The sequence below is a fragment of the Ruegeria arenilitoris genome, assembly GCF_013032855.1.
Taxonomy (GTDB): domain Bacteria; phylum Pseudomonadota; class Alphaproteobacteria; order Rhodobacterales; family Rhodobacteraceae; genus Ruegeria; species Ruegeria arenilitoris.
On sequence record NZ_WQDA01000004.1, the window covers coordinates 115,101 to 170,109 of the forward strand.

General features: G+C 61.7%; 59 protein-coding genes (2 of these 59 only partly in view). 32 read left to right on the forward strand and 27 right to left on the reverse strand.

Going from position 1 to position 55,009, the window contains the following annotated elements; translation table 11 throughout:
• From GOW72_RS14140 to GOW72_RS14155, 4 genes are all read right to left on the reverse strand, one after another.
• Positions 1 to 191, reverse strand: the 5' end (the start) of a protein-coding gene (locus GOW72_RS14140) for an ABC transporter ATP-binding protein (protein WP_170367268.1). It extends 850 nt beyond the left edge of the window; 191 of the gene's 1,041 nt are visible here — the first part of the coding sequence; the start codon lies at positions 189 to 191; its stop codon lies off the left edge, out of view.
• Between the two features lie 21 nt (positions 192 to 212).
• Positions 213 to 1,052, reverse strand: a complete 840-nt coding sequence (locus GOW72_RS14145; protein ID WP_170341552.1) for a carbohydrate ABC transporter permease — start codon at positions 1,050 to 1,052, stop codon at positions 213 to 215.
• Positions 1,049 to 1,894 carry a carbohydrate ABC transporter permease gene (locus tag GOW72_RS14150; RefSeq protein WP_170341551.1) on the reverse strand — a complete coding sequence of 282 codons (846 nt, stop codon included), beginning with the start codon at positions 1,892 to 1,894 and terminating at the stop codon, positions 1,049 to 1,051. The genes GOW72_RS14145 and GOW72_RS14150 overlap by 4 nt, the downstream gene beginning before the upstream one ends.
• Before the next feature lie 104 nt (positions 1,895 to 1,998).
• Positions 1,999 to 3,267 carry an ABC transporter substrate-binding protein gene (locus GOW72_RS14155; RefSeq protein WP_170367269.1) on the reverse strand — a complete coding sequence of 423 codons (1,269 nt, stop codon included), beginning with the start codon at positions 3,265 to 3,267 and terminating at the stop codon, positions 1,999 to 2,001.
• Between the two features lie 246 nt (positions 3,268 to 3,513).
• On the opposite strand from GOW72_RS14155, the gene GOW72_RS14160 reads away from it, so the two are divergent.
• Positions 3,514 to 4,527 carry a LacI family DNA-binding transcriptional regulator gene (locus GOW72_RS14160; RefSeq protein WP_170367270.1) on the forward strand — a complete coding sequence of 338 codons (1,014 nt, stop codon included), beginning with the start codon at positions 3,514 to 3,516 and terminating at the stop codon, positions 4,525 to 4,527.
• A 4-nt stretch (positions 4,528 to 4,531) separates the two neighbouring features.
• Here GOW72_RS14160 and GOW72_RS14165 read toward each other — a convergent pair whose 3' ends face one another.
• Positions 4,532 to 4,897, reverse strand: a complete 366-nt coding sequence (locus GOW72_RS14165; RefSeq protein ID WP_170367271.1) for a winged helix-turn-helix transcriptional regulator — start codon at positions 4,895 to 4,897, stop codon at positions 4,532 to 4,534.
• Between the two features lie 128 nt (positions 4,898 to 5,025).
• Between GOW72_RS14165 and GOW72_RS14170 the strand changes: the two genes are divergently transcribed.
• The 12 genes from GOW72_RS14170 (at position 5,026) to GOW72_RS14225 (ending at position 14,854) form a co-directional block, all read left to right on the forward strand.
• A complete protein-coding gene (locus GOW72_RS14170; protein WP_170367272.1) occupies positions 5,026 to 5,634 on the forward strand; it encodes an NAD(P)H-dependent oxidoreductase in 609 nt (202 codons plus the stop codon).
• Entirely contained in the window at positions 5,621 to 6,340 is a 720-nt protein-coding gene (locus GOW72_RS14175; protein ID WP_170367273.1) for a glutathione S-transferase family protein, read from the forward strand. Before GOW72_RS14170 ends, GOW72_RS14175 begins: the two co-directional genes overlap by 14 nt.
• A gap of 223 nt (positions 6,341 to 6,563) precedes the next feature.
• On the forward strand, positions 6,564 to 8,543 hold the full coding sequence (locus tag GOW72_RS14180) for a bifunctional 2',3'-cyclic-nucleotide 2'-phosphodiesterase/3'-nucleotidase (RefSeq protein ID WP_425328548.1): 1,980 nt from the start codon (positions 6,564 to 6,566) through the stop codon (positions 8,541 to 8,543).
• A 318-nt stretch (positions 8,544 to 8,861) separates the two neighbouring features.
• Complete coding sequence (locus tag GOW72_RS14185; protein WP_170367465.1) at positions 8,862 to 9,623, forward strand: urease accessory protein UreD; 762 nt, start codon at positions 8,862 to 8,864, stop codon at positions 9,621 to 9,623.
• 1 nt (position 9,624) lies between these two features.
• The gene (locus GOW72_RS14190) at positions 9,625 to 9,927 is read left to right on the forward strand and encodes an urease subunit gamma (protein WP_005976933.1); all 303 of its coding nucleotides are present in this window, start codon (positions 9,625 to 9,627) and stop codon (positions 9,925 to 9,927) included.
• An 11-nt stretch (positions 9,928 to 9,938) separates the two neighbouring features.
• Positions 9,939 to 10,097: a hypothetical protein gene (locus tag GOW72_RS14195; RefSeq protein ID WP_170367274.1), complete on the forward strand. Its 159-nt coding sequence runs from the start codon at positions 9,939 to 9,941 to the stop codon at positions 10,095 to 10,097.
• Entirely contained in the window at positions 10,094 to 10,399 is a 306-nt protein-coding gene (locus GOW72_RS14200; RefSeq protein ID WP_170367275.1) for an urease subunit beta, read from the forward strand. The genes GOW72_RS14195 and GOW72_RS14200 overlap by 4 nt, the downstream gene beginning before the upstream one ends.
• The gene (gene ureC, locus GOW72_RS14205; protein WP_170367276.1) at positions 10,399 to 12,108 is read left to right on the forward strand and encodes an urease subunit alpha; all 1,710 of its coding nucleotides are present in this window, start codon (positions 10,399 to 10,401) and stop codon (positions 12,106 to 12,108) included. The genes GOW72_RS14200 and ureC overlap by 1 nt, the downstream gene beginning before the upstream one ends.
• Positions 12,109 to 12,123: 15 nt before the next feature.
• Positions 12,124 to 12,570, forward strand: coding sequence for an urease accessory protein UreE (locus GOW72_RS14210; protein ID WP_170367277.1), 447 nt, complete (start codon positions 12,124 to 12,126; stop codon positions 12,568 to 12,570).
• A complete protein-coding gene (locus GOW72_RS14215) occupies positions 12,554 to 13,207 on the forward strand; it encodes an urease accessory protein UreF (protein ID WP_244952439.1) in 654 nt (217 codons plus the stop codon). Before GOW72_RS14210 ends, GOW72_RS14215 begins: the two co-directional genes overlap by 17 nt.
• Entirely contained in the window at positions 13,204 to 13,839 is a 636-nt protein-coding gene (gene ureG / locus GOW72_RS14220; RefSeq protein WP_170359481.1) for an urease accessory protein UreG, read from the forward strand. The genes GOW72_RS14215 and ureG overlap by 4 nt, the downstream gene beginning before the upstream one ends.
• A 175-nt stretch (positions 13,840 to 14,014) precedes the next feature.
• A complete protein-coding gene (locus GOW72_RS14225; protein ID WP_170367279.1) occupies positions 14,015 to 14,854 on the forward strand; it encodes an EamA family transporter in 840 nt (279 codons plus the stop codon).
• 9 nt (positions 14,855 to 14,863) lie between these two features.
• Here GOW72_RS14225 and GOW72_RS14230 read toward each other — a convergent pair whose 3' ends face one another.
• Positions 14,864 to 15,481 (reverse strand): TetR/AcrR family transcriptional regulator, encoded by a 618-nt coding sequence (locus tag GOW72_RS14230; RefSeq protein ID WP_170367280.1) that lies wholly within the window; start codon positions 15,479 to 15,481, stop codon positions 14,864 to 14,866.
• Positions 15,482 to 15,608: 127 nt separating this feature from the next.
• Between GOW72_RS14230 and mbfA the strand changes: the two genes are divergently transcribed.
• The 6 genes from mbfA (at position 15,609) to GOW72_RS14260 (ending at position 21,111) form a co-directional block, all read left to right on the forward strand.
• Positions 15,609 to 16,583 (forward strand): iron exporter MbfA, encoded by a 975-nt coding sequence (mbfA, locus tag GOW72_RS14235; protein WP_170365821.1) that lies wholly within the window; start codon positions 15,609 to 15,611, stop codon positions 16,581 to 16,583.
• A 44-nt stretch (positions 16,584 to 16,627) separates the two neighbouring features.
• Positions 16,628 to 17,557 (forward strand): AEC family transporter, encoded by a 930-nt coding sequence (locus GOW72_RS14240; RefSeq protein WP_170359474.1) that lies wholly within the window; start codon positions 16,628 to 16,630, stop codon positions 17,555 to 17,557.
• A gap of 101 nt (positions 17,558 to 17,658) precedes the next feature.
• The gene (gene fghA / locus GOW72_RS14245) at positions 17,659 to 18,492 is read left to right on the forward strand and encodes an S-formylglutathione hydrolase (protein ID WP_170367281.1); all 834 of its coding nucleotides are present in this window, start codon (positions 17,659 to 17,661) and stop codon (positions 18,490 to 18,492) included.
• A 3-nt stretch (positions 18,493 to 18,495) separates the two neighbouring features.
• Positions 18,496 to 19,965, forward strand: coding sequence for a Si-specific NAD(P)(+) transhydrogenase (gene sthA / locus GOW72_RS14250; protein WP_170367282.1), 1,470 nt, complete (start codon positions 18,496 to 18,498; stop codon positions 19,963 to 19,965).
• Positions 19,962 to 20,417, forward strand: a complete 456-nt coding sequence (locus GOW72_RS14255) for a YaiI/YqxD family protein (RefSeq protein WP_170367283.1) — start codon at positions 19,962 to 19,964, stop codon at positions 20,415 to 20,417. The genes sthA and GOW72_RS14255 overlap by 4 nt, the downstream gene beginning before the upstream one ends.
• Before the next feature lie 73 nt (positions 20,418 to 20,490).
• Entirely contained in the window at positions 20,491 to 21,111 is a 621-nt protein-coding gene (locus GOW72_RS14260; RefSeq protein ID WP_170367284.1) for an HAD family hydrolase, read from the forward strand.
• A gap of 2 nt (positions 21,112 to 21,113) precedes the next feature.
• On the opposite strand, the gene GOW72_RS14265 is transcribed toward GOW72_RS14260, so the two are convergent.
• The gene (locus GOW72_RS14265) at positions 21,114 to 22,355 is read right to left on the reverse strand and encodes an MFS transporter (RefSeq protein ID WP_170367285.1); all 1,242 of its coding nucleotides are present in this window, start codon (positions 22,353 to 22,355) and stop codon (positions 21,114 to 21,116) included.
• A gap of 145 nt (positions 22,356 to 22,500) precedes the next feature.
• On the opposite strand from GOW72_RS14265, the gene zapE reads away from it, so the two are divergent.
• Positions 22,501 to 23,559 (forward strand): cell division protein ZapE, encoded by a 1,059-nt coding sequence (zapE, locus tag GOW72_RS14270; RefSeq protein WP_170367286.1) that lies wholly within the window; start codon positions 22,501 to 22,503, stop codon positions 23,557 to 23,559.
• Between the two features lie 39 nt (positions 23,560 to 23,598).
• On the opposite strand, the gene GOW72_RS14275 is transcribed toward zapE, so the two are convergent.
• From GOW72_RS14275 to GOW72_RS14290, 4 genes are read right to left on the reverse strand one after another with little or no spacing between them, the layout of a single operon-like run.
• The gene (locus tag GOW72_RS14275) at positions 23,599 to 24,873 is read right to left on the reverse strand and encodes a bifunctional folylpolyglutamate synthase/dihydrofolate synthase (RefSeq protein ID WP_170367287.1); all 1,275 of its coding nucleotides are present in this window, start codon (positions 24,871 to 24,873) and stop codon (positions 23,599 to 23,601) included.
• Positions 24,870 to 25,814 carry an acetyl-CoA carboxylase, carboxyltransferase subunit beta gene (gene accD / locus GOW72_RS14280; protein ID WP_170359459.1) on the reverse strand — a complete coding sequence of 315 codons (945 nt, stop codon included), beginning with the start codon at positions 25,812 to 25,814 and terminating at the stop codon, positions 24,870 to 24,872. The genes GOW72_RS14275 and accD overlap by 4 nt, the downstream gene beginning before the upstream one ends.
• A gap of 58 nt (positions 25,815 to 25,872) precedes the next feature.
• A complete protein-coding gene (locus tag GOW72_RS14285; protein WP_170367288.1) occupies positions 25,873 to 26,772 on the reverse strand; it encodes a CPBP family intramembrane glutamic endopeptidase in 900 nt (299 codons plus the stop codon).
• 1 nt (position 26,773) lies between these two features.
• Positions 26,774 to 29,854, reverse strand: a complete 3,081-nt coding sequence (locus tag GOW72_RS14290; RefSeq protein ID WP_170367289.1) for an ABC transporter transmembrane domain-containing protein — start codon at positions 29,852 to 29,854, stop codon at positions 26,774 to 26,776.
• Between the two features lie 245 nt (positions 29,855 to 30,099).
• On the opposite strand from GOW72_RS14290, the gene GOW72_RS14295 reads away from it, so the two are divergent.
• The 3 genes from GOW72_RS14295 to GOW72_RS14305 all read left to right on the forward strand — a co-directional run bounded on the left by GOW72_RS14295 (position 30,100) and on the right by GOW72_RS14305 (position 32,869).
• Positions 30,100 to 30,861 carry a DUF6478 family protein gene (locus GOW72_RS14295; RefSeq protein WP_170359453.1) on the forward strand — a complete coding sequence of 254 codons (762 nt, stop codon included), beginning with the start codon at positions 30,100 to 30,102 and terminating at the stop codon, positions 30,859 to 30,861.
• A gap of 11 nt (positions 30,862 to 30,872) precedes the next feature.
• Positions 30,873 to 31,232 (forward strand): hypothetical protein, encoded by a 360-nt coding sequence (locus GOW72_RS14300; RefSeq protein ID WP_170341499.1) that lies wholly within the window; start codon positions 30,873 to 30,875, stop codon positions 31,230 to 31,232.
• 110 nt (positions 31,233 to 31,342) lie between these two features.
• Positions 31,343 to 32,869, forward strand: a complete 1,527-nt coding sequence (locus GOW72_RS14305) for an MFS transporter (protein WP_170359451.1) — start codon at positions 31,343 to 31,345, stop codon at positions 32,867 to 32,869.
• Positions 32,870 to 32,923: 54 nt separating this feature from the next.
• Here the strand turns inward: GOW72_RS14305 and GOW72_RS14310 are convergent, their stop codons facing one another.
• The 7 genes from GOW72_RS14310 to GOW72_RS14340 all read right to left on the reverse strand — a co-directional run bounded on the left by GOW72_RS14310 (position 32,924) and on the right by GOW72_RS14340 (position 40,223).
• Positions 32,924 to 34,270: a S41 family peptidase gene (locus GOW72_RS14310; RefSeq protein ID WP_093963348.1), complete on the reverse strand. Its 1,347-nt coding sequence runs from the start codon at positions 34,268 to 34,270 to the stop codon at positions 32,924 to 32,926.
• 6 nt (positions 34,271 to 34,276) lie between these two features.
• A complete protein-coding gene (locus GOW72_RS14315) occupies positions 34,277 to 35,410 on the reverse strand; it encodes a murein hydrolase activator EnvC family protein (protein WP_170367290.1) in 1,134 nt (377 codons plus the stop codon).
• Positions 35,407 to 36,924, reverse strand: coding sequence for a 2,3-bisphosphoglycerate-independent phosphoglycerate mutase (gene gpmI / locus GOW72_RS14320; protein ID WP_170367291.1), 1,518 nt, complete (start codon positions 36,922 to 36,924; stop codon positions 35,407 to 35,409). Before gpmI ends, GOW72_RS14315 begins: the two co-directional genes overlap by 4 nt.
• 92 nt (positions 36,925 to 37,016) lie before the next feature.
• Entirely contained in the window at positions 37,017 to 38,684 is a 1,668-nt protein-coding gene (locus GOW72_RS14325; protein WP_170367292.1) for a sulfatase-like hydrolase/transferase, read from the reverse strand.
• Positions 38,685 to 38,930, reverse strand: coding sequence for a (Na+)-NQR maturation NqrM (gene nqrM, locus GOW72_RS14330; RefSeq protein ID WP_170367293.1), 246 nt, complete (start codon positions 38,928 to 38,930; stop codon positions 38,685 to 38,687).
• 15 nt (positions 38,931 to 38,945) lie between these two features.
• Complete coding sequence (locus GOW72_RS14335) at positions 38,946 to 39,971, reverse strand: FAD:protein FMN transferase (protein ID WP_170367294.1); 1,026 nt, start codon at positions 39,969 to 39,971, stop codon at positions 38,946 to 38,948.
• Positions 39,972 to 40,037: 66 nt separating this feature from the next.
• The gene (locus GOW72_RS14340) at positions 40,038 to 40,223 is read right to left on the reverse strand and encodes a hypothetical protein (RefSeq protein ID WP_170367295.1); all 186 of its coding nucleotides are present in this window, start codon (positions 40,221 to 40,223) and stop codon (positions 40,038 to 40,040) included.
• A gap of 125 nt (positions 40,224 to 40,348) precedes the next feature.
• On the opposite strand from GOW72_RS14340, the gene GOW72_RS14345 reads away from it, so the two are divergent.
• Together GOW72_RS14345 and GOW72_RS14350 are read left to right on the forward strand one after the other, a co-directional pair.
• Positions 40,349 to 40,873, forward strand: a complete 525-nt coding sequence (locus GOW72_RS14345; protein WP_170367296.1) for a CBS domain-containing protein — start codon at positions 40,349 to 40,351, stop codon at positions 40,871 to 40,873.
• Positions 40,874 to 40,959: 86 nt separating this feature from the next.
• The gene (locus GOW72_RS14350) at positions 40,960 to 41,139 is read left to right on the forward strand and encodes a hypothetical protein (RefSeq protein ID WP_170367297.1); all 180 of its coding nucleotides are present in this window, start codon (positions 40,960 to 40,962) and stop codon (positions 41,137 to 41,139) included.
• 187 nt (positions 41,140 to 41,326) lie between these two features.
• Here the strand turns inward: GOW72_RS14350 and GOW72_RS14355 are convergent, their stop codons facing one another.
• From GOW72_RS14355 to GOW72_RS14365, 3 genes are all read right to left on the reverse strand, one after another.
• On the reverse strand, positions 41,327 to 42,112 hold the full coding sequence (locus tag GOW72_RS14355; RefSeq protein ID WP_170367298.1) for a GNVR domain-containing protein: 786 nt from the start codon (positions 42,110 to 42,112) through the stop codon (positions 41,327 to 41,329).
• Between the two features lie 765 nt (positions 42,113 to 42,877).
• Entirely contained in the window at positions 42,878 to 43,381 is a 504-nt protein-coding gene (locus tag GOW72_RS14360; protein ID WP_170367299.1) for a sugar transferase, read from the reverse strand.
• 116 nt (positions 43,382 to 43,497) lie between these two features.
• The gene (locus GOW72_RS14365; protein ID WP_170367300.1) at positions 43,498 to 44,298 is read right to left on the reverse strand and encodes a metallophosphoesterase family protein; all 801 of its coding nucleotides are present in this window, start codon (positions 44,296 to 44,298) and stop codon (positions 43,498 to 43,500) included.
• Positions 44,299 to 44,426: 128 nt separating this feature from the next.
• On the opposite strand from GOW72_RS14365, the gene GOW72_RS14370 reads away from it, so the two are divergent.
• From GOW72_RS14370 to tviB, 6 genes are all read left to right on the forward strand, one after another.
• Complete coding sequence (locus tag GOW72_RS14370) at positions 44,427 to 44,792, forward strand: hypothetical protein (protein ID WP_170367301.1); 366 nt, start codon at positions 44,427 to 44,429, stop codon at positions 44,790 to 44,792.
• 148 nt (positions 44,793 to 44,940) lie between these two features.
• Positions 44,941 to 45,156: a hypothetical protein gene (locus GOW72_RS14375; RefSeq protein WP_170367302.1), complete on the forward strand. Its 216-nt coding sequence runs from the start codon at positions 44,941 to 44,943 to the stop codon at positions 45,154 to 45,156.
• Between the two features lie 217 nt (positions 45,157 to 45,373).
• Complete coding sequence (locus GOW72_RS14380) at positions 45,374 to 45,619, forward strand: hypothetical protein (RefSeq protein WP_170367303.1); 246 nt, start codon at positions 45,374 to 45,376, stop codon at positions 45,617 to 45,619.
• A gap of 103 nt (positions 45,620 to 45,722) precedes the next feature.
• Complete coding sequence (locus GOW72_RS19060) at positions 45,723 to 45,845, forward strand: hypothetical protein (protein WP_280525659.1); 123 nt, start codon at positions 45,723 to 45,725, stop codon at positions 45,843 to 45,845.
• 113 nt (positions 45,846 to 45,958) lie between these two features.
• A complete protein-coding gene (locus GOW72_RS14385) occupies positions 45,959 to 46,972 on the forward strand; it encodes a GDP-mannose 4,6-dehydratase (protein WP_170367304.1) in 1,014 nt (337 codons plus the stop codon).
• Positions 46,973 to 46,994: 22 nt separating this feature from the next.
• The gene (gene tviB / locus GOW72_RS14390; protein WP_170367305.1) at positions 46,995 to 48,278 is read left to right on the forward strand and encodes a Vi polysaccharide biosynthesis UDP-N-acetylglucosamine C-6 dehydrogenase TviB; all 1,284 of its coding nucleotides are present in this window, start codon (positions 46,995 to 46,997) and stop codon (positions 48,276 to 48,278) included.
• A 466-nt stretch (positions 48,279 to 48,744) separates the two neighbouring features.
• On the opposite strand, the gene nqrF is transcribed toward tviB, so the two are convergent.
• From nqrF to GOW72_RS14420, 6 genes are read right to left on the reverse strand one after another with little or no spacing between them, the layout of a single operon-like run.
• On the reverse strand, positions 48,745 to 49,965 hold the full coding sequence (gene nqrF, locus GOW72_RS14395) for an NADH:ubiquinone reductase (Na(+)-transporting) subunit F (protein WP_170341483.1): 1,221 nt from the start codon (positions 49,963 to 49,965) through the stop codon (positions 48,745 to 48,747).
• 12 nt (positions 49,966 to 49,977) lie between these two features.
• Positions 49,978 to 50,586, reverse strand: coding sequence for an NADH:ubiquinone reductase (Na(+)-transporting) subunit E (nqrE, locus tag GOW72_RS14400; protein WP_050603817.1), 609 nt, complete (start codon positions 50,584 to 50,586; stop codon positions 49,978 to 49,980).
• The gene (locus GOW72_RS14405; protein WP_170341437.1) at positions 50,586 to 51,239 is read right to left on the reverse strand and encodes an NADH:ubiquinone reductase (Na(+)-transporting) subunit D; all 654 of its coding nucleotides are present in this window, start codon (positions 51,237 to 51,239) and stop codon (positions 50,586 to 50,588) included. Before GOW72_RS14405 ends, nqrE begins: the two co-directional genes overlap by 1 nt.
• Positions 51,239 to 52,054 (reverse strand): Na(+)-translocating NADH-quinone reductase subunit C, encoded by an 816-nt coding sequence (locus tag GOW72_RS14410; protein WP_170359420.1) that lies wholly within the window; start codon positions 52,052 to 52,054, stop codon positions 51,239 to 51,241. Before GOW72_RS14410 ends, GOW72_RS14405 begins: the two co-directional genes overlap by 1 nt.
• Positions 52,047 to 53,255, reverse strand: a complete 1,209-nt coding sequence (locus GOW72_RS14415) for an NADH:ubiquinone reductase (Na(+)-transporting) subunit B (RefSeq protein ID WP_170367306.1) — start codon at positions 53,253 to 53,255, stop codon at positions 52,047 to 52,049. The genes GOW72_RS14410 and GOW72_RS14415 overlap by 8 nt, the downstream gene beginning before the upstream one ends.
• Positions 53,256 to 53,260: 5 nt before the next feature.
• Positions 53,261 to 54,604, reverse strand: coding sequence for a Na(+)-translocating NADH-quinone reductase subunit A (locus GOW72_RS14420; RefSeq protein ID WP_170367307.1), 1,344 nt, complete (start codon positions 54,602 to 54,604; stop codon positions 53,261 to 53,263).
• A gap of 298 nt (positions 54,605 to 54,902) precedes the next feature.
• On the opposite strand from GOW72_RS14420, the gene GOW72_RS14425 reads away from it, so the two are divergent.
• Positions 54,903 to 55,009 carry the 5' end (the start) of a THUMP domain-containing class I SAM-dependent RNA methyltransferase gene (locus tag GOW72_RS14425; protein WP_170367308.1) on the forward strand. Its footprint extends 1,006 nt past the window's final position, so the window shows 107 of its 1,113 coding nt (coding positions 1-107); it begins with the start codon at positions 54,903 to 54,905; the stop codon falls past the right edge of the window.

Sequence of the window (55,009 nt, forward strand, 5' to 3'; positions counted from 1 at the left end):
CCGCCGATCCAGACCTCGCCCTCGGTCGCGGTCTCCAGCCCGGCGATGATCCGCAGCAGCGTGGTCTTGCCGCAGCCCGAGGCCCCCAGCAGAACCATGAATTCCTGGTCTCGGATGGTCAGGTTGATGTCGTGCAGCGCCTGGTAGCTGCCAAAGCGTTTCGCGACATTCTTGATTTGAATTTCTGCCATTATTCCAACTCCTTGGGGCTGTCAGCGGTTGGCGATGCCCCACATGGCGAACAGGTATTTGCGCACGGCGAAGATGAAGATCAGTGCCGGAACGACAAGGATGAAACCGCCCGCGAATTTCAGATGCAGCGGCGAGGTGTCGAGGTTCTGCAGCAAAAAGGCCGTCAGGGTCCGGTTCTCGATCGTCAGGACGGCGGCGGCGAACACCTCGTTCCACGAGATCACGAAGGCGAAGATGGCCGAGGCCGTGATCCCCGGCAGGATCAACGGCAGCACCACCTTGGTGAAGGCGGTCAGCCGGGTGCAGCCCAGCGTCCAGGCGGCCTCTTCCAGTTCCAGCGGGATGCCGGAAAACAGCGAGAATGTGATCAGCACCGCAAACGGGATGGCCAACGTGGTGTGCACCAGCGACAGGCCGAATACCGTGTCATCCAGCCCGGTCTGGATGAACATCACCGCCAAGGGCAGTGCCAGCAGCGGCAGCGGAAAGGCGCGGGTCAGCAGGATCAGCAGGCGGAACGCCTCTTTCCCGCGAAAGTCGAACCGGGACAGGGCATAGCCCGCCGGCGCGCCGATCAGGATCGACATGATCATCGTCAGCCCCGCCACCAGGATCGAGTTCTTGAGCGCGGTCAGGATGCCCGCGAAGCCTGCAAAGAACCCCAGGCTCCCCAGGTCGAATTCGGGGATGAAGGGCTTGGGAAAACTGTTCACCGTTTCCGGCGAGGACAGCGTGTTGATCAGCAGGAAATACAGCGGCACCAGCACCCAGGCGCACAGCAGCACCACCGCGGCGATGTAGACATAGCGTCCGGCCCGGCGTGTATCGGGCGCGGCGACATCGGTCGTGACGGTTGTCATATCGTGGCTCCTTTCGGGACACGCAGGGCGCGCAGTATGATCAGGGTGAACCCGATCGAGATGGCGAGGATGATCAGCGCCATCGCCGCCGCCGCGCCGCTGTCAAGCAGGTCGAACTGATAGGCGTAGGTTTCGCTCATGAGGACGGGGAACAGGGTGCCGCCCAGGGCCAGCACCACGGCGAAGACCTCGAAGGCCAGGATCACGCGCAGCACCAGTGCCGTTTGCAGCGACGGGCGCAGCAGCGGCAGCGTGATGCGGGTGAAGCGTTTCCAGGGCGAGGCGCCAAAGACCTCGGCCGCCTCGTAATATTCCTTGGGGATCAGGCCGATCCCTGCGACCAGGATGACCAGCATGATCGCGGTGGCGCGCCAGATCTCGGCCAGGGCGATGGCCAGGAACACCACGCCGGGGTGCTGATAGCTGAGGAAATTCACCGGCCGGTCCACTACGCCCAGCCCAGAAAGCATGGAGTTCAGGAAGCCCGACTGTTCGAAGATCGCCAGCCAGATGATGCCCGCGGCCAGATCCGAGATACCCAGTGGGATGGTCCAGACATACAGCACCAGGTCGCGCCCTCGCTGCATCTTGTTGACCATCGTGGCCATCAGCAGCGCCAGCGCCAGTTGCACCGGAACCACCGCTGCCGCCAGCAGCAGCGTATTCTGCAGCGAGATCGGGAATTTCCAGTACCCTACCACCTGTCGGAAATTGTCCAGCGTGAATCCGTCGCCGGTGTTGAAAGCCTGTTTGGCGACCAGGACGAAAGGATACAGAAAGAACAGGCACAGAAACGCCGTCACAGGCAGGATCAGCACATAGGGCAACACTCGAGCGTTCATCAGATCGCTCCTTTCCTGGCGGAAGTTCCGGTGGTTTCGGGCAAAGAGTTCGGGGGGGGACACCGGGCCTGCGTCAAGCCCGGTGTCAGGATCGGGTCAGACCCTTATTCGACGGGGCACGGACCGTCCGAGGGTGCATCCGGAGCCCAGCAGGGCGCGCCGGTCTCCTGCATGATCGCCTGCAACGCGCCTTTCTGATCGTCCAGCACGGTGCGGATGTCCTGACCGGCCAGCACGATCCGCTCGAACGCATCGGTATAGACTCGGTTGAAGTCACCGCCCTTGTCGCCCAGTCCCGCGGGCAGCAGCCCGGGGTTGGCGTCGGCCGAGCCGCTCATTTTGGCGACCGCGTCACCTGCGGCTTTTACGGCTGGCGGCAGGTCGTTGGGCAGGTCAACCGCGACGACCGGGAAGAAGTTCGTCGCGCGCAGCGTGGCGATCTGGGTTTCCGGCTTCATCATGTAGGCAACCAGAGCTTTGGACGCTTCCATGTCCGGTGCGGTTTTGGGGATCGCAACCCCAGCCAGAACCGGCATGAAGCCGCGCCCGGTCGGGCCCGCCGGGGCCGGGAAGGCCACGAAGTCATCAGGCCGCTCGTTGAAGGCCTGCGCCAGACGCGAGGTGTGGTCGAAAACGATCCAGGCGTCGCCCGACAACAGCTGTTCCTGCATGAACGAGAAGTTGGTCGAGGCCGGGTTGGTATGCGTCCACAGCTCGCGGAATTTTTCCCACGCGGTCACCGCATCGTCGCTGGCAAAGGTCCGCACCACGCCGTTCGTATAGGACGGATACAGATAACCCTGGAAGAAGCGGTGCTTCAGGCCCTTGGGCCCGGCCGGAAAGCCGAATTTCGGCTCGCCCGCTGCCTCATGGGCGTTGGCGGCCCATTCGATCAGCTGGTCATAGGTCAATGCATTGATGTCTGCGCCTTCGGGCAGGTACTGCAACGCCTCTTTGTTGGCCGCCATGATATAGCTGGCCTGCATCCAGGGGATGTATTGCAGGCTGCCTGCTCCCAGCGTCGCCAGTTCGTTGAACGTGTCCGAGGCCGAGGCGATGCCCAGATCATCCAGGTCGACCAGGTCATCGGGGTTCATGGCCGAGAAATCACCATGCAGCGCGCCCAGAACGCCGATCGTGCCCGAGCCGGCCTGCAATTCGGCTTGCAGACGCGTCAGCCAGGGGCCGCCGTCATTGGGCTGGTAATCCACGCCACCCTCGAAGCCTGAAAGAACCTGTTCGCGCATGGCCTGCGCCTCTTCGACCGGCTTGGCCTGTGTCGACCAGAACAGAACCTCGGCCTGCGCCACGTTTGTGACCAGGGCCAGAACAAGGCCGGATGCGGCACCGACCAGCTTGGATTGAATTGACATGGACTCCTCCCAGAGTTTCGATTGGGCCTTTTGCCCGTTCTGCCCGGTGGGGTCGGTTTGCTGTGCTTGTCGTGTGGCGACTCACCCCAGGCGATGTCATTAGCATGGTATAACGATATATCTTCCGTCAATGAATATTTTCCAATCGATTGGCCCGAACTTTAGTAAGTTGTGGGAATTGCTCGTTGCAATGCCCTAGTGAGTTGGGCATTTTGATGATGCAACGATATATCAGAAGTCCGAGAAATGCCCGCCAAACCCACCCTCGCCAGTGTCGCCAAAGCCGCCGGAGTCTCGATCCCGACGGTCAGCCAGGTGATGCGCGGCACTGGGCGGATTTCCGAGCAGACCCGTAAGAAAGTGCTGCAGGCGGCCGAGGCCTTGCACTATGTCACGGACTCGCGGGCGGCGTCGATGCGATCAGGCGAGAACCGGGAAATCGGATTCGTTCTGAACCAGTTCGCAAACCCGTTCAATGCCGAAGTCGTCAGCGGCGCGGTCGAGTTGCTGGAGGCCGAGGGGTATCTGGTTTCGATCTTGGACACGCGCGACGACGCGGACCGGCAGGGCAAGCAATTGCGGGATTTCATCCGCAACGGGCGCGGCGGCCTGCTGTGGGTGCCTGCGCTGGAGACCACGTCAGAAACCCTTCAACTCTTGCGCACGCATGGTTTGCCCACGGTGACCTTTCTGCGCCATGTCAGCCCTGATTTTGATCATGTGGGCATCAGAAATGCCGAAGCGACCGCGACCGCGACCAATCACCTGGCGGAACTGGGGCACAGGCACATCGCATTCTTCGGCGGCATCGGCATGAACCCCGTTCGAAAGCAGCGCATAGCCGGGTATGAGCGTACGCTGCAGGACTTGTCTTTGGGGCCGCCGATCATCTGGCCCTCACCTGACACCAAGCGTGCGGGTATGCAGGAGATGCTGAAATTGCACGACGCCCATCCTGAGGTCACGGCGGTGGTCTGCAATGGCGACATGGTCGCTTTGGGGGCGTGTTTCGGCCTGATGCGGGCTGGGTTGCAGCCGGGGCGGGATGTTTCGATTGTTGGATTTGACGATACCGAGGATGCCTCGGTCGCAATTCCCGCGCTCAGTACCATGGCGGTTTCGCCAAAGCGGTTGGGCCGCAAGCTCGCACGTACTCTGCTGGACAGGATAAAAGACCCTGACATGCCGGTAATCGTGTCCGAAGTTTCAGCCCGGTTCATCGCACGGGAAACCACGGGGCCGCTGCAGAAGGACCGCTGACGAGTCAGGCGCGCGTATCCGGCAAGGTCTCACTCCACTTCCGCAGCTCGTCCAGAAAACCCAGCGCGGTGCGTCCACGGTCGGTCACGGAGTACTGCACCGAAACCGGTGAGGTTTCGAGCACTTGGCGGTGCACCAGGCCCTGTTGCTCCAATTGGCGCAAGCGTTCGGCGATCATCTTTTTGCTGGCGCCACCGATCATCCGGGCCAAGTCATTGAATCGCACCGGCTCGTCTTTGAGGTGCCACAGGATCGACCCGGTCCACTTGCCGCCGATGATCCGCATGCCGCGTTCGATGGGGCATGGTTCGCGGCACGCATACACCGCTTGCCGCTTGCCTTGGTCGTCCTGTTCGATACGGGCACGCATCGCCTTCTCCAGTCCAGTAGCAGGTTACAAAAAGTAAACTGGTTGTAATTTCTCACCACTGTTCTCAAGTTCGGTTTCACCCCGACCGAAGTCAAGGGGCAAGCAGTTTCAAAACCAAGGATATGGACATGAGCAAGATCCTGATCGTGAACGGTACGCAGCCTTATGAATTCGCACCTGGCCGCCTGAATGCGTCGCTGGTGCAACGGGCGCAGGACGCGCTGACCGGCATGGGCCACGAGGTGCGCGTGACCACGGTTGCCGAAGGATACGACATCAATGCCGAGATCGACGCCCATGTCTGGGCGGATGTGGTCATCATGCAGTTTCCGGTGAATTGGATGGGTGTACCGTGGGTGTTCAAAAAGTACCTCGACGAGGTGTACACCGCGGGCATGGACGGCCGGTTGCTGGCCGGCGACGGCCGGACCGCCGAGGCGCCCAAGGCCAATTACGGCACCGGTGGCCTGCTGCACGGAACGAAATACATGCTGTCGGTCACCTTCAACGCTCCGCGCGAGGCGTTCGACAACCCCGCCGAGCCGTTCTTTGCAGGGGCCAGCGTCGATGACCTGCTGTGGCCCATGCACCTGAACGCCAAGTTTCTGGCGATGCAACCTCTGCACACCTTCGCGGCCTTCGACGTGATGAAGAACCCCCGGATCGAACAGGATTTTAAGCGGTTCGACGCGCATCTGAAGCAGCATTTCGAGGAGATCGCGCATGTCGCGGCCTGACATCCACCTATACACCGCGGCCACGATGAATGGCTACAAACCGGTGATCTTCCTCGAAGAGGCAGGCGTACCCTACGACCTGACGCCCATCGACTTTTCCAAACAGGAACAAAAGTCGCCCGCGTTCTTGTCGCTGAACCCCAATGGCAAGATCCCGGTGATCGAGGACCGGGCCGAAGGTCGCGCGATTTTCGAAAGCGGCGCAATCTTGTGGCACCTCGCGCAGAAATACGGTCAGTTCCTGCCCTCAGATCCGGTGCAGCAGTCCGAGGTGATGCAGTGGATGCTGTTCCAGGTCGGGCATGTGGGTCCGATGATGGGCCAGGCCATGTATTTCCAGCACATTGCCGCCCCCAATGGCCATACCGAACCGTTCTCGATCCGCCGTTACGTGGACGAAAGCCGCCGCCTGATGGAGGTGATGAATGATCGCTTGAATGGGCGCGACTGGATTGCTGCGGATGAATACACGATCGCGGACATGATGCTGTACCCCTGGGCGCGGGCCTATGTCTGGGCGCGGGTTCAGGTCGATGGTCTTCCGCATCTGAACGCATGGTTCGACCGCATCGGTGCCCGCCCCGCAGTTCAGAAGGCGCTGACCATTCCCAAGGCCAATCCCCAGTTCTGGGATGCCTCGGCTGATGCCAGCGCCTTTGCGCGGGAGAACGCCGCGCGGTTTGCCGGTGACGTGAAAAAGGACTGAGGCCGCGGCCCGGGCTCCCTAGCCCGGGCCCGCACCACAGCACCTTGGGCGCCGCACCGCCCGCGCGCAGGTCGATGGCCGGGAGGACGCTTTACTCGGGTGTCAAAAGCGGTCAGTCTGAACCATCGGCGCGCCGGGTGATCCCCTCGGGCCGCGCTGTCACATCATTGTCGTCATAAACGTTCAGATGATGCGTCGACCCAATTATTTCGAGAGGTGCCTCATGACCCTATCCAGCAAATTCGCGATGTCGCGGCGTCAATTCCTGGCCACCACCACGGCTGGCGCCGCCATGGTTTCCCTGCACCCGTTCTCCGCCGCCGCCGCAAGCAACCAGGCGCATCTGCGGATCATGGAAACGACCGACATTCACGTTCACGTCTTTCCCTATGACTACTACGCCGACAAGCCGCGCGATACAGTGGGCCTGTCGCGCGCGGCCTCGATCATCAACCAGATCCGGGCCGAGGCCACAAACTCGATGCTGGTCGACAATGGCGACTTTCTTCAGGGCAACCCGATGGGCGACTACATCGCCTACGAGCGTGGCATGAACGACGGCGACACCCACCCGATCATCAACGCGTTCAACACGTTGGGCTATGATGCCGCGACGCTGGGCAACCACGAGTTCAACTATGGCCTGAGCTTTCTGGAAAAATCGCTGGCCGGGGCGCAGTTCCCGATCGTGCTGGCCAATATCGCCAAGGAACAGGGCGCAAACACCCGCGCGGACAAGACACTGGTGCAGCCCTATGTCATCCTCGATCGCGAGATCGAGCTGGGCGATGGCAGCAAGCAGCCGATCCGCATCGGCGTCATCGGCTTCACCCCGCCGCAGATCATGAACTGGGACCGCCGCCACCTGGAAGGCAACGTGCAGGCCCGCGACATCGTCGAGACCGCCAAAGCCTATGTGCCCGAGATGAAAGAGCAAGGCTGCGATCTGATCCTGGCCCTGTCGCATTCGGGCATCGGCGCGGCCGATCACGCGGACGGGATGGAGAACGCCTCGGTCCCGCTGGCCGGGGTCGATGGCATCGACGCGCTTGTGACCGGGCACAACCACCTGGTCTTCCCCTCGCCCACCTTCGCCGACCGTGCCGGAGTTGACGTGGACAAGGGCACGCTGATGGGCAAGCCGGCCGTCATGGGCGGGTTCTGGGGGTCGCATCTGGGCGTGCTCGACCTGCTGCTGGAACGCGACGGCAACGAATGGCGCGTGGTTACCACCACCTCCGAGGCGCGGCCGATCTCGAAGCGCAACGAAGACCGCTCGATCACCGCGCTGGTCGAGGACGACCCCAAGGTGCTGGCCTCGGTCGCGCAGGATCACGAGGAAACGCTGGCCTATGTGCGCCGCGCGGTGGGCAAGACCTCGGCGCCGCTGCACAGCTATTTCGCGCTGGTGGCCGATGATCCGTCGGTCCAGATCGTGTCTATCGCGCAGAAATGGTATGTCGAGGAGATGCTGAAAGGCACCGAACATGAGGGCCTGCCGATCCTGTCGGCCGCGGCGCCGTTCAAGGCCGGTGGCCGGGGTGGCCCGGAATACTATACCGACGTGCCGGTAGGCGATGTGGCGATCAAGAACGTGGCCGATCTGTATCTCTATCCCAACACCGTGCGCGCGGTTCGCGTGAACGGCGCGCAATTGCGCGGCTGGCTGGAGCGTTCGGCCGGGATGTTCAACCAGATCAAGCCGGGCGCCAAGGATGCGCTGCTGCTGAACCCCGAATTCCCGTCCTACAATTTCGACGTGATCGACGGCGTGACCTACAAGATCGACCTGTCACAGCCCTCGCGTTTTGGGCCGAAAGGCGAAGAGATCAACCCCGACGCGGCGCGCATCGTGAACCTGCAGTTCGACGGTGCCCCGGTGACCGACGACATGGAGTTCATCATCGCCACCAACAACTACCGCGCTTCGGGCGGCGGATCGTTCCCGGGGGCGATGGGCGACACCATCGTGTTCGAGGCCCCCGACACCAACCGCGACGTGATCGTGCGCTATATCGTCGAACAGGGCACGATCGACCCCAAGGCCGACGGCAACTGGTCCTTCGCACCGCTGGGCGAGACCACCGTTCTGTTCGAAACCGGTCCCAAGGCGCGCGATTACATCAGCGACGTCAAAGGTTTGGCGCTGGAAGATGCAGGCGACGGGGCCGACGGTTTCGCGGCCTTCCGCATTACGCTCTGACTGGCGACAGACATCGGATCGGGCGGCCAATCTGGCCGCCCTTTTCATTTGGCTTGGGGGCCGAGGGCCGGATTGTCACACGCATTGAGGCAATGCTTATTTTTTGGGCGATCGGGGAAATAATGCCTAGGAAATGGGCGAACGAGTGTTCTGGCCCAATTGCCTCTGCCGGGCTGCACTGACTCCAGGAAAAGGCTGTGGTGCTTTCGCATCCGACAGTCCTTTCGCCCGGAGCCACCAATAACCTCTTTGTCCGCAATAACTGCCGCGCAAGCGATCGCCGCGCCTCCCCGTGCTGTCGGGCGGGGTGTTGTGTCCGTGGTTCGCCGCGCGGGCCGGACCGAGTTGCAGGACCTGCGCCAGCAAGGGTCGCTGAAGCTGCTGTTTCCTCGGCGCGATGGCGCTGACATGCAGGCCGTTCTGGTCAATACCGCCGGCGGCGTCACCGGCGGAGACAGTTTTGACCTTTCCGCCACCGCTCTGGCAGATGCATATCTGACCCTGACCACGCAGGCGGCTGAGCGGGCTTATCGCGCGTCCGGAGCAATTCCGGGCCGGATTCGGACGCACCTGACTGTGGAGGCAGGCGGCCAGTTGAACTGGCTACCGCAGGAAACGATCCTGTTCGACGGTTGCGCGATCGACCGCCGCCTGCGTGTCGATCTGGCCCCCGATGCCGGCCTGCTGCTGGTGGAATCGCTGATCTTCGGACGCGCCGCAATGGGCGAGCAGGTCACATCGGCCCACTTCCAAGACCGCCTCGAAATCTGGCGCGCGGGCCGGCTGGCCCATCTGGACGCGCTGCGTCTGACCGGTGATCTGGCGGCGGAAATGGCCCGGCCCGGCGTTGGCGACGGCGCGGGCGCGCTCAGCAGCCTGATACTGATCCGCCCGGATGCCGCCGCGCATCTGGACCCGATCCGCGCGGCCTTGCCTGACACCGGCGGCGTCAGCCTTGTGGGTGAGGACATGCTGTTGATGCGCCTGCTGGCGCCCGACGGTTTCACGCTGCGCCGGACCCTTGTGCCGATCCTGAACCGGCTGACCCGCAATTCCCTGCCAAGACCCTGGATGATCTGACATGCAACTCTCGCCGCGTGAAAAAGACAAACTGCTGATCGCCATGGCCGCCGAGGTGGCGCGCAAGCGTCTGGCCCGGGGCGTGCGCCTGAACTACCCCGAGGCCATCGCGCTGATCACCGATGCCGTGGTCGAGGGCGCCCGCGACGGCCGCTCGGTCGCCGACATGATGGAGGCCGGCGCGCAGGTCATCACCCGCGACCAGTGCATGGACGGCATCCCCGAGATGATCCACGAGGTGCAGGTCGAGGCGACGTTCCCCGACGGCACCAAGCTGGTCACGGTCCACAACCCCATTCGCTGAAGGAGATTTCGATGAAACACCTGGCTTCCCTGCCCTTCGCCCTGATGGCCGCGCCCGCGCTGGCGCATGAGGGGCCACACCTGCACCCGCATGACTCGGGCACCTGGCTGGCGCTGGTCCTGCTGCTGGCGATCGGCGGCGTCGCGATCTGGCTGAAGGCGCGCAAATGATCCCCGGAGAGGTCATCACCGCCCACGGCGAGATCGAGCTGAACGCGGGAGCGGCGGCAATTACCCTGATGGTGGCCAATACCGGTGACCGCCCCGTACAGGTGGGCTCGCACTATCATTTCGCCGAAACCAATCCGGCGCTGGATTTCGACCGGGCCGCCGCCCACGGAATGCGGCTGGACATCGCCGCCGGAACCGCCGTGCGGTTCGAACCCGGTCAGCGGCGCGAGGTGCAACTGATCCCGATCAGCGGCGCGCGGCGCGTCTTCGGGTTCAACGGCGCAGTCATGGGAGACCTCTGATGCCAGCCCGGATCAAACGTTCCGACTATGCCGCCATGTACGGCCCCACCACGGGCGACAAGGTGCGGCTGGCCGATACCGACCTGATCATCGAGGTCGAGCGCGACCTGACCACCTATGGCGAAGAGGTCAAGTTCGGCGGCGGCAAGGTGATCCGCGACGGTATGGGCCAGTCTCAGGCAACCCGCGCCGAAGGGGCGGTGGACACCGTCATCACCAATGCGCTGATCGTTGACTGGACAGGCATCTACAAGGCGGATGTGGGCCTGAAGGACGGGCGCATCGCCAAGATCGGCAAGGCGGGCAACCCCGACACACAGCCCGGCGTCGATATCATCGTCGGCCCCGGTACCGAGGCCATCGCCGGCGAGGGCCGCATCCTGACCGCCGGCGGGTTCGACAGCCACATCCATTTCATCTGCCCGCAACAGATCGAGGATGCGCTGCATTCCGGCCTGACGACCATGCTGGGCGGCGGCACCGGCCCGGCGCATGGCACGCTGGCCACCACCTGCACGCCCGGCCCCTGGCATATCGGACGCATGCTGCAGGCGGCCGATGCCTTTCCGATGAACCTGGCCTTTGCGGGCAAGGGCAACGCCTCGCAACCTGCGGCCCTGCGCGAACAGGTCCTGGCCGGGGCCTGCGCCCTGAAACTGCACGAGGACTGGGGCACCACCCCGGCGGCCATCGATTGCTGCCTGTCGGTGGCCGACGAGATGGACGTTCAGGTGATGATCCACACCGACACGCTGAACGAAAGCGGCTTCGTCGAAAACACCGTGGCCGCCATGGAACGCCGCACGATCCACGCCTTCCATACCGAGGGCGCGGGCGGCGGCCACGCCCCCGACATCATCAAGATCTGCGGCGAGGCGCATGTGCTGCCCTCCTCGACCAACCCGACCCGGCCTTTCACCGTGAACACGGTCGAAGAGCATCTGGACATGCTGATGGTCTGCCATCACCTCGACAAATCTATCCCCGAGGACGTGGCCTTTGCCGAAAGCCGCATCCGGCGCGAGACCATCGCGGCCGAGGATATCCTGCACGACATGGGCGCCTTCAGCATCATCGCGTCCGACAGCCAGGCGATGGGCCGCGTGGGCGAGGTGTTGATCCGCACATGGCAGACCGCCGACAAGATGAAGAAGCAACGCGGGCGCCTGCCGGAAGAAACGGGTAAAAACGACAACTTCCGCGTGCGCCGCTATATCGCGAAATACACGATCAACCCGGCCATCGCGCACGGGCTCGGCACCCATATCGGCAGCATCGAGGAGGGCAAACGCGCTGATCTGGTGCTGTGGAATCCCGCCTTTTTCGGCGTGAAGCCCGAGATGGTGCTGCTGGGCGGCACCATCGCCTGTGCGCAGATGGGCGACCCGAACGCTTCGATCCCCACGCCGCAGCCGGTCTATTCGCGGCCGATGTGGGGGGCCTATGGCCGCTCGGTCGAACGGGGCGCGGTCACCTTCGTGTCGGAAGCCGCCCAAGAGGACGGCATCGCTGCGCGTCTGGGCCTTGCCAAGCAGACCGTCGCCGTGCGCAACACCCGCGCGATCGGCAAACGCGACCTGCGGCTGAACGATGCGCTGCCCGAGATCGAGGTGAACCCCGAAACCTACGAGGTGCGCGCCGACGGCGAATTGCTCACCTGCCAACCCGCCGAAACCCTGCCCATGGCGCAACGCTATTTCCTGTTCTGAAAAGGGATGCCTCCGATGCTTGCCATATCACAGAAAATCCGCCGCAACGGTCAGTGGGACGAAACCCATGGCACCGTGATGTTGAACTACGAAGACCGCTTTCTGCGCCGCCGAATGCTGCGCACCGCCCAGAACGAAGAATTCTTGGTGGATCTGTCGCAGACGACCTCGCTGGACGGGGGGGACGCGTTCGAGCTGGCCGATGGTCGCCTGATCGAGGTGGTCGCCGCAGAAGAGGACCTGTTCGCCGTCACCGGCCCCGACCTGACCCGGTTGGCCTGGCATATCGGCAACCGCCACACCCCCTGCCAGATCCAGCCCGACCGCTTGGTGATCCGCCGCGACCATGTGATCCGCGACATGCTTTTGAAGCTTGGCGCGACGGTCCAGGACATCCGCGCGCCCTTCAGCCCCGAAGGCGGTGCCTATGGGCACGGACGGACGCATGGCCACAGCCACTGACCTTGATCTTCTGACGCTGGCGCAATGGCTGTCACCCGCCTACCCGGTGGGGGCTTTTGCCTATTCGCATGGGCTGGAACGCTTGGTTCAATCGGGTGCGGTGCACGATGCGGCCAGCCTGCGAGATTGGCTGCACGACGTGCTGGAACACGGTGCGGGATGGTCGGATGCCCTGTTTCTGACCGCCGCTTGGCGCGCCAAATCCGAGCTGGCCGTGACCGAACTTGACGATATGGCCCGCGCCTTCGCCGGCCCCTTCGAGCGCAGGTTCGAAACCGCGCAACAGGGCGCGGCCTTCTGCGGTGTGACGGCTGCGGTCTGGGGCATCGAACTGGCGGATCTGACCTACCCCGTTGCCATCGGCAGCGCCGCGCGCCACGCCGGTTTGCCGGTGGAGCCAACCGCGCGGCTGTATCTGCATGCGTTCATCAGCAATCTTGTTTCGGCCGCGCAGCGGCTGATGCCCCTGGGCCAGACCGCTGCGCAAGGGGTGGTCCGAGACATGGCGCCCTTGTGCGCAATTCAGGCGCACGCGGCAGTGGAGGCCGATCTGTCGGCCCTGTCCGGCACCGCCTTTCTGGCCGAGATCGCGGCCATGCAACATGAAACCCAACAGCCAAGGATTTTCCGCACATGAGCAGCATGAACGGCCCTCTGCGGGTGGGGATCGGCGGACCGGTCGGTGCAGGCAAGACCAGCCTGACCGCCGCCCTCGCCCGCGCGCTGCGCGACACCCACTCGATCGGGGTGATCACCAATGACATCTACACGCAGGAAGACGCCGAGGCGCTGATGCGGATGCAGATCCTGCCGCAGGACCGGGTGATCGGCGTGGAAACCGGAGGCTGCCCGCATACGGCGATCCGAGAGGATGCCTCGATCAATCTGGCCGCCGTGGCCGAGATGGTACGCCGTCACCCCGAGGTCGAGATCGTTCTGATCGAATCCGGCGGTGACAACCTGTCGGCCACCTTCAGCCCGGAACTGGCGGATGTGACGATCTACGTGATCGACGTGGCCGCGGGCGAAGAGATCCCCCGCAAGGGCGGCCCCGCGATCACCCGGTCGGACATCCTGATCATCAACAAGATCGATCTTGCCCCGCATGTCGGAGCGGACCTGTCGGTGATGCAGCGCGATGCGGCCCGGATGCGCGGCGATCGTCCTTTCGTATTCACCAACCTGCGGAGCGGCAGCGGAACAAGTGAAATCATCGATCTGTTGGACAAGATTGCCGGCATCGACGCCGGAAGGCGTGCAACGGCGTAAGACCCACAACACGACTATGGGCGTTTCCGGTTCCAGACTTTGGAACCTTGCGCCTGCAAGGCAATCCGATGTAACCGGACTCGACCACCGACGCTGTCCTTGCGATAGCCCGGTGCGAGAAAGTTGCAGCCGGGCCGATCCTTCTTGGGGCCGCCCCATCACCTGAGGACCGCCGGTGAGCCCATTCGTCGTCGCGATCATTCTGTCGGCTGCCATCCTGCACGCCGTCTGGAACGCCATCGTCAAAACCGCGGGCGACCGGACTACGACGCTGGGCCTTGTGGCCTTCGGGCATGTGATCCCGGCCAGCGTCATGATCCTTGTCCTGCCCTTTCCGGGCGGCGACAGCTTTGTTTACATCCTTTTGTCCACCGTGGTGCATTTCGGATATTACTTCATGTTGGGCAAAGCCTATCAGCATGGCGACCTCAGCGTGGTCTACCCGATCGCACGAGGCATCGTTCCGGCGTTGGTGGCGCTTTGGGCCTATCTGTTGCTGGATGAGGTTCTGCCCCTGCAAGCCTGGATCGGCATCGGCCTTATCGCGTTCGGCATCCAACTCAGCAGTTGGAGCTCGCTTCGGCAAGGCGTCGGCGGCGCGGCGCTGGGGTTTGCGGTGGGTACCGGACTTTGCATCTCGGTTTATTCGGTTGTGGACGGCATCGGGGTGCGGCTGTCTGGAAACACGCTCAGCTATTGGGCTTGGGGTGCGTTTCTACACCTGTTCATTGCCGGATTCGTGGGCCTGCGAAGGCGGCAGGTTCTGACACAGCTTCCGGCGCGCACCTGGGCGATCGGCATTCTGGGCGGCTTCGTGTCGATGCTGGCCTATGGGCTGGTGCTCTATGCCAAGAATTTCGCGCCGCTGGGGGCGGTCTCGGCGTTGCGGGAAACATCGGTGATTTTTGCGGCCCTGATCGGGTTTGTCTTTCTGCACGAAGGCTATTGGGTGCGCAGGCTGGGGGCTGCCATTCTGATGGCGGGCGGTGTGGCGCTGGTTGGACTGTCGGGCTGAGCCAGTCCGTCAAGTGCCGTAACGCGCCATGAACATGTCAACGGCGTTGGTGGCCACTTCGTCGATTTCCTCGTCCGAGAACCGGGTTTGGATCCCCAAAGCCGCCAGCGTCCACAGGCGCACCTTGCACAATTCCGAGAACTGCTCGGCGGCAAAATGCACGTCGTCAATCGCCAGCTCACCTTTGGCCACGGCTTTTTCCAGATACTCGGCCATCTGGCGCTGACCGTTGGCGGGGCCGGCTTCGTAGAACGCCTTGCCCAATTCCGGGAACCTGTCACGCTCGGCCACGCAGATGCGGAACACCTGTTGCGCAAAATCCGAAACCAGAAACCGAGTCAGATGGGTTGCCGTGATCATCATCGCCTCGCGTACCGGCTTGGTTTCGTCGATCATGGCCAGCACGTTTTCCGCCATGCGGCAACACTCGGTCTGCGCCACTTCGGAAAACAGAAGTCGTTTGTCTGGGAAATAGCTGTAGAGCGTCGCCTTCGACACACCCGCCGCACGCGCGATGTCATCGACGCTGGCGCCTTCAAACCCATCCGCCATGAAAACCTCTCGGGCGCCGTTCAGAACCTGGTCGAATTTCCGTCCGGTACGCACGATGGTTGCGGCTTGGGTCATGGTGTCTCCTTGGCTGAGTGCTGCGACAAATCTATAAACCAGTCAGTTCAGTTTCAACGGTTTTCAATTCGGCTTGAAAGTTCCGCTACGCAGCGTAAATTAGAATAATTCTAAAACGAGGGTGGCTATGCGGTTTTTCACTCAGCGCAAACACTTCAGGGATCTGACCGAGCAGGAAGTCATCGCGCTTGCGATTTCGTCCGAGGAAGATGACGCGCGGATCTATAGGTCATATGCCGAGATGCTGCGCCCCGACTATCCGGCGACAGCAAAAATCTTCGATGGCATGGCTGCCGAGGAAGACGAGCACCGCCGTCGCTTGATCGCTCTGCATGAGGATCGGTTCGGTCCGGTGATACCTCTGATCCGGCGCGAGCATGTCGCCGGTTACTACGCCCGCCGTCCGATCTGGTTGGTCGAGAATCTCGGAATCGAGCGAATCCGCGAAGAAGCCGAGATGATGGAGCGCGACGCGGAGCGCTTCTATCTGGCGGCTGCTGGTCGTACGACCGATGCAGCAACACGCAAACTTCTGGGCGACCTGGCTGCGGCCGAAGCGGGGCATCAAGCCGCGGCTGCCGAATTGGAAGAAGCCCACCTGGATCACGATGAAAAAGAAGCTGAAAAGGTGATTTCGCACCGGCAATTCATCCTGACCTGGGTCCAGCCGGGATTGGCCGGGCTGATGGACGGGTCGGTGTCGACCTTGGCGCCGATCTTCGCGACGGCCTTTGCCACGCACGACCCTTGGACGACCTTTCTTGTGGGCCTTGCAGCGTCAGTGGGCGCAGGTATTTCCATGGGCTTCACCGAAGCGGCATCGGACGATGGCGAGCTGTCGGGCCGTGGATCACCGGTAAAGCGGGGTTTGGCGTCCGGCGTGATGACAACGGTCGGCGGATTGGGCCATGCCCTGCCCTATTTGATCCCGGAATTCTGGACGGCCACGATAATTGCCTTCATCGTGGTGTTTTTCGAATTGTGGGCGATCGCGTGGATTCAGAACCGCTATATGGAAACTCCGTTCTTCCGTGCCGCTTTTCAGGTCGTTTTGGGCGGAGCGCTGGTGCTGGCAGCCGGGATATTGATCGGCAGTGGGTGATGACCCTGCTTGCGATGTGGTAATTCTATGTTACCAATCTGCGCATGGTCGATATCTTTCTGCGCACCCTGCCCTTCTTTGCGATCATCGGCCTGGGATACTGGGCCGGGCGCAGCCGGTTCTTCACCGAAGACGCAACGGCCTATCTGACCAAGTTCGTGTTCTATTTCGCGTTGTCGGCGATGCTGTTCCGCTTTGCCGCCACGCTGCCCTTTGCCGAGATCTTCAACGCGCGGCTGATGCTGGGCTATCTGATCGGCACGGCGGGCGTATACGCGCTGGCCACGTTGGTCGCCTATCTGCGCGGGCTCGACATCCCCACCGCCGCGGTCGAGGCGCAATGCGCCGCCATCGGAAATGTGGGCTTTCTGGGTCTGCCAATGTTGGCCCTGCTGTTTTCCGAAGCCGCAATCGGGCCGGTCATGCTGGTTCTGACGGTCGATCTGGTGGTGTTTTCCTCGCTGATCGTGATCCTGATCAACGGCGGGCGGGATGGAAAGCTGACGGTTGGGACGCTGCGGCTCATCGGAGTCGGGCTGCTGAAAAACCCCATGATCGTCTCGATCTCGGCCGGGTTGATCTGGTCGGCCCTGCAGATGCCGGTGCCTGACCCGTTGAACGATTTTCTGACCATTCTAGGCGGCGCCGCCACGCCGGGGGCGCTGTTCGCGATCGGCGCCTCGCTGGCCAGCAAATCAGCCGAGCGGGTTCAGATCGCGCTGTGGCTCAGTTTTTGCAAACTGGCCGTGCATCCTGCCTGTGTGGCCGTGGTGCTGCTGTGGCTGCTGCCGACTGATCCTTTTGCCGCGGCGGTGGCGATCTCCGCCGCCGCTCTGCCAGTGGCCGGCAATGTCTATATGCTGGCGGCCCACTATGGGGTGGCGCCGCACCGGGCATCTGCCGCCATTCTGCTGTCGACCATTGTCAGCATTCTGACCGTGCCGGTGGTCATCGCGTGGGTTGCCGCATTCTGACGCGGCGACTTCAAAATGCGTGCGAACATTGGTGCCCGGACTTTACGCCGGGGCCTTCGCCCGTTAGCCATGGCACGAACCCAACGTAAGGATGATGCCAGATGGAAACCCTTTCCGAAAACGCCTGTTTCGGTGGCGTGCAGGGCGTTTACCGCCACGCCTCGGCGGCGTGCCAGTGCGACATGACCTTTGGCCTGTTCCTGCCGGCCGAGGCCAAGGACGGTCCGGTTCCGGTCCTGTGGTATCTGTCGGGCCTGACCTGCACCCATGAAAACGCGATGGTCAAGGCCGGCGCGCAGGGCTGGGCCGCCGAACAAGGCATCGCGCTGGTCTTCCCCGACACCTCGCCGCGTGGCGAAGGGGTCGCCGATCACGAGGATTACGACCTGGGCCAAGGCGCCGGGTTCTACGTCAACGCCACGCAATCGCCGTGGGCGCCGCATTTCAACATGTGGAACTATGTGGCCGAGGAACTGCCGGCGCTGCTGGTCGAAAACTTCGCCATCGACGGCGACCGGCAAGCCATCACCGGCCATTCGATGGGCGGCCACGGCGCGCTGACGCTGGCGATGAACCTGCCCGGCCGGTTCCGCTCGGTCTCGGCCTTTGCGCCGATCGCGAACCCCACGGCCAGCGACTGGGGCCGCAAGCAGCTGAGCGCCTATCTGGGCGATGACCCGGCCGCCTGGGCCAAACATGACGCGACGCTGATGATGCAGGAAAAGGGCTTTGACGGCCCGATCCTGATCGACACCGGCACCAACGACCAGTTCATCGACCTGCTGCGCCCCGAGGCTCTGGCCCAGGCCATCTCCGAACGCCGCCAGCAGGCAACGGTCCGGCTGCAGCCCGGCTATGACCATTCCTACTTTTTCGTGTCCACCTTCATGGAGGACCACGTCACCTTCCACGCCGAAGCCCTGTACGGAGACTGAGGGATGAGCAAATACGACTATGACCTGATCATCATCGGCTCGGGCCCATCGGGCCGCGCGGCGGCGATTCAGGCGGGCAAGCTGAAACGCAAGGTTCTGGTGGTTGACCGCCGTGACCGGTTGGGCGGCGTATCGGTGCACACGGGCACGATCCCGTCGAAGACCCTGCGCGAAACGGTACTGAACCTGTCTGGCTGGCGCGAACGCAGCTTTTACGGCCGCTCGTACCGGGTCAAGGACCAGATCCGCGCCGAAGACCTCAAAGCCCGGCTGCACATGACGCTGGACTACGAGGTTGACGTGCTGGAACACCAGTTCAACCGCAACCACGTTGAAACCATGGACGGCGTAGCCCGTTTCGTGGGCCCGCACGAGATCGAGGTCACCGCCGATGCGGGCGACACCACCCGCCTGACGGCCGCGAAATTCCTGATCTCGACCGGGACGAAAACCTATCGCCCCGATTACGTGCCGTTCAACGGCAAGACCATCGTCGACGGGGACGAGTTCCTCGAAATGGCAGAGATCCCGCGTTCGCTCTGCGTGATCGGCGCGGGTGTGATCGGGGTCGAGTATGCCACGATGTTCTCGGCGCTGGATGTGCGGGTGACGTTGATCGAACCGCGCGAGACCTTCCTTGATTTCATCGACAAGACCCTGATCCAAGAATTCACCCACCAGATCCGTGAAAACGGGGTGGATCTGCGCCTGGGCTCGGCCGTGGAAAAGATCGAGGACGCCGGCAAGCATGTCGAGATCACCATGTCAAACGGCCGCCATGTCCGGGCCGAGATGCTGCTGTTCGCGGCGGGCCGCATGGGCAACACCTCGGCGCTCAATCTGGGTGCAGTTGGGATCGAGACCGACCATCGCAACCGCATTTCGGTGGACCGCAAGACCTATCAGACCTCGGTGCCGCATATCTATGCCACCGGCGACGTGATCGGGCATCCATCGCTGGCCTCGACGTCGATGCAGCAGGGCCGCGTGGCCGCCTGCCACGCGCTGGACACCCCCACCCTGCCCGAAAGCCCGTGGTTTCCCTATGGCATCTATTCGGTGCCCGAAATCTCGACCTGCGGCATGTCCGAGGAAGAGCTGCAGGAACGCGGCATTCCCTATGAGGTGGGCGTCGCCCGGTTCCGCGAGACCTCGCGCGGGCATATCATGGGGCTCGAGCATGGGATGCTGAAGATGCTGTTCTCGTTGAAAACCCGCCGGGTGCTGGGCGTGCAGATCGTCGGCGAAGGCGCGACCGAGCTGATCCACATCGCCCAGGCGGTGCTGAACCTGAAGGGCACGGTGGACTATTTCGTGCAGAACACCTTCAACTATCCGACCCTGGCCGAGGCCTACAAGATTGCCGGGCTCGACGCCTTCAACCGGATGCCGATCCCGGACGAGTTCAAGGTGCGCAAATCCGATGCGCCCGAGCCAGCGAAGTTGGCGCCCAAGAAGGCCAAGCAAGCGTGACGACCCTGTATGTCGATGGCGACGCCTGCCCGGTGAAGGCCGAGGCCGAACGCGTCGCCACGCGGCACAAGGTGCCGATGGTGGTGGTCGCGAACGGCGGGCTGCGCCCGTCGGCCAACCCGCTGGTTCAGATCGTGACCGTGGCGCAAGGCGCTGACGAAGCCGACAAGTGGATCGCCGAGCGGTGCGGCGTGGGCGACATCGTCATTACCTCGGACATCCCGTTGGCCGCCAAATGCGTCCAGGCCGGCGCGCGGGTGCTGCGCCCCAATGGCGAGGCCTTCACCGCCGCCAATATCGGTCAGCAACTGGCGATGCGCGATCTGATGGCGGATCTGCGCGCCGCCAACCCGCTGGGCGCCGGGGGCGGTGGCAAACCGTTTTCCAAGGCCGACCGATCGCGGTTTCTGGACGCGCTCGAGCGTGAGATGCGCGCCGCCCTGCGCGGCTGAGTTTGGCCTTGCGTCCCGCCCGGCGGGTTGGTTCAGTCAGCCCCAAACGCAACACAAGCGAACAGGAAATCCCATGCCCGTAGAAGCGGTCGTTTTTGATATCGGCAACGTTCTGATCGAATGGCAGCCCGAGCGGTTTTATGACCGCGTGATCGGCGAGGACCGGCGCCGCGAGATGTTCTCGACCGTCGACCTGCACGGCATGAATGACTTGGTCGATCAGGGGCATCACTTCACCGACACGATCTATGCCTGGGCCGAGAAATACCCCGATTGGCGCGACGAAATCCGCATGTGGCACGACAACTGGATCGAACTGGCCGCGCCCGAGATTCCGCATTCGGTCCGGCTGCAGCGCGCGCTGCGGGCCAAGGGCGTGCCGGTCTTTGCGCTGACCAATTTCGGGGTACAGAATTTCGACTATGCCACCAACGTCTATCCGTTCCTGAACGAGTTCGACCGGCACTATGTCTCGGGGCGGATGAAGATGGTGAAACCGCATGTCCCGATCTACCAGATGGTCGAACAGGATTGCGGCCTGCCGCCCGAGACGCTGCTGTTCACCGACGACCGGATCGACAATATCGAAACCGCCCGTGGCCGTGGATGGCAGACCCACCATTTCGACGGCCCGAAGGGCTGGGCCGAAAGGCTGGTGGCCGAAGGTCTGCTCTCCTTGGACGAGGCCGCCTGATCCTAGGCGGCAGCGGGCTGCGCCGGGTGGTTTTCGCGGATCGGCAGGTGCACGATCGCGCTGAAGGCGCCGATGGCCACGCCGATCCACCAGACCACGGTATAGTCGCCATAAAGGTCATACATGCGGCCGCCCAGCCAGATGCCCAGGAAACTGCCGACCTGATGGCTGAAGAATATGATGCCATACAGCGTGCCCATGTAGCGCAAGCCGTAAAGATGCGCGACGAGGCCCGAGGTCAACGGGATCGTCGCCAGCCATAGTGACCCCATGACCAGCGAGAACAGGATCACGGTCAGAGGCGTGATGGGAAACAGGATGAACGCTGCGGCCGCGATCGTGCGCCCGGTATAAACCGCCGCCAGAAGGTATTTCTTGGGGAAGTGATTGCCCGCCCACCCGGCCAGCAGGGTGCCTCCGATATTGGCGAGCCCGATCAGCGAGATCGCCAGCGCACCCAAAGCAGACGTTGTGGTGATGCCCATCGCATGCAGGACACCGCCAGGTTGGATCGGGCCGCACATCTCGGTCACGAAGGCCGGGAAGTGCGCAGTGATGAAGCCCAGTTGATAGCCGCAGCTGAAAAAACCCAGGAATATCAGCGCATAGGACGGGTCGCGGAAGGCGCGGCCCAGGATCTGGCCCATGCTTTCTTCCAATTCGGCCTTGCTGACCTGCGCGGGTGCGCGCATGAAAGGCAGTGTCAGCACAAGGGCCAGAATGGCAATGGCGAAGATGATGAACACCTGCTGCCACGGCAGAAAGGTCAGCATCCATTCAGCTGTCGGCGCACCGATCACCTGCCCGAAGCTGCCCGCTGCCGTTACGATCGCCAGCGACATCGAGCGGTTCTGATCCGTCGAGGCCCGCCCGACCACCGCCAGCACGACGCCAAAGCCCGTGCCTGCGATACCGAAGCCCACCAGCCAGGCATAAAGCTGATGCCCGAAGGGCGTAACGGACCAAGCCGACAGTACCATCCCCGCCGCATAGGTCAGCGCACCAAGAATGATCGCCCGCCGGTCGCCCATCTTTTCGGCGATGGCGGCAAAGATCGGCTGGCCGATGCCCCAGGCCAGGTTCTGGATCGCGATGGCCAGCGAGAAATCGGTGCGCAGCCAGCCGAACTCCTCGGCGATCGGAATCTGGAACACTCCGAACGAGGCGCGCACGGCGAAGCTGACCGTGATGATCACGCATCCGACGATCAGCACCGGGTTGAGCAGACGGGCGGTTGGGGTCATTGGGCCTCCGGGTTCAGCCCGCCGACAGTATCCGCTTGGGCTCGCTCGTCAATTCAGGAGTTTTGCGGTCACGATTAACCAAAATTGATGCGTGCCGGAGGATGCCTTCTTTTCAATGGCGCGGGCGGGCGCTATGGCTCGGGCCATGACCGACATGATCTCGTTGTACGAGGCCCGCGTTGCCGATGGCACCCTGAACCGCGACGACGCGCAAGAGGCCGTTCTGCCCCAGTTCGAGCGCATCCGGGCGGCTCTGGCCGCGCCGGTGAAACGCGGGCTGTTCCGCAAGGCACCGCCGCCGCCCAAGGGTTTGTACCTGTGGGGCGGCGTGGGGCGCGGCAAGTCCATGTTGATGGACATGTTCGTCGAAACGCTGGGCGAAGTTCCGGCCCGGCGCGTCCATTTCCATGCCTTCATGCAGGAAATCCACGCTGGCATGCATGAGGCGCGCGAAACCGGCGTGCAGGATGCACTGGCGCCGGTGGCGGCCTCGGTCGTGAAATCCGTGCGCCTGCTGGCCTTTGACGAGATGCAGATCACCGACATCACCGACGCGATGATCGTCGGGCGGCTGTTCGACATGCTGCATGCGGGTGGCGTCGTCGTTGTGACCACCTCCAACCGTCATCCCGACGATCTGTACAAGGATGGCCTGAACCGGCAGCTGTTCCTGCCCTTCATCCACCACATCAAGCAGCAGCTCGAAGTGTGGGAACTGACCTCGCCCACGGATTACCGGCAGAACCGGCTCGAGGGCTCGCCGGTCTATTTCACACCCATCGGACCCGAGGCGCGAGAGAAGATCCGGGCCGTGTGGGCCGACCTGTCCGGTGGGCCGGCCGAACCCCTGACCCTGCATGTCAAGGGGCGCGAGGTAGTGTTGCCCGCTTTTCGCAATGGTGTGGCACGGGCCTCGTTCTATGATCTGTGCGGCCGGATGTTGGGGCCGGGGGACTATTTGACCATTGCTGATGCGGTAAAAGTGCTGGTGCTCGAGGACATACCGCGCCTGTCGCGCAACAACTTCAACGAGGCGAAGCGGTTCGTCACGTTGATCGATGCGCTGTACGAGGCGAAGGTGCGGTTGATCTGTTCAGCGGCCGCCGAGCCTGAGATGCTGTATGTCGAGGGGGAAGGTGTTTTCGAGTTCGAGCGCACAGCCTCGCGCCTGCGGGAGATGCAGGCGCAGGACTGGGGACAATAGCGAGCGTTGCCGCTGGCGTAGCTGTGACTCAATGAATGGTCAGCCGTTTTCGCGCAGGATGTTGCCCGCGAGGTAGAGCGAGCCACAGATCAGCACGCGCGCCTGTGGGTCGGCTTTGATGATGGTGTCGAGGGCTTGGGACACACTGCTGGCGGTCGTCGCGGGCAGGTTCACCGATTTGGCGGCGGCGGCGGTTTCTTCGGCGCTCAGCGTATTGGTCTCGCCCGGGATGGAAACGGCGGTCAGGCTGGCAGCTTTCTGGGCCAGCGGGGAGAGGTAGCCGGTTACGTCCTTGGTGTTGAGCATGCCGCAAATCAGGTGTGTGGGTCGCGGGGGCAGCTTGGCCAAGACGTCCGCCAACGCGACGCCGGCGGCGGCGTTGTGGCCGCCGTCCAGCCAGAGTTCGGCCTGGGGCGCCTGTTCGACGAGCGGGCCGGTCTTCAGGCGCTGCATCCGGGCGGGCCATTCGGCGCGGGTGACTGCGGCCTCATAGGCGGCATCGCCCAGGTTGAGATGGCGCAGGACCGCCAGTGCGGCGCCGGCGTTCTGGACTTGGTGCGCGCCCAGCAGGTTCGGCAGCGGCAGGTCGCGCAGGCCGTTTTCGTCCTGATAGATCAGGCTGCCATGTTCCTCGTGGACGTGCCAGTGCTGTCCGTGGGCCAGCAAGGGTGCGCCGAGGCGGGCGGCGGTGGCCTCGATGACCTCCATCGCCTCGTCCGGCTGCGGGCCGACGATGCAGGGCACGCCGCGCTTGATGATGCCGGCCTTTTCGGCGGCGATCTTGGCCAGCGTGTTGCCGAGGAACTGTTCGTGGTCGATCGAGATCGGGGTGATGACCGTGACCGCGGGCTTTGCGATTACGTTCGTGGCGTCGAGTCGTCCGCCAAGTCCGACTTCGAGCAATGTGTAGTCGGCAGGTACACGGGAGAAAGCCAGCAAGGCCGCGCAGGTGGTGATCTCGAAATAGGTGATGTTCTCGCCGCCATTGGCGGTGTAGCACTCATCCAGAACGGCGGTCAGCTTGGGTTCCGAGATCAGCTTGCCCACCAGGCGGATGCGCTCGTGAAAGCGTGCCAGATGCGGCGAGGTGTAGGCATGGGCCGTCAGCCCGGCCCCTTCCAGCCCGGCACGGATCATCGCCTGGGTCGAGCCCTTGCCGTTGGTGCCGGCGATGTGGATCACCGGCGGCAGCTTGTCCTGCGGATTACCCAAAGCTTCGAGCAGACGCCAGACACGGTCCAAGGTCAGGTCGATGATCTTGGGGTGCAGCGCCATCATCCGGTCGAGGATGACGTCGGATGTGGGTGCGGTCATTTCTTGGGCTGGTCTTCGGCAGGCTTGGCCTGCGCGTCAGGCTGTTCGGCCGCGTCCTCGTTCGGGGCGGGCAGATCGCCTTTGACCGCCGGGGGCAGACCCATCAGCATCCGGATGATCGTGATCAACTCGTCCCGCAACTCGGTCCGTTTGGTGACGCGGTCCAGCATGCCGTGATCCAGCAGGTATTCGGCGCGCTGGAAGCCGTCGGGCAGTTTTTCACGGATCGTCTGCTCGATCACGCGGGGGCCAGCGAAACAGATCAGGGCGTTCGGCTCGGCAATATGCACGTCGCCGAGCATCGCGTAGGACGCCGTAACGCCTCCGGTGGTGGGATGGGTCAGAACGACGATATAAGGCAGGCCGGCCTCTTTCAGCATCTCCACCGCGACTGTGGTGCGCGGCATCTGCATCAGGCTGAGGATGCCTTCCTGCATCCGGGCGCCGCCGGCCGCGGAAAACAGGATCAGCGGGCGCTTGAGCTTCACTGCCTCTTGCGCGGCGGCGATGATGGCGTTGCCGACATACATGCCCATCGAACCGCCCATGAACGAGAAATCCTGCGCGGCAGCTACGATCGGCGTACGGCCGATCTCGCCGGTGGCGACCAGCATCGCCTCTTTCTCGCCGGTCTTTTTCTGGGCCGCCTTCATGCGGTCGGGGTATTTCTTCTGATCGCGGAACTGCAGCGGGTCTTCCTTGGGCGCGGGCACTGCGACCTCGGTGAAGATGCCGCCGTCGAACAGGTGCTTGAACCGCTCGCGCGGGGTGATCAGCATGTGGTGTCCGCACTGGGTACAAACGTTCTGGTTGTCCGCCAGTTCACGGTGGAACAGCATCGTTCCGCACTCGTCGCATTTGTGCCAGAGATTCTCGGGCACCTCACGGCGGGAGAAGATCGAGTTGATCCGGGGGCGGACGTAGTTTGTGATCCAGTTCATGTCGGAACCTTGCTGATGCGGGTTGCAGTCAAATAAGACGCTACGGAAGGAAATGCAATCAGCGCCTGAGCGCAAGTCGCGCAACCAGCCAGCTGACGATCATCACCGCGAAATCCACGACAAGCCACTGGCGCAGGATACCGGTGTCCGATGTTTCGAACGGAAGATGATAGAGGGCCAGCCCCCCCAGGCCGTCAGGCAACGATACGATCAGCAAAGCCGTTACATTGTTGGCAAAATGCATGGCGATTGCGGGTCCCAGCGTTCCTGCTCTGGCGGTGATGTCTGCACTAAGAAGGCCAAAGACAAAGGCCCAAACTGCGATCAGGATAGCATTGTCACCGGCGGCAAGAGGTGCGTAGTGCCCGGCAGCAAAAATCAGGGAGGGTACACCCATCCAAATCCACGGGGCCCTGAACCGCGCGGCCAGCGATTGTTGCAGGAACCCGCGGAATAGAATCTCTTCGGCGCTGACCTGAATAAGGACAGCCACCAGCGCCAGCGGCAACAGCAGCAGCCACCTGAAAACCGGCAGGTTTGGCTCCAAGGGCGGTCCCATATCGTATGGGGGCAGAACAAAAAGCAAGGCACCCAGCACGACCAGCGCCCGCAGAACCCGCCAGAATTGCCGTACAGTCAGAATCGGCGCCCCAACCACGGAGATCAGTTTCCGGTGCTGCACCTGTCGCACGGCCAATCCGACGCCCAATGTGGCAAAGGCAAAACTGGAAAGGATGACCAGCAGCGCCAGGGCCGAGGACCCGTCTTCGAAACCGGACACCAGTTCGGCCGAACCAAAGGCGGTTACAGCGGCCAGGAGAACCAGATTCAGTGCCAGCACGACGACCGTGATGATCGCGAACCCGAGCAGCAGCCGCCAGAGTTCGGGATAAGCCCTGGCCGGCGCCACCAGGATTTCGTGCGGGGCATAGGCCGGGTGTGGCTGCGGTTCGCGCATCCTAACCGCCCGCCCCGGTCTCGGCTTCGGGTGTCAACGGGGTGTTCGACAGCAACAGTCGTTCCGAGACGGTTGTCAGATACCCGGCCACCGTTTCGAGTAGGCGCATCGAAACAGCCGCGTCACCCTCTACCACGGCGCGCAGCTCTTCCGCGCCGATCCGCAGGAACGAACAGTCGGTCATTGCGACGAGGTCAAGTTGCCGAGGCGCGCCGGTGATGATCGACAGGTCGCCGATCAGACGGCCTGGCTCGACGACGGAGATGTTGCGCTTTTCGCCGTCCGGCATCGTCCATTCCAGGCTCGCCTGACCTGAGATGCACAGATAGGCCGCGTCAGGCGTTTGCCCGCGCGAGAATATGGTCTGCCCCGCCGCCGCGTCGTACCATTGTGCCGAAAAGGCCAGAAGACGCTGGTGTTTTCCGTCAAGCCTCGAAAACAGTTCGGTTGCCGAAATGATCTTGAGTTTTCGGCTGAAGTCTTCGGGTTGTTCGTCTTCCGCCTCGACCTTGGAACGCGATACACCGTCGATTCGGCCGTCCTTGATTTCCACGTACATGTCATAGGCCTCGGGATGGCCAAAATGATCCTCCATGAAGATCATGACCGAGTCGGGAAGCAACTCACGCAGCTTGAGACGCGTACGCAGCCGGCTTTCCGAATCGTGGCTGGCAAGGACCTTGTCCAGGATCAGGATGTCGGGCCGCTTGATCGCTGCCCGTGAAAACGCGGCACGTTCCTGGAAAACCGTGGGCAGGTTGGCCCCGCCAAGACCGGTCGGCAGATCGTAGATGATAGCCGCCAGGCGACGGGTGAGACCGGCCTCGATCAGGACTTCGGCTACGGCATCCTCGATCTCTTCGGCATGTGCCCCGGCCATCAGCGACACGCGGCCATACAGGGCATTTTCCATGACGGTCAGGCGCGGAACATAGGTTTCGGGTGCCACGGGAATGAACAGCCCGTCGAAAGATGCGTGCAGGTTTTGGGCCTGCGTGCGCCGGATCGAAAGGATCTTTTCCTTGTACTCCTCGGGGAAACTGGGGCCGATCTGTTCGGCGGTCAGCATGAACGGCACCGTCAGCAACAGTGCCATTTCACGTTCGGACAGGGTTGCCTCACCTTTCGACATGCGGCGTTCGTCGATGTCGAGCAGTCGGTGGTACATGTCCTTGGACATGCCCAAACGCAGGAACAGCGGGTGATCCGTCCCTTCTCGGCCGAATGTTTTCCGCAGCGTGCTGAGGACCGCCGTCGCGATGCTTAGGGCGTCCTTGTCCAGATCATGGGCCCGCAGCATGGCAAGAAATCGAGCGTCCCCGGCTAGGATGTCCGGTGAGATGTTGCGCGACGGTGAGGCAAACAGAAGGTTGCCCCCCAAAGGTACGGCCGGGTTGAACCGGTCCGGATCGAACCGGTAAACGTATTTGTCCAAGCCCTTTTCCTTGAGACGCGCTGCAACCTTGTCGCGCGCATCCACGATCGCCTTGGCCAGATGGGGGTGCAGTTCGGGATCGAATTGCGACCGCAACGTCCGCCGGAACATGAATTCGTCGATGCCCATCGCCTCGACCAGTTCGAACCACCAATCCCGGATCTCGTCGATGCTCTGCAGCCCGGCAAGGCGTGGGTCGACCCATTCGTCCTCCAGCAGGTCCGGGGAGTTGCCGGCGCGCACGGCTTCGACCTGATAACGTGATGGAGCCTTCAGAGCTTCGGTCTCGTGCTGGGGATGGGGACGCAAAGGCATCAGCAGGTTGTCCCCAAGCGTGCCGTTGAACAAGTAGGGTCGCGAGTGGGCATAGCCGACACGGGCGGCGATCACCGCCTGATGGAGTTCGCGAAGGTTGTGCCCAGACAGAAGGACCTCGCCCTGAACCGGCAGAATCTCGCGGATCAGCAACTGGGCCAGCGCCTGTCTTTCCGAGTCGTGCGAGGCCTTGATGGCGACCCGAGCGCTCTTTGGGATCGTCAGGTCGATGTCTTCAAGGATCAGCTTGCCGTCCTCGTCGCGCACCGTGACATTGCGCAATTCGATGTCGCCCTGCAGGTGCGGGATGCTCTCCGGTTCGCCATAGAACAGTTCTTCGGGGATCATGTTCTCGGGTGCAAACCGTTCGGTGACGACCTGCCAGCGCAACGACATGTCCTGAACCTGATTGTAATAGGTCAGCAGATCGCGCCAAGGGCCGCTGAGGTCCTTGTACGCCCCCAGCGCCGCAACCAGCGCACCGACTGTCACTTCGCCCGTGATAGCGAGATAGCCTCCGACCGAATAGAACAGGAACGGCGTCATCTGCGTGATCAGGTTGTTGAGGAACTTCATGAAGAATTTCTTGTTGTAGATCCGAACCCGGATATCGAACAAGGTTCCCAGACGATGACTGAACTGCGCCAGCCGATAGCGCCAACCACCGTTCGCGCGCAGGTCGCTGATACCGGCAGCGGTTTCACCGATCTCGGTGCTCAGGTGACGGATCTCCTGAATACGGTCCTTGTTCAAAAGGTTGATCTGACGCTGCAGGCGCGGGATCAGCCAGGCTTGCAGCGGAATCAGCGCGATCGAGGCCAGCCCGAACCAGACGCTCTGCATGAACAGGAAAGTGACAATCGTCATCATCTGACCGAACTGAAAAACCGGCTGGGCGATCGCGTCGCCCATCAGTCCACCCATCGGTTCCGCTTCGGACGATATCATCGACACCAGCTCGCCCTGGCTTGTGGTCGAGAAATACGGTTTGGGGAAGCGCAGCATCCGGCTGATCAGGGTGAATCTGAGCCGACGCAACATGCGTTCGGCCAGGATCCCCTTCATGGTGTTGATGCGCATCTTCATGAGGCCGCCAGCCAGGACGGTTCCCAAGAACGCAAAACACAGGATCAGCAGGTATTGGACCTGGGTCACCTTCGTGCCGAACAGCGTTACCGTGTTTCCGGTCGCGCCGATGGCGTCGTTGATGATCTGCTTGGGCAATTCAAGCGAGGCATAGAGAAACGGAAACGAAAGTACGGTCAACAGCAGAAGAATGAACTGCTGTTTCTTGGAATGTTTCCAGATGAACGCGAATAGGGTGGGTTCCATGCCCCGGCCTCGTCTTGTTTTTTGGACTGCGGCCCGTTGCGGAGGATCCACGGCGACCGGGTGACTGACGGTAAGCTTTGCCCCGTGCTATTTCAAGAACGTGCCCCGGCGTGATCTTGCAAAAATCCGGCCGGCACGACCGGCGTCGTTCACAATTCGGGAATTTTGCAGTGCTATCTGTCGAAGGCGGGTTTATTCCGCCCGCGGAATCCGACTAAAGAGGTGCAGTTTCAAGCACTGGGCACATGAGCAGACTTCTGGATCGGTATTTCAGCCGCAAGGCAGTTGGGCATTGGAAACGGACGGCGCAGAACGCGCCGCACGAAGACCTGCCCCTGCTTCGCCAGCAGCGTGATCAGGCGCGGGTTCTTCGCGCCCAACTTGATCGGCTGATCCAGATTGCGGACGGGCGCCTGACCCGCCCGCATATCGGCACCCAGAATTTCCCCAGACCGCTTGGCACGGATTGGGCATGGCGCCCGGATTTGTGGGGCAGCCCCCTGCCCGTTACGGGCCTGGTATCATTGTCTCGCAAGGCGCAGCTTGATGACAGTGTGGCGCTTTTCCATGACTGTCCGCTGGACGAGATTGCAATCCGGCAAATCCGCAACAGCGGGGAAAAGGACCTGGCGCCTTTCAGCCTGGCGATCGACGTATTCACCTTTCAAGGCTCGTTCCTCTCCGTGTCTGTCGAGCTTCCGGGCAGCGCCGCCGAGGGTCTGACGCGACAACACCTCGTCCGGACCCATGTGACGGTCGACAGTGAACGCCCGGCCGAGGTCTTTGCCAGGCTGAATATCCAGAATGGACCGAATACCGAGCAGGTGCTGCGAAAGCTGGAACCGCAACATGCGACATCCGACATCGATTTTGATCTTGCGCATCTGTCCTTGAACGAACGTCGCATCGAGAAGATGTGGCTGGACCTTATCATCCAGGATCCTGGTATGAACCGTGTGGTGCTGCGGGATTTGACCCTGTGCCGCCATCATCGCGCTGACTTGTGAAGGGAAAGGCCATGGTGGAAACAAAACTCGTCCCGATCCGGTTCGAAGACGGCGTATGGGAAGGCCACTTTTCAGGAAGTACCGCACCCCAACTTGAAGCCCGGTACCGGGATCAGGTCCTGCAAGGTATCGAGGTTTCCGAGGCCGAAGGTGGCTGGCATGTTCGGGTTCCCGTACCAACGGTCCTGTTGTCCGAAGGTGTCCACAGTGTGATTATCCTCGACAGCGCTTCACAGGAAAAAGTGGGCGACATCACCGTAATCGCGGGCGCGCCGGCCGTAGGCGATATCCGAGCCGAGATGGACCTGCTGCGCGCCGAACTTGATCTTCTGAAGCGCGTGGTGCGTCGGTTGAGCGCTGGTCAGGGTTGATCGGCCAAATGCCTGCAGGATCTACGTAATCGAAACCTGCTTGGACGCATTCCTATCTTTTTTGCTGAATTCATGCATGATTGAGCCGCCAAGGAAACTCAGGGGGCCGAATGGAACGTGACAGCATTATCAAGGTCATAGCGCTGATGGTAACGGCGTTTGGCATCGGCATAGACTTTACCGGTGCGCTGATGCTGGTTCCGGCGATCGAAAACTCGTTTGATGCCGATATCACGAGTACTCAGTGGGTGTTGAACATCTACGCGCTGTTCTTCGCCATGACGATGGTCGCAGGCGGCCGGCTGGGCGATATGTACGGTCATCGCAAGATCATGATCATCGGATTGTCGCTGTTTCTTTTCGCCTCGGTCATGTGTTTCGTATCTCCCAGCCTTGATTTCCTGATCGGCGCACGCGCGCTTCAAGGTATCGGCGCGGGATGCGTGTGGCCGTGCACGCTGGCCTTCGGGGCAACGAGGGTATCCCGTGAGGAACACCGTGCGATGGTCATGGGGTTGATCCTTGCCGGTGTCACGACGGGCAACGTATTTGGTCCGATGATCAGCGGGTTTGTCGTCAATCTTGGGGATTGGCGCCTGTTCTTTCTGGCGAATGTCGTCTTCTCGTGCATCTCGATGGCCACGGCAGTCCTGCTGATGCAGCGTGACAAGACCCACAAGACGGGTGAGCACATCGACTTTGCCGGAATGGGTGTCCTTTCTTTTGCTGTCCTGCTGCTGCTGTACGCGCTTGATGTCGGGTCGGACTGGGGCTGGCTGTCGGTTCCGCTGATGTTTCTGTTTTTCCTCAGCGCGTCGCTGTTTCTGTTGTTCCCACGCGTGGAAAAACGGGTGAAAGAACCGCTATTGCTGCCGCAGATGATGCAAAATCCGCAATTTCGCATCACCTTGGGGCTGAACATGTTCAACGTCTCGGCGGCCTTTGTGGGATTGCTGTATTTTCCGCAATATATGCAAAAGGTTCTTGGTTGGTCAGTGTTTGAATCCGCTCTGGGCCTTGCGCCGCTGACCGTTCTTTTGGCGGTCGGGTCGATCGTCTCTGGCACCTTGTACAATGATTTCGGACCCAAGCGCCTGCTGTTCTGGGGGTATCTCTGCGCTACGATAGGCGCGGCCAGTGTCGTCGTGATGCCGGCCGGGCTGGGGTATTTCCATATTCTTCCGGGGATGGCTCTGATCGGGTTGGGAGCGACACTGACGGTTGGCCCGTCGGGCACCGCCGCCGTTTGCGCCGTCAAGCCCGAACGCGCCGGCCTGGTTGGCGGTCTGAGCTTCATGGTGCACTTGGTCTATGGCGCCATTTCGGTCGCCTGCGCGACGGCCATCATGTACATGGTCAGCCTGTCCAGCTTCCGCGAGCACCTTGCCAAAGCTGGCATCGACATGTCCCTAGCCGATCAAAAAGCCATCAATGGCGGTACTTTGACGACCAAGACCGCGCAGGCTGTCATGCAGAAATTCAGCGCGCCCGAGGCCGAAAAGATCAAATCCGCGTTGTCGATGGCCTTTGACAGCGGGATGGACATGGCTTTTGTCTTTTCAACGCTGTCGGTGTCCATAGGGCTGGTTCTGGCGCTGATGCTTGACGAAAAGAAACTGCACAAAATCGAGAGCTGAGCCAAAAGAAAAGGCCGCGGAAAACCGCGGCCCTTCGGTCATTGTTTGCGCAGCTTACTGCGATGCCCGCTCTGTCGGATTGAAGGCGGACAGGCCTTTGAGAATGTCGATCGCATAGGCCAACTGGTAGTCTTCGTTGCGCAGTTCGGCGGTTTCTTCCGCTTTGGTGCGGTCTTCCTCGATCTGGCGGATTTCATCCTCGGTCAAACTGTCATTGTTCAGGCTGCCCCGCAGGTCGGCCTCGGACCGGGTGCGGGCGTTGCTTTCTTCCTCTTCCTCAGCCTCGGGACGGACGCGGGGCTGTTCCACGATGATGTCGGGGCTGACACCCAAAGCCTGGATCGACCGACCCGACGGGGTGTAGTAGCGCGAGGTGGTCAGACGCATCGCCCCGTCGCCACGCAGCGGCATCACGGTTTGAACCGATCCTTTGCCGAAGCTTTTGGTGCCGACGACGATCGCGCGGTGGTGATCCTTCAATGCACCTGCAACAATTTCGGAAGCCGACGCCGATCCGCCGTTGATCAGCACTACGATCGGCTTGCCTTGGGCAAGATCACCCGGGGTTGCGTTGAAGCGTTCACCATCTTCGGGATTGCGCCCACGGGTCGAGACGATCTCGCCTTCGTTCAGGAATGCGTCCGATACCTTGATGGCTTGGGTCAACAGCCCGCCGGGGTTGTTGCGCAGGTCCAGAACAAAGCCGTTCACCTTGTCGATGCCGCCAGCTTCGGCGATCTGCTTTTCCATCCCCTCTTTCAGGTTCGGGAAGGTCTGATCGTTGAAGGTGGTCACACGAAGCACCACGCTGGCGCCTTCGGTGCGGGCGCGAACGGCGGTCAGTTTGATCGTGTCGCGGATGATGGTCACATCGAATGGATCGGGTTCGCCTTCCCGCACGACGGTGATCACGATTTCCGAACCGACCGGGCCGCGCATCAGGTCGACGGCCTTGTCCAGCGTCAGGCCCAGGATGCTTTCGCCGTCCACATGAGTAATGAAATCGCCGGCCTCGATGCCCGCTTCGTCCGCAGGCGTGCCGTCAATTGGCGAGACGACTTTGACGAAGCCATCCTCTTGGGTGACCTCGATGCCCAGCCCACCGAATTCACCGCGCGTCTGCACGCGCATCTGCTCGGCGTCGTCCGGGGAAAGATAGCTTGAATGCGGATCCAGCGACGTCAACATGCCGTCGATCGCAGCCTCGATCAGTTCTTCGGGGGCAACTTCCTCAACATACTGGGCGCGGATCCGTTCGAAGATGTCTCCGAACAGGTCAAGTTGTTCATACACTCCGGCCTTGTTTTCGGCCTCTTGCGCCAGCAGTGGCCCGGCGATCTGGGTAGTCGCAATAATCCCTGCCACGGTGCCGGCCAGACCGGCCATCACAAATCTCTTCATACTCGTCTATCCATCCTTGTCAGTCCGGAACCATGATTCCGGATCCACGGGGCTATTGTTCTCTCTTACCTCTATATAGAGCGTTTCTGGACGATCAGTTCCAGTGCCATCACCGCTTGTTGACAAAATCGCGCCGATTTCTGGTGTTTGACCGGGCATCAGGCCCACTGGTGTTCCTTCGGGGATCACCTGACCGGGGTCCCCATACACCTCCTGAAGGCCGGAGAAGACAAAAAGCAAACCGGGCTGCGGTTCCAGGATCACAAGGTTTCCAAGGTCCAGAAGCGGCCCTCGGTATCGGATCGTGGCCGCTGTGGGCGACAGCACCAATGCACGTGGTCTGGTTCCCAGTACAAGCCCCGGACGCGTGACCCCTGCGGCGTCCGTTTCGCCGGAACGATGGAGTATGACGCCTTGGGTCGGCAGCGGAATCTGTCCTTTCAGTTGGGACACATCCGCGTTCGAGGCTATGATTTCTCCATCCGATATCTCAGATAGACCGCTGGCGAAACCATCCAGAGTCTCCGTTGATGAGATCAGGATGGCTGTCCGTACCGGGTCTTCAATGAAGCGGCGCGGCAGGTCGGTACGGTCCGCTATGGCCTCGCTCAGCTTCGTCCTGGCGTTCTGCACGCCTTCCAACCCTTCGGTCAGCGTGTCCGCAGCGCTTTGTTGCAAGCGGCGCAGGGTCTGCACCTCGTCCAGATCCCGGGCCAGCGCCTGGGCTCTGGTGTTCAGGCCAGGGGTGACTTCGGACAGCATCATCCCGGTGCGCGCCGCCCCCAGCGGCCCGGCCGGGTGCAGCATCAGAACCGGTGGCGCCGTGGTTTCGATGGTTTGCAGCACGCCCAGCAACTGGCGGATTTCGCGTTCGCGCGCGTTCAACTCGGCGGTCAGCTGGCTTTCGCGCAAAGCCGCCCGTCGCAGCCCGTCGCGCATGGCGGCCAGCCCGGCCTCGTAGGCCTGGATCGTCTCGGTCAGGGCACGCACGCGGTCGCGGGCGGTTTCGGCCTCGGTCAGCGCGATCGAGGCCTGTTCCAGCATCTGCGCTGCCTCCAGTGCCGCCTGCGCGGGGTCCGGCGCGGCCCGGACCGCCTGCCCCGCCATCAGGGCCGCCAGAAGAAGCGCGCGCAGCCTCATGACAGCAGGCTCTGACCCGTCATTTCCGGCGGCTTGGGCAGGCCCATCAGGTCCAGCACCGTAGGCGCCAGATCGGACAGGCGACCTTCGCGCAGGGTTGCGCCCTCGGGTCCGCCAACCAGCGCCACGGGTACCGGGTTCAGGGTGTGAGCGGTATGCGGCCCGCCTGTTTCGGGGTCGATCATGGTTTCGCAGTTGCCGTGATCGGCCGTCACGATCATGGCACCGCCTGCCTTTTCAAGCGCGGCGACCACGCGGGACAGGCCTTGGTCAACGGCCTCGCAGGCCTTGATCGCGGCCTGCAGGTCACCGGTATGGCCCACCATGTCGGGGTTGGCATAGTTGGTGACGATCAGGTCATAGCCGCCCTCGATCGCCTCGACGAAATTGTCCGTCACCTCTCCGGCCGACATCTCGGGCTGCAGATCATAGGTCGCCACCTTGGGCGACGGGGCCATATAGCGATCCTCGCCGGGCTCGGGGGTTTCCTTGCCGCCGTTCAGGAAGAACGTGACATGGGGGTATTTCTCGGTTTCGGCCAGGCGGAACTGGCGCAGGCCCTGCTTGGCAACCCATTCGCCCAGCGTGTTCACGATCTCGCGCTTGGGGAAAACGGTCGTCATGTAGGCATTGTGGCCGTCGGAATATTCCACCATGCCCAGCAGCGCCGGCAGGTGCGGGCGCGGGCCGGTGTCGAATTCGGCGAAATCAGGTTCGGCAATGGCGCGCAGGATCTCGCGGGCGCGGTCGGCGCGGAAGTTGAGGCAGAAGAACCCGTCACCGTCGCGGACGCCGTCGTAGCCGGGCAGAACCGTGGGCGCGATGAACTCGTCCGTTTCGCCCCGGTCGTAGGCGGCCCGAATCGCAGCGCTTGCGGTATCGGCCTGCCCACCCTGCCCTTTGATGATCGCGTCATAGGCGCGACCGACCCGTTCCCACCGGTTGTCGCGGTCCATGGCATAATACCGCCCCGAGACGGTGACGACGCGCGCGTTCGCAGGCAGGCGGCGCTCCAGCTCGGCCAGGAAGTCCAGCGCCGATTTCGGGGCCACGTCGCGTCCGTCGGTGATGGCGTGCAGCGCCACCGGCACGCCCGCCTCGGTGATCGCTGTCGCGGCGGCGACGATATGGTTCAGGTGCCCATGCACCCCGCCATCCGAGACCAGCCCCATCAGATGCGCGATTCCGCCCGCCGCCTTCACCTTGGCGATGAAGTCCTGCAGTGCGGCATTTTCGAAGAACGAGCCGTCTTCGATCGCAAGATCGATCTGGCCCAGATCCATCGCCACGACCCGCCCGGCCCCGATATTGGTATGGCCGACCTCGGAATTACCCATCTGGCCGCTGGGCAGGCCCACATCCGGGCCATGGGTGATCAGCCGCGCGTGCGGACCCTTGGACATGATCGCGTCGAAGGTGGGCGTGTGGGCCAGATAGGGCGCGTTGGCCTGCGTGTCGTCGGACAGGCCCCAGCCATCGAGGATACACAGGACGACGGGTTTGGGTGCGCTCATGTCGGGTCTCCGGTAACTGCTCTTGTCCGTTCTTCTATCCCCTGCCCGCCGCATCGTGAACCGCCTTTTGCGGCGATGCGCCCCGCGCGGGACTATTTCCTGATCTGCTGCCAGGGCCGCGCCTTGCGGCCGCGATACTTGACCGTCAGTTCAGGCGGGGCGTCGCTTTCGTCATAGGCCCCAAGGACCACGCCCTTGCCGCGACTTTTGGTGCGCATCTCGACCAGCTCGGTCGCCGAGCGCGTGGTGCGCTGCGACGGACGCCGGGCCCAGGCGAACAGGTGGTCATACATCTGCGCGATCACATCAGCATGGTCCGCGCTGTCGCCCAGATCGGTCAGCTCGCCGGGGTCGTTTTCCAGATCGAACAGGATCGGGCGGAACCCGCCTTCGCAATGGATCAGCTTCCATTTTTTCGTGGCCACCATGAACATCGCCGCATCGCGCACCGAAACGCCCAGTGTTTCCGCGATGGGCGAGGCCGAATAGTCGTATTCGCAGATCGCGAATTTGCGCGGGGTCTCGTCCGCCCGCCCGTGCAGGATGGGCAGCAGCGAGTGGCCTTCTAGGATATGATCAGGCACCGCACCGCCCGCGACCTCGACGAAAGTGGGGGCCAAGTCGATCGACTCGACCAGCGCGTCGCAGGTGGTGCCGCGCGTGGCATCGGCCTGTTCGGACGGGTCAAAAATGATCAGCGGCACCTTGGTCGAAGCGTCGTGGAAGAACGTCTTTTCGCCCATCCAGTGATCGCCCAGAAAATCGCCATGGTCCGAGGTCAGCACGATCATCGTGTCGTCCATGCGGCCGGTCTGCTCCATCCAGTCCAGCAGCCGCCCGATCTGGTCGTCGGCCTGCTTGATCAGGCCCATATAGGCGGGGATCACGGCCTCGCGCACATCCTGCCGCCAGAAGGTCTGACCGATCTTGGTGTGCATGAAGGCGCTCAGCACGGGGTGTGCCGCCGCCCGTTCGGCCTCGGACCGGTTGGCGGGCAGAACCTGTTCGGGTCCGTACATCGAGGCATAGGGCTCGGGGACGATATAGGGCCAGTGGGGCTTTATGTAGCTCAGGTGGCAGCACCACGGGCCGTCATGGGTTTCCATGAATTCCATGCCGCGCGTGGTCAGATAGGGGGTCTCGCTGTCCTCTTCGGCGATGTTCGCGGCCTGCGGCGCGTTTTTCAGGAACCAGCCGGACAGCACGTTGCCGTCCTCGTCCAGCCCGGAATTGGCAAAGTCGTGCCAGGGGTTGTCGCTGTCATACCCCTTGTCAGCCAGCCAAGAGTTATAGGCGCGGGCCCCGTCGGGGTCATAGAACCCGTCGGGGCCTTCGGGGCGCATCCCGTCGTCGCGCTCGTACACGTCAAAACCGCATTCGGCCACCCGCGCGCCGATCAGGCTGTCGGGTTCCAGGCCCAGCCGCGCCATGCCCTCGGCGTCGGCGCGCATATGGGTTTTGCCGACCAGCCAGCAGTCCATCCCCGCCTTGCGCAGATGGTCGCCCATGGTCAGCTCACCCACCTTCAGCGGGATGCCGTTCCATGAGGCGCCATGCGACTGCACATAGCGCCCGGTATAGGTGGACATGCGCGAGCTGCCGCAGATCGGCGACTGGATATAGGCCCGCGTGAACCGCATGCCGCGCGCGGCCAGCCGGTCGATATTGGGCGTGTGCAGATGTGGATGGCCGTAACAGCTCAGGTAATCCCAGCGCAGCTGGTCGAACATGATGAACAGGATGTTGCGGGCCTTGGCCATTCAGTGCTGCGCGCCCTTGCTTTCCATCTGTTCCACCATCCGGCGGGCGCGCTTGCATTGCAGCTTGTCACGCAGGGGGCTGTTGGGGTCCACGTCTTTTTGGCACACCACGCATTTGTCGGCGCCCGAGATCGCGTTCAGCCCGCCGCAACTGCCCTTGATGGTCTTGCCCATCAGTATCACGCCCAGCGACATGCCGACCATGATGATCAGCAGCAGAACAAACGCGAGGATAAAGGTGCTCATCGGTCGTCCCGCCCTTCAGTTCGATCCCAGCGCATCCTTGAACGCGCTGCTTTGTACCGTGATATAGGCATCTTCGCCGCCTGTCACATCCCGCGAGATGAAAAACACTGCCAAACCCAGCTGATCGGCCAGTTTCAGCCCCCGCTCCTGCCCCAGCGCCAGCATCGCAGTGGCCCAGGCATCGGCCATCATCGCGTTTTCGGCCAGAACCGTGACCGAGGTCGTCCGATGCGTGATCGGGCGTCCGGTGATCGGGTCGATGATGTGCGAATACCGCACCCCGTCCTGTTCGAAGAAGTTCTTGTAGTCGCCCGAGGTCGCCATGCCGCGGTTGTCCAACGGCACGATGAACTGGATGGTCTGCGATCCGGTTTCGGGCTTTTCGATGCCGATGCGCCAGGCCTGGTCCTTGTCGTTCTGACCGCGGGCCACCAGATCGCCGCCGATCTCGACCATGTAGTTCTCGATGCCGGCTTCTTGCAGCGTCTCGGCCACGGCGTCGATCCCGTAGCCCTTGGCGATGGCCGACAGGTTGATCCCCACGCCCGGCAGCGCCTTGGCCAGCGCCCCGGCCTGCGCATCCAGCGTCAGCAGGCGGGCCTGCCCCACCTGTTCCAGCGCCGCCGCGATCTCGGCATCCGACGGAACCGGGTCTTCGGGCTTGCGCGGGCCGAAGCCCCACAGCTCGATCAACGGGCCGAGGGTCACGTCGAAAACGCCGCCGCTTTGCTCGTGCACCTGGTTGGCCGCCGCGATCACATAGGCGAATTCCTGTGACACCGGCATCGGGTCGGTGCTGGCCGAGGCGGAAAAGACCGAGACTTCGGAATTCGGGTCCCAGTTGGACATCTTGGCATTCACCTGCGCCAGCGTGTCCTCCACGGAGGCGGACAGAGCAGCCTCGTCCAGATCCTCGCCGATTGCGGTGATGTGATATGTCGTGCCCATGGTTTCGCCGGACAGACGGACGATCTCGGGCTCCTCGTCGAACAGACAGCCAGAAACAACAAGCGGCAGGGCCAGAGCAAGCAGTCGGCGCATTGGGCGATCTCCTGGAAATGTGTTGCCCGGCATATGCCAGCGGCCCCACCCAGAGTCAAACCTGCGTCAGGGCGCCAGCGGCAGGAAGCCAAGGACCAGCAGCCCGACCGCAGCGGGCACTCCAAACAGCCAGGCGCGTTTCTGCCAACCCGGGGGCTGTTCTTTCCACAGTTTGCGGAAATTATGCCCGCAGATCACGACCAGAAGGAAGATCACGGCGGCAACCGCAGGAGACAGATGGAGTTGGGTCACGGGGTCCGGTTTTTCCTTGCGACCCGGCGCGGTTGCGCCGGTTTTTGAATTTGCACCCTATACAGGTTTCTCTGCTGCGATAAGGTGGTGAGGACAGCCTGTAGCGTTGAAGGAGGAGACCGCCCATGGCCCCAAGCTCTTACCAGCCCCCGACACGTGGCGACAAGGCCGGGTCAAGCACTTACAGCCAATCCGCCGAGTCGAATTTGTCACATACTAAGACCACTGTCGCCAAATTGCTGGAAGGAAAAGGTGATGCGGTGTTTTCGGTTCGGCCGAATGACACCATCCATTCGGTGGTCGAAATTCTAAAGGAGAAACGCATCGGGGCGGTTGTCGTCACCGATCAGAACGGCGCACTGCAGGGAATCCTGTCCGAGCGGGATATCGTTCGCCGCATGGCGGATACTCCGGGTCAGACGCTGCCACAGTCGGTCGAGGCGCTGATGACACGCGATGTGCGGACCTGCACACCGGACGACCTGCTGATGGATGTGCTGAAGACGATGACCGAGGGGCGATTCCGCCACATACCGGTTCTGCGCGACGGCAAGCTTTGCGGCATGATCACCATCGGAGATGTCGTGCATTTCCGGCTGAAAGAGCTGGAATACGAAGCCCTGCGCATGAAGCAGATGATCGTCGGCTAGATAGTCGCACGTTGTAGTAACGGGCATATGCCCCATAGGACTGACCGCCTGCCTTGGTCTGCTTTCGGGCAGACCCCAGGTCCGAGATGACCAGCACGGTGACCTGCAAGTTCACGCTGGAAAACTCGCGCAGCGCTTGTGCCAACTGGGCGCGGGACGTGGTGGCCGGTGCAACCGACAGAAGGATCGCGTCACAGGCCTGCCCGATTGCCCGGACGTCAGAAACGGCCAAAACCGGCGGGCTGTCGATCAGAATATTGTCGTAGTCTGCCCGCAACCTCTGCGTGAGGTCATGAAAGCGCGAAGACAAAAAATATCCGCGGCGCTGCGTGTGCTGCGCTCGCCCATCAGAACATTGACCGACAACCGGGTGTCGGTACGTAGAAGGTTGCCCAAGGGTGTCCCTCCGGTCAGCGCTGTGACCAGCCCACCGTTCGGGTTGTCTGGAAAATACTACCTGAAAGACAGGCTCCGGATGTCGGCTTCGACCAGCAGAACAGATCGACCGAGCCCCGCCAGGCTTTGCGCGAGGGCAATCGACATCGTGATCTTACCCTCATCCGGTACCGACGAGGTGCACAGAATGACTTGTGGTTGAGCGTCCGAATTTGGTGACAGCACAGACGTTCGCAGGTTTCTGGCCGCTTCCGATAGCGGCGACGTCGAATTTGTCGATAGGTACCCGACCAACCGACTGTGCTGGCGGATCGGTGCCAATCGCAAATGCCCCAGAACCGGTACGCTGGTGACCATCTCCAGATCGGCCCCAGCCGGAACCGCGGATTGCCGGATTTGCTGGACAAGAATGATGCCCAGCCCCAAAGCCGCCCCGGCGATCACCCCAAGAAACATGATCAGACCAGAACGCGGTGCAACTTGTTTACCCGGAGTGGCTGTCGAAATTATGCGGCTGTCCGGCGTTTGTGCGCCCTGTTGGACGGCGGCTTCCTCCAGTCTGGAAATAAAGGTTTCGTGCAGCAACCCGGTTACACGGGCGTCGCGCTCGAACTGGCGCAGTTCGGCTGTCACACTGGCATTCTGGGCGATCAATTCTGAAACACGTTCGGCGAGAGCTATCCTTGCTGCTGCGTCCCTCGTGGCAACCTGCCTTGAAAGGCTGGTGGGAAGGCGACCATGAATGACTTCCTGAACCTCGCCTTTGAAGGGTTCGGGGTCCAAGTCAACAAGTGTCTGGTCCAGTTGGTCAAGCTCTTGAAGACGGCTTTGCAGATTGGCCAACCTTGTTCGGGTTTCGAAAAGGTGCGCGGCCAGTGCTTCGGGGCTGGCGCCCGCAGGACCTTGATGGCGTCCTCCTGCCGGGCGATTTCCTGCTCCAGCCCGGCCACCCGGTCCGACAACCATGAAACAGTTTCGGTTAGTCCTTTGGCTTTTGCATTGATTTGATCCCGAACAAAAAGCTGGGCCAAGGTATCCGCAATCTCAGCCGACTTCTGAGGGCGGTTGGTTGTTGCGCCGATCCGGATGACATCTGAATTCCGGACGTTTTCGATAGATACCACCTGTGTGACGTTTTCCGCGACAATGCCCAGGGCTACGCTATCCGACCGGTTCGCCGGATTTTGCCAAAATACGGTCCAACGCGATGCGAGGATGGCTGGATTGAACTATGGATCATCCTGGAGGTTTAGCTCCAGCGCCGGGCTATGCATCAAACGAGCAGAGCCAAGGATTTCGACTTGGGTATTGATGGCGGAGATGTCGACACCTAGCCCGTCATGGCTTGCGACGGCACGTCGGAATAGCCCGCAGAGCGTGTCAGAACCAACGTCGTTTCGGACCGGAAGCGGGGTTCTATCGCAAAGGGCGAGATCCCCAATCCCAGCAAAAGACCGAGACCCGCGCAGCCGGCGATTGTGTATCTGTCCGGCCATCACAGCCGGGCAAAGGCCAGCAGAACCAAACCGTCCACGGTTTTCTCGCGCCTGTTCGCGCCATGAGGTTTTTCGTCGGTCGTGTTAGGCCTTTGCAAGTGCTTGTGTTCTGTCACCGTTTCTTGGCGTCAATTGCCCTTGAACTCTGCAACCGCCTGCAGCGTCCGCCAAATAATCCAAAATTCGAATGCAAGGCTCGGATTATTGATGTAGTAGTGGTCGGTCCAAAATTTTTCCGAATATCTTCAGGACTTTGTGCGTGCCCGACTTCGGTCTGGGCATAGCCGCTGATTCCGGGGCGGACGCCAAGCCGGGCGCGGTAACCGGGCCATAGGGGCCCCCTGATCTTACCGTGACCAGGCTTCATTGAACGGAGTTTGTAGGCGACAAACGCTCTTCCTCCTCTGCCCATGCGGATCTGGCAAAACAACAAGGGCCCTCGGTTTAGAATGTGGTTCATGACGAGCGACAGGACTGCGCAAACCGCCAGGAGTGGCAACAGGGCCAGAGAAACAGCAACATCCATGAAGCGTTTGGTGATACTGAATGTCAGACCTACGCGTGGCGCGGCAAAACCGGAAAAAGCTGCCTGGGAACCAACAATATCGATGCTCATCCATCCCACCCTGAGCGTCTGATATCGCGTAGGCTCAGCGAGAGTTTCGCTGCGGAATGGTAAATACCGAGCTATTGTTAATAGAGTATTTCGAGATCATCATTTGACCATGGCCATCATGCCCGACCGGCGGTGTCCGAGGCTTCATTGCCGGGGCCGGTTGATACGAATTTGACGATGCCCGGGCTGATGTCTGCCGCCGTGAGCCGACCGGTCGCAAACGCGCCGGTGTCGATCGAAATCACCCGACCACTGACTTTTGGATCTGGGACGATGGTATGCCCGTGCACGACCCATTGGCCATCCGTTCGAGCGGTGGACGGGAAATTGGGGTGCCCCCATAAACAGACATGGCGCGGTTGGACATCGATTGGCAAGGCGGGATCTAGGGCCGCGTGGACGATCGAGACATTCCCGCTTGACCAGGTCAGTGGCCGGTTTTCGAGCCAAGTCAGAACCGGGTCGCCGATCACAGACCGCATATGATGCGAGATTTGGACGGCATCTTCGCCCAATGTCGTTTCGGTTATTCCCGTCAGGCCGAACGACGCGAGTGTCTGAAGCCCACCGTTTCCCAGCCACAAGCGACTGGTCCGCTTGGGTTCCTCGATAAATCGAAGCAGCATCTCTTCATGATTGCCCAGCAGACAAATCACTTCACGCTCGCCGTTTTCCGAAAGATGCCGCAGGTGATGCAAAACCTGAGCACTGTAATCTCCACGGTCGACATAGTCCCCAACAAATACCAGAGGAATGTCCGGATCGAGACGGGTCAGCAGTTGCTGCAACAGGTCCAGCCGTCCGTGAATGTCACCAACGACATAGAACCGCCGATCGGGTGCCAGGGTCTCCAGCAGCGATTCCTGCTCAGGCTCGTTCGTGCCTCGCCTGAGTTTTTTGATCCACGATCCTATCATCAGACCTGTTCCCTATCGCGCTGTGGCCCAGGCAGCAATGGCGGACACGGCCGGCTGACGCGACTGCCGTAGTTGTGAACAACAGGTTATTGAGGCGGGCGCGCAACGCAAGGGTCCTCGGCACTAGAGTGGCCGCCGAAAAACAACAGGAGCTTTCCATGCATTCGATGACTTACAAACCGGCCGCGCAGTGGTCTGTCGAAAACCGCCACGATGCGGCCGCGGACCAAGATATTCTTCTCAGAAACGTGGGTGGTGCATCGATCCGGTTTGAAATCACCGCTGACGATGCCGTCGCTGAATTGGAAGCGGCTTTGAGTCACACGGTTCAAACGGGACGGTCTTTTGCATTGCAGATGAAAGCTGGCGAGCGTCTGTTTGACACGCTCCGAGGGCCGCGCGGGCACGATGTGCGTGCAATTGAGGTCGGTTCTGGCGATGACGCGGACTATCGCCCTTGTGCAGGTTCTGACGGTCTGCACCCCGGATGGTGATGACCCGCGTTCGGTTTTGACGCGCGCGATGCTGGATCGTCAGGGCCAGTCCTCATTGCTGGCCGAGCTGCCCAAATTGTCGGTCAGCGCAACGATGGCCCTGTTCGGTGGCAACGGTGACGTTCAAACCTGGAAGTAAACGGACGGTGTGTCGCTTTCCTTTCTGGATGGAGTTTTGGTCTCAAGCCGGGGATTGGGCGCGGACTTGATGTCGGCGGATGTGAGTGGAACACGCGCCATGCAGGCCGGGGACGACTCGGCGCGCCATATCCGCCTGCACAGCTATCTGGACGGCGAATACCAACCCAGCTTTCGCGCATCTCCAACCAACTGGACAGCGTCGCTCTGCGAGAAGTACCTTTGACGGCTCAGACGGTGCTCATGGAAAACGGGACGACACCCTATCGGCCACGCAGCCTGCCGCAGTCCTCCTATGAAACCGCAGGCACCGGGCCGGCCCACTCTCGATTGGTTGCGCTGCCGGATGGTCCGGCCGTTCCGGATTTCACCCCCGAACACTTGGGTTGCGCGCGCCTCCGCGTGTGAAGGCTCCACCTTTCCACCTGGGACCGGGTGATGTGGTGGCGATCATACGCCCCGCACGGGTTGCCGAACTTGCTGGCGCGGACGCTCAGCCGGATGCCTTCACCTTGCGCGACTATTTGGCCCGACCGGAGTTCCGGCAACTGGTCCTTTTGAACGGGGACGCCGTGTTTGCCGATACCAGCTATGACCTGGACCGGGCTCTTGTGTTTCATAGCGATCAGATCGAAGTCATCAGCCTGAACCGTCAGGCTAAGGGGGCTGACTTAGCCGAACTTGAATAGGAGGTCGGTCTGCGCCGCGCCGAACTGACGGAGTCACGCGGAAATTTCACGGTTCGCAGCCAACTGGGTGCCGAACAGCGCGGCATTGTCGATCGCGGCCCGTATGGAACTGCGCCCCAACGATATTGTTTTCATCCAGGAGCAGCCGATCACGACTTGGGGTCGGGCGCTGGATCAATTTCTACCCTCGCTGGTCAATGCGGGGTTGGACGCGGCAAATGGTTGACGCGCCCCGCCCTGCATCGGAAATGAGGCCCCACCGACCGATAATCCCCTTGACCTTGGCGGCTCGAAAGGGTCCCTGATGGTCGGGATTGTTGATTTGCGTTCGAGGGTTTCATGCAACGGGTATTGATTACGGGCACTGCGGGCTTCATCGGGTTCCACCTGGCCAAGCTGCTGTTGTCCGAAGGGTTTCAGGTCCATGGCTATGACGGGATGACGGATTACTACGACGTCACTCTCAAACAGCGCCGCCATCAGATGCTGTTACAGACGCCCGGCTTCTCGGCAACCGAGGAAATGTTGGAAAACCACGAACGCCTCATGCAGGTTGCAGACGAATTCCAGCCCGAGGTGATCGTTCACCTCGCCGCCCAGGCAGGTGTGCGTTACAGCCTTGAACACCCGCGCAGCTATATCGATTCAAACGTTGTGGGTACGTTCAACGTGATGGAGGTGGCCCGTCAGCACAAGGTCGGGCACCTGCTCATGGCATCTACCTCTTCGGTTTATGGGGCAAACGAAGACATGCCCTTTACCGAGGTGGAAAAGGCCGACACCCAATTGACGATCTATTCTGCCACCAAAAAGGCGAACGAAGCGATGGGACATTCCTATGCCCATCTCTGGGATCTGCCCACGACCATGTTCCGGTTCTTCACCGTATACGGCACCTGGGGCCGTCCAGACCTGGCCCTGTACAAGTTTGTCGATGCAATTCTGGATGGGCGCCCGATCGACATCTACAATCACGGCGAAATGTATCGCGACTTCACCAATGTAAACGACTTGGTGCGCGGGATCCGGTTGTTGATCGATGCGGTCCCCGCCCGTCCGGACAGCCCCGAGGATATCGAGAAGGGTGACAGCCTGTCGCCGGTCGCGCCCTATCGTGTGGTCAACATCGGGAATGGTGACAAGGTGCGTCTCATGGATTTCGTCGAAGCAATCGAGGAAGCCGTGGGCAAGAAGGCGATCCGGAATTACATGCCCATGCAGATGGGTGATGTTCCGGCGACATGGGCCAATACCGACCTACTGCAACGCCTGACCGGGTATCGTCCGCAGACCGATTTCAAGGATGGAATCGCTCAGTTTGTCGAATGGTTCCGCGAATACCACGGCAAATGATCTAGTGACCCGGACCTGACGTATGCTTGAAACGAACCCCAATTCCCGTCGGATCGCCGTGATCGGTCTGGGCTATGTCGGCCTGCCGTTGGCCGCTGCCTTTGGCAAGATCGGACCGGTTCTGGGCTTTGACATCAATCCCACGCGCATCGACGCGCTGCGCCAGGGCAATGACGCCACGCATGAGGTCAGCGAAGACGAGCTGTCCGCCGCCGGGGGTCTTAGGTTTACCACTGACCCCGCTGATCTGGCGGACTGTGACACGTATATCGTGACGGTGCCCACACCGATCACAGCACAAAAACAGCCAGACCTTGCACCGTTGCTGCGCGCCTCAGAAACGGTTGGACGGGTGTTGAAGCCTGGTGATCTGGTTATCTATGAATCAACCGTCTACCCCGGCGCGACCGAGGAAGACTGCGTCCCGATCCTCGAGCGGGAGTCCGGCTTGCGTTTCAACGTGGGTTTCTTTGTCGGGTACAGTCCTGAAAGGATCAATCCCGGCGACAAGGCGCATCGCATCGCCGATATCTGCAAGGTCACGTCGGGATCGACGCCTAAGGCCGCCGATCTGGTGGACGCGCTTTATGCGCGGATCATCACGGCGGGGACGCACAAGGCCGAAAGCATCCGCGTGGCCGAGGCTGCAAAGGTGATCGAGAACACACAGCGCGATCTGAATATCGCCCTGGTGAACGAACTTGCCATGATCTTCGGCCGCCTCGGCATCGACACCGATGCCGTGCTGCGCGCGGCGGGCACCAAATGGAATTTTCTGCCCTTCCGCCCCGGCCTTGTTGGTGGGCATTGCATCGGGGTCGACCCCTACTACCTGACCCACAAAGCCGAGGCCGTTGGCCATCATCCCCAGGTCATTCTGGCAGGGCGGCGCCTGAACGATGGAATGGGCGCATATGTCGTGTCCCAGTTGGTCAAGCGGATGATCCGCGAGCGGATCGAGATGACGGACGCCCGGGTCCTTGTCATGGGGCTGACCTTCAAGGAAAACTGCCCTGATCTGCGGAACACCCGGGTCGTCGACATCGTTCATGAGTTGCAGAGCTACGGCGTGACTGTGGACGTTCACGATCCCCATGCCGATCCGCAAGCCGCACGTGACGAGTATGGGATCGACCTGCTGGAGCAGCCCAAACCCGGCACCTATGACGGTATCGTCCTTGCGGTTGCCCATGACGCATATCTTGCGATGGATCCGGCCGAAATCCGAGCGTTCGGAAAGGCCCGGAATGTCCTGTTCGACGTCAAATCCTGCCTGCCACGCCGCGCCAGTGATCTGAGGCTCTGACCCGCGCCAGCACACTGACATGAGAGACACTCTCTGACTGTGAAACCTCTGTCCGCAAGGTCCGAGGCCCTGTGGGTTGCCGCCGGCCAGTTCAGTCTTCTGGTTGGCGGGCTGGTGCTTGGTCCGCTGTGCTGTGCGTCCTTGCTGTTGTGTCCGCGCTGAATGGCGCAGCGACCACCGCGCTGATTGCGATGGGGAATGCAGCACGTTCTCGTCGGGTGGGCTCAGGGCCTGGGCCTATATCCTGTTGCGATACGTGATCTGGCTGGGATTTTTTGGACAGCTGTCAAGGGCGGCGGTTTTCCCGGCTACGGGGTCTTTGGCATCGACGTCGAGCCGACCGGACGTTGGCGTTGGTAGAACGCTGCATGCGGAGCAACCGCGTTGACCCACCAACGGCAATACGCGGCGTTTTGGGTCTTGATGCTACAAAATTAAACCGGCGCAATTTTGCGCCGGTTTTTTCTTAGCCACCAAAGTCGTCCAGCATGATGTCTTCGCGATCAACACCCAGATCCAGCAGCATGTTGATGACCGACTGGTTCATGATTGGCGGACCGCACATGTAGAATTCGCAGTCTTCGGGCGCCGGGTGGTTCTTGAGGTATTCCTCGAACAGCACGTTGTGGATGAACCCTGTGTAGCCATCCCAATCGTCGCCCGGTTGCGGGTCGGACAAAGCAACGTGCCACTCGAAATTTTCGTTCTCGGCGGCCAGCTGGTCGAAATCTTCAACATAGAACATCTCGCGGCGCGAACGGGCACCGTACCAGAAGGTGATCTTGCGTTTCGTGTTCAGACGCTTGAGCTGGTCGAAGATGTGGCTGCGCATCGGGGCCATGCCCGCGCCGCCACCCACGAACACCATCTCTTTGTCGGTCTCGCGTGCGAAGAATTCCCCGAACGGACCCGAGATCGTAACCTTGTCACCCGGCTTCAGGTTGAAGATGTAGGACGACATCTGCCCGGGCGGAATGCCTTCGGACCCCGGCGGGGGCGAGGCGATCCGCACGTTGAGCATGATGATGCCTTTTTCGTTGGGGTAGTTGGCCATCGAATAGGCGCGCTCGATCGGTTCGGTAACCGTGGATTTGTACTGCCACAGGTTGAACTTGTCCCAATCCTCACGGTATTCCTCGGCGACGTCGAAATCGCTGTAGTCGACCTTGTGAGCCGGGGCGGCGATCTGGATGTACCCGCCCGCGCGGAAATTCACATCCTCGCCTTCGGGAAGTTCCAGCACCAGTTCCTTGATGAAGGTCGCCACGTTGTCATTCGACCGGACGGTGCATTCCCATTTCTTGACGCCAAAGACCTCTTCGGGAACTTCGATCTTCATGTCCTGCTTGACGGCCACCTGGCACGACAGACGGTCACCGCAGGTGGCCTCGCGCTTGGTGATGTGGCTTTCTTCGGTTGGCAGGATCGACCCGCCGCCCTCCAGCACTCGCACCCGGCACTGCGCGCATGTACCGCCCCCGCCGCAAGCCGACGGAACGAACAGCTTTTCGGCTGCCAGCGTCTGCAGCAGCTTGCCGCCGGCAGGAACCGAGATGGTTTTCTCACCGTTGATGGTGATGTTGACGTTGCCCGATGAAACCAGCCGAGACCGGGCCGCCATGATAAGCGCGACCAGGGCCAGAACGATCAGGGTGAAAAGGACAACGCCGAGCGAGAAAGTTTCCATGCCCCTGCCCCTTTACAGTTTGACGCCCGAGAAGGACATGAAGGCCATCGCCATCAGACCTGCGGTGATGAAGGTGATGCCGAGGCCCTGCAGTCCGTCCGGAATGTCGGAATATTTCAGTTTTTCGCGCACGCCCGCCATGGCGGTGATCGCCAGCGCCCAACCAAAGCCCGAGGACAGGCCATAGGTTGCGGCCTCGGCAAAGTTGTAGTCGCGCTCGACCATGAACAGCGAGCCGCCCAGGATGGCGCAGTTCACCGTGATCAGCGGCAGGAAGATACCCAGCGCGTTGTAAAGCGGCGGGAAATACTTGTCCAAAACCATCTCGAGGATCTGCACCATCGCCGCGATCACGCCGATATATGAAATCAGGCCGAGAAAGGTCAGGTCCACATCCGGGAACCCGGCCCACGCCAGCGCACCCGGCTTGAGCAGGTAGTTCAGCAACAGGTTGTTGGCCGGAACGGTGATGGCCTGCACGACCATGACCGAGATCCCGAGCCCCAGCGCCGTCGAGATTTTTTTCGACACGGCGATGAAGGTACACATGCCCAGGAAAAAGCTGAGCGCGAGATTTTCGACGAAGATGGCCTTTACGGCCAGTGAGATGAGACCTTCCATCAGTGCGCCTCTACCTGCTGGATCTTGTATTCACGTTCCTCGACCTGGTTCGGCTTCCACGTGCGGAAGGCCCAGATGATCAGGCCGATGATGAAAAAGGCCGACGGCGGCAGCAGCAGCAAGCCGTTGGGCACGTACCAGCCGCCATTGTTCACGGTTTCCAGGATGGTCACCCCGAACAGAGAGCCCGAGCCGAACAGCTCGCGGACGACGCCGACCAGCATCAGGATCAGGCCATAACCCATGCCGTTGCCCAAGCCGTCGATGAAGGACGCCACGGGCGGGTTCTTCATGGCAAAGGCCTCGGCCCGGCCCATCACGATGCAGTTGGTGATGATGAGGCCCACGAAAACCGACAGCGTCTTCGAGATCTCGAAGGCATAGGCCTTGAGGATCTGGTCGACCAGGATCACCAGAGACGCGATGATGACCATCTGTACGATGATCCGGATCGAGCCAGGGATCTGGTTGCGCAGGCATGAGATGAAGAAGGACGAAAACGCCGTCACGAACATCACCGCCAGCGACATCACGAAGGCCACCTGCAGCGACGAAGTTACCGCCAGCGCCGAGCAGATGCCCAGCACCTGCAACGTGATCGGGTTGTTGTCGACAAGCGGGTCGACCAGCAGATCTTTCTTGGTCTGTGACATCAGATCTCTCCTGCTTGCAGCTTGGCCAGGAACGGAGCATAGCCCGCGTCTCCCATCCAGAATTTCACCAGGTTGTCGACGCCGACCGTCGTCAGGGTCGCGCCGGCCAGCGCATCGATATAGAAGTCAGGCCCTGCGGCGGGCATCGTTTTGGCGACCGTGATCTGCAGATCACCCGCATCGTCACGCAGCTTCTTGCCGCTCCAGAGGGCTTTCCAGCGCGGGTTGTCCACCTCGGCCCCCAGGCCCGGCGTTTCGCCGTGCTGGTAGAATTGCAGCCCGAAGATGTCGTTGCCATTCGCTTCGAGCGCGATGAAGCCATAGAGCGTGGACCACAGACCATAGCCGTGGACCGGCAGGATCACCTTGTCCAGCGCGCCGTTTTCGTCGCGCAGCAGGTAGATCACGCGGTATTTCGCCTTGCGGCCGATGCCGGCAGGGTCGTCGGCAAGCGGCTCGCTCAACTCGGGGTCACTGGCGGCGGCAATGTCGTCGAACGTGGCCGGGTCGAACTGGTCGTCGACGAATTCACCCGTCGCCAGCTCCAGCACATGCGGTTCGAAAGCGGCAAAAGCCTCGGCCACGTCGATGCCCGGCTCATAGACCCCCGCGACCTGCAGAACGTTGATCTGCTTGTCCTTGAGCTTGTTGGCCTCTTGCACCGGGCGCAGGCTGACCGCCGCTGCCGACACGATCATCGAAGCGACCAGGCACACGGCGACCGCGATGAAGATCGTCTTGCCTACCGAGTCCGGCGAGGCCGCCAGGAACCGGGCGATGGCGCCTTTGGGTTCAGGGGATTGCGTATCAGACATGGCGACGCGCCCTCCGTTTGATGTTTGCCTGAACGACGAAATGGTCGATCAGCGGCGCAAAGACGTTGCCGAACAGGATGGCCAGCATCATGCCTTCGGGGAAGGCCGGGTTCACCACCCGGATCATCACGACCATGACCCCGATCAGCGCGCCATAGATATAGCGGCCCATATTGGTGTGGCTGGCCGAGACCGGCTCGGTCACCATGAAGGCCAGACCGAACGCATAACCGCCCAGCACGACGTGCCAGTACCAAGGCATCGCGAACATCGGGTTGGTGTCCGACCCGATCAGGTTCAGCAGCAGGGTAAAGCCGATGGTCCCTGCCAGACAGCCCACGATCAGGCGGTAGTTGGCAATCTTGGTCATCAGCAGGAAGGCCAGCCCGATCATGCATGCCAGGGTCGATGTCTCACCAAAGCTGCCCTGGATCGAGCCGAAGAAGGCGTTCCACCATGTGATGCCCTCGGCCGCCAGCGCCTGATAGCCGTCAGCGGCCGAAACGGCCAGCGCGGTCGCGCCGGAAAAGCCGTCGACCGGGGTCCAGACCGCGTCGCCCGACATGGATGCGGGATAGGCGAAATACAGGAAGGCGCGCCCCACCAGCGCGGGGTTGAGGAAGTTCTTGCCGGTGCCCCCGAACACTTCCTTGCCGATGACCACACCAAAGATGATCCCCAGCGCCACCTGCCACAGCGGCGCGGTGGCCGGCATGATCAGCGTATACAGCATCGAGGTGACAAGAAAGCCTTCGTTCACTTCATGCCCGCGCACGGTGGCGAAAATCACCTCGAAGGTGCCGCCCGCGACCAGCGTGACTATGTAGATCGGCAGGAAATACATCAGCCCGTGCATCACGTTGGCAAAGATGCTGGACGGGTCCAGAGAAATGCCCAAGGCCTGCAGGACGGCGATGCGCCAACCGGTTGCCGACTCCGGGCCCAGCGTCGCGATTGCCGAGTTGGCCTGGAACCCGGTATTGTACATGCCCCACAGGATGCAGGGGATCGTGGCGATCACGACATAGGTCATGATCCGCTTCATATCCACGTAGGACCGCGCGTGCGGTGCCACGGATGTTACGGTTTTCGGAGTGTAGATGAAGCTTTCCACCATCTCGTAGATGGGGAAGAACTTCTCGTACTTGCCGCCCTTGGTGAAGTTCGGCTCGATCCGGTCAAAGAAGCTGCGCAAACCCATGTGGATCAGCCCTCCTTTTCAATCTTGGTCAGGCAGTCGCGCAGCGCCAGCCCGTATTCATACTTGGCCGGACAGGCAAAGCCCACAAGGCCCAAATCCTCTTCATCCAGCTCCAGCGCGCCCAGGGCCTGCGCCGTGTCGGTATCCATCACCAACAGCGCCCGCAGCAGTTGCGTCGGCAGGTAATCCTGCGGCATGAGCTCTTCGAAGGTACCGGTGGGCACCATGGCGCGGCGGCCACCGTTCAGGTTCGACGTGAAAGCGAACAGCTTTTTGGCAAAGGCCGAACCCAGAACCGGCTGCACCGCGTATTTCGACGGCATCGGACGGATCCAGCCCATCGGGATCTGGTCGTGATCCTCGCGGATGATGCAGATCTGGCGCGCGAAGCGTCCCAGATAAGCGAACGGCCCGGTGGCGTGACGCCCCGACAGGACCGAGCCGGAAATGACGCGGGCCTCGCCGTCGACATTTATCTCGTCGCGGGTCAGATCCTCGGTCGAGGCCCCCATGACGGTGCGGATCAGACGCGGCTGACGCGCGCCAGGGCCGGTCAGGGCCACCACAACGTTCGGGTCCAGATGGCCCGACTGCAGCAGCCGCCCGATGGCGATCACGTCCTGATAGCCGATGGTCCAGACGGTTTTCGCGGCGGTCACGGGTTCGAGGAAATGGATATGCGTCCCGGCCAGGCCTGCCGGATGGGGGCCGCTGAAGGCCGCGGCCTCGACGCCCGGCAGATCGGCGCCGGGGATCGTGTCGCCATCCTTCTGGCACAGATAGGTCTTGCCTTCGGTCAGCTTGACTACGGCGGCCAGACCGGCGGCAAAGGCCTCGGCCGCGTCATTGATGATCAGCGCGGCATCGGCGGCCAGCGGCTCGCTGTCCATGGCGGTGACGAAAATCGCGGCGGGCGCGGTGCCCGGTTGCGGCATCTTGGAATAGGGCCGCGTGCGGAACGCGGTCCACAGGCCGGCGGCGCACAGCTTGGCGGTGAGGCCCTGCGCGGTCTCGGCATCGCCCACGCCCGAGAAATCGACGCCGGGGTCGTTGGGGTCCGACACTTCGATCACAACGCTCTGCAACACGCGCCGCGCGCCGCGGTTGATGGCCACGACCTTGCCGGTCAGCGGCGCCACCATCATCGCCTCGGGCGCATCCTTGTGGCAGAACAGCGGCGCGCCGCGCTGGACGTTGTCCCCTTCCTGCACCAGCATCCGTGGTTTGAGCCCGATATAGTCTCCACCCAGCACGCCAACCGAAGAATATGCTGGCCCTGGCTGAATGACCTGTTCAGGCGATCCCTCGATCGGAAGGTCCAGTCCCTTTTTCAGTTTGAAAGTTTGCATGTCGCTACGTTCTTCCAAGCCTTTTTCTTGCGCCCGTCATACAGGGCCCTTTGTTTTGGGCACTGAATAGCGCGGAGTTTCGTAAAGCCCGTCGTAAAAACGACGAGGACCGGCCGAAATCCGCGGGCGTCTCTCTGATTACGGCCCCTTTACGCGGCGAAGCGGCCAAACGCAAACCTGTTACCGCCCAAATCGCGTGCCGTGTAGCTATTTTTACCCGAAACCTCGGGTGGAGTACCAAAAACTTGGTAGGAAATTTCGTGTCGCACGGATGGCCCTGCTGATATAAGCAGCCGGAATGGAGAATACCGATCTTGAGATTTTTCTGGTCGCGACACCCGGTCTGGAGGCTCCCCTCCTCGCCGAAGCGCAGGAGGCCGGATTCGCTGAGGCCCGGCTGGCGCC

Excerpts from the sequence above, each read along its gene's own strand:
- GOW72_RS14145 (WP_170341552.1), bottom strand. The coding sequence starts at position 1,052 with ATGACAACCGTCACGACCGATGTCGCCGCGCCCGATACACGCCGGGCC.
- GOW72_RS14150 (WP_170341551.1), bottom strand. The coding sequence starts at position 1,894 with ATGAACGCTCGAGTGTTGCCCTATGTGCTGATCCTGCCTGTGACGGCG.
- GOW72_RS14155 (WP_170367269.1), bottom strand. The coding sequence starts at position 3,267 with ATGTCAATTCAATCCAAGCTGGTCGGTGCCGCATCCGGCCTTGTTCTG.
- GOW72_RS14160 (WP_170367270.1), top strand. The coding sequence starts at position 3,514 with ATGCCCGCCAAACCCACCCTCGCCAGTGTCGCCAAAGCCGCCGGAGTC.
- GOW72_RS14165 (WP_170367271.1), bottom strand. The coding sequence starts at position 4,897 with ATGCGTGCCCGTATCGAACAGGACGACCAAGGCAAGCGGCAAGCGGTG.
- GOW72_RS14170 (WP_170367272.1), top strand. The coding sequence starts at position 5,026 with ATGAGCAAGATCCTGATCGTGAACGGTACGCAGCCTTATGAATTCGCA.
- GOW72_RS14175 (WP_170367273.1), top strand. The coding sequence starts at position 5,621 with ATGTCGCGGCCTGACATCCACCTATACACCGCGGCCACGATGAATGGC.
- GOW72_RS14180 (WP_425328548.1), top strand. The coding sequence starts at position 6,564 with ATGACCCTATCCAGCAAATTCGCGATGTCGCGGCGTCAATTCCTGGCC.
- GOW72_RS14190 (WP_005976933.1), top strand. The coding sequence starts at position 9,625 with ATGCAACTCTCGCCGCGTGAAAAAGACAAACTGCTGATCGCCATGGCC.
- GOW72_RS14195 (WP_170367274.1), top strand. The coding sequence starts at position 9,939 with ATGAAACACCTGGCTTCCCTGCCCTTCGCCCTGATGGCCGCGCCCGCG.
- GOW72_RS14200 (WP_170367275.1), top strand. The coding sequence starts at position 10,094 with ATGATCCCCGGAGAGGTCATCACCGCCCACGGCGAGATCGAGCTGAAC.
- ureC (WP_170367276.1), top strand. The coding sequence starts at position 10,399 with ATGCCAGCCCGGATCAAACGTTCCGACTATGCCGCCATGTACGGCCCC.
- GOW72_RS14210 (WP_170367277.1), top strand. The coding sequence starts at position 12,124 with ATGCTTGCCATATCACAGAAAATCCGCCGCAACGGTCAGTGGGACGAA.
- GOW72_RS14215 (WP_244952439.1), top strand. The coding sequence starts at position 12,554 with ATGGCCACAGCCACTGACCTTGATCTTCTGACGCTGGCGCAATGGCTG.
- ureG (WP_170359481.1), top strand. The coding sequence starts at position 13,204 with ATGAGCAGCATGAACGGCCCTCTGCGGGTGGGGATCGGCGGACCGGTC.
- GOW72_RS14230 (WP_170367280.1), bottom strand. The coding sequence starts at position 15,481 with ATGACCCAAGCCGCAACCATCGTGCGTACCGGACGGAAATTCGACCAG.
- mbfA (WP_170365821.1), top strand. The coding sequence starts at position 15,609 with ATGCGGTTTTTCACTCAGCGCAAACACTTCAGGGATCTGACCGAGCAG.
- GOW72_RS14240 (WP_170359474.1), top strand. The coding sequence starts at position 16,628 with ATGGTCGATATCTTTCTGCGCACCCTGCCCTTCTTTGCGATCATCGGC.
- fghA (WP_170367281.1), top strand. The coding sequence starts at position 17,659 with ATGGAAACCCTTTCCGAAAACGCCTGTTTCGGTGGCGTGCAGGGCGTT.
- sthA (WP_170367282.1), top strand. The coding sequence starts at position 18,496 with ATGAGCAAATACGACTATGACCTGATCATCATCGGCTCGGGCCCATCG.
- GOW72_RS14260 (WP_170367284.1), top strand. The coding sequence starts at position 20,491 with ATGCCCGTAGAAGCGGTCGTTTTTGATATCGGCAACGTTCTGATCGAA.
- GOW72_RS14265 (WP_170367285.1), bottom strand. The coding sequence starts at position 22,355 with ATGACCCCAACCGCCCGTCTGCTCAACCCGGTGCTGATCGTCGGATGC.
- zapE (WP_170367286.1), top strand. The coding sequence starts at position 22,501 with ATGACCGACATGATCTCGTTGTACGAGGCCCGCGTTGCCGATGGCACC.
- GOW72_RS14275 (WP_170367287.1), bottom strand. The coding sequence starts at position 24,873 with ATGACCGCACCCACATCCGACGTCATCCTCGACCGGATGATGGCGCTG.
- accD (WP_170359459.1), bottom strand. The coding sequence starts at position 25,814 with ATGAACTGGATCACAAACTACGTCCGCCCCCGGATCAACTCGATCTTC.
- GOW72_RS14285 (WP_170367288.1), bottom strand. The coding sequence starts at position 26,772 with ATGCGCGAACCGCAGCCACACCCGGCCTATGCCCCGCACGAAATCCTG.
- GOW72_RS14290 (WP_170367289.1), bottom strand. The coding sequence starts at position 29,854 with ATGGAACCCACCCTATTCGCGTTCATCTGGAAACATTCCAAGAAACAG.
- GOW72_RS14295 (WP_170359453.1), top strand. The coding sequence starts at position 30,100 with ATGAGCAGACTTCTGGATCGGTATTTCAGCCGCAAGGCAGTTGGGCAT.
- GOW72_RS14300 (WP_170341499.1), top strand. The coding sequence starts at position 30,873 with ATGGTGGAAACAAAACTCGTCCCGATCCGGTTCGAAGACGGCGTATGG.
- GOW72_RS14305 (WP_170359451.1), top strand. The coding sequence starts at position 31,343 with ATGGAACGTGACAGCATTATCAAGGTCATAGCGCTGATGGTAACGGCG.
- GOW72_RS14310 (WP_093963348.1), bottom strand. The coding sequence starts at position 34,270 with ATGAAGAGATTTGTGATGGCCGGTCTGGCCGGCACCGTGGCAGGGATT.
- GOW72_RS14315 (WP_170367290.1), bottom strand. The coding sequence starts at position 35,410 with ATGAGGCTGCGCGCGCTTCTTCTGGCGGCCCTGATGGCGGGGCAGGCG.
- gpmI (WP_170367291.1), bottom strand. The coding sequence starts at position 36,924 with ATGAGCGCACCCAAACCCGTCGTCCTGTGTATCCTCGATGGCTGGGGC.
- GOW72_RS14325 (WP_170367292.1), bottom strand. The coding sequence starts at position 38,684 with ATGGCCAAGGCCCGCAACATCCTGTTCATCATGTTCGACCAGCTGCGC.
- nqrM (WP_170367293.1), bottom strand. The coding sequence starts at position 38,930 with ATGAGCACCTTTATCCTCGCGTTTGTTCTGCTGCTGATCATCATGGTC.
- GOW72_RS14335 (WP_170367294.1), bottom strand. The coding sequence starts at position 39,971 with ATGCGCCGACTGCTTGCTCTGGCCCTGCCGCTTGTTGTTTCTGGCTGT.
- GOW72_RS14345 (WP_170367296.1), top strand. The coding sequence starts at position 40,349 with ATGGCCCCAAGCTCTTACCAGCCCCCGACACGTGGCGACAAGGCCGGG.
- GOW72_RS14350 (WP_170367297.1), top strand. The coding sequence starts at position 40,960 with ATGACCAGCACGGTGACCTGCAAGTTCACGCTGGAAAACTCGCGCAGC.
- GOW72_RS14360 (WP_170367299.1), bottom strand. The coding sequence starts at position 43,381 with ATGAGCATCGATATTGTTGGTTCCCAGGCAGCTTTTTCCGGTTTTGCC.
- GOW72_RS14365 (WP_170367300.1), bottom strand. The coding sequence starts at position 44,298 with ATGATAGGATCGTGGATCAAAAAACTCAGGCGAGGCACGAACGAGCCT.
- GOW72_RS19060 (WP_280525659.1), top strand. The coding sequence starts at position 45,723 with ATGGAACTGCGCCCCAACGATATTGTTTTCATCCAGGAGCAGCCGATC.
- GOW72_RS14385 (WP_170367304.1), top strand. The coding sequence starts at position 45,959 with ATGCAACGGGTATTGATTACGGGCACTGCGGGCTTCATCGGGTTCCAC.
- tviB (WP_170367305.1), top strand. The coding sequence starts at position 46,995 with ATGCTTGAAACGAACCCCAATTCCCGTCGGATCGCCGTGATCGGTCTG.
- nqrF (WP_170341483.1), bottom strand. The coding sequence starts at position 49,965 with ATGGAAACTTTCTCGCTCGGCGTTGTCCTTTTCACCCTGATCGTTCTG.
- nqrE (WP_050603817.1), bottom strand. The coding sequence starts at position 50,586 with ATGGAAGGTCTCATCTCACTGGCCGTAAAGGCCATCTTCGTCGAAAAT.
- GOW72_RS14405 (WP_170341437.1), bottom strand. The coding sequence starts at position 51,239 with ATGTCACAGACCAAGAAAGATCTGCTGGTCGACCCGCTTGTCGACAAC.
- GOW72_RS14410 (WP_170359420.1), bottom strand. The coding sequence starts at position 52,054 with ATGTCTGATACGCAATCCCCTGAACCCAAAGGCGCCATCGCCCGGTTC.
- GOW72_RS14415 (WP_170367306.1), bottom strand. The coding sequence starts at position 53,255 with ATGGGTTTGCGCAGCTTCTTTGACCGGATCGAGCCGAACTTCACCAAG.
- GOW72_RS14420 (WP_170367307.1), bottom strand. The coding sequence starts at position 54,604 with ATGCAAACTTTCAAACTGAAAAAGGGACTGGACCTTCCGATCGAGGGA.